Source organism: Sphingomonas sp. CBMAI 2297 (genome assembly GCF_029870595.1).
Taxonomy (GTDB): domain Bacteria; phylum Pseudomonadota; class Alphaproteobacteria; order Sphingomonadales; family Sphingomonadaceae; genus Sphingomonas.
This window is the reverse complement of record NZ_JAPDIR010000003.1, coordinates 113,864-167,501: the sequence shown is the minus strand read 5'-3', so window position 1 is coordinate 167,501 and position 53,638 is coordinate 113,864. Positions and strand designations below refer to the sequence as shown.

Annotated in this window: 63 protein-coding genes (2 of these 63 cut by a window edge); 20 read left to right on the top strand and 43 right to left on the bottom strand. The window is 68.0% G+C overall.

The window, feature by feature from the left end:
- From OMP43_RS05905 to OMP43_RS05860, 10 genes are all read right to left on the bottom strand, one after another.
- Positions 1 to 97, bottom strand: partial view of an SDR family oxidoreductase gene (locus OMP43_RS05905; RefSeq protein ID WP_280278800.1) — the 5' portion only. 701 nt of this gene lie to the left of the window's left edge; only the first 97 of its 798 coding nucleotides appear in the window; it begins with the start codon at positions 95 to 97; its stop codon lies off the left edge, out of view.
- A 48-nt stretch (positions 98 to 145) separates the two neighbouring features.
- Positions 146 to 1,270 (bottom strand): fumarylacetoacetate hydrolase family protein, encoded by a 1,125-nt coding sequence (locus OMP43_RS05900; protein WP_280278799.1) that lies wholly within the window; start codon positions 1,268 to 1,270, stop codon positions 146 to 148.
- Positions 1,271 to 1,357: 87 nt separating this feature from the next.
- Entirely contained in the window at positions 1,358 to 2,029 is a 672-nt protein-coding gene (locus OMP43_RS05895) for a thymidylate kinase (RefSeq protein ID WP_280278798.1), read from the bottom strand.
- A gap of 29 nt (positions 2,030 to 2,058) precedes the next feature.
- On the bottom strand, positions 2,059 to 3,123 hold the full coding sequence (locus tag OMP43_RS05890; protein WP_280278797.1) for a helix-turn-helix transcriptional regulator: 1,065 nt from the start codon (positions 3,121 to 3,123) through the stop codon (positions 2,059 to 2,061).
- A 123-nt stretch (positions 3,124 to 3,246) separates the two neighbouring features.
- Entirely contained in the window at positions 3,247 to 3,762 is a 516-nt protein-coding gene (locus OMP43_RS05885) for a hypothetical protein (protein WP_280278796.1), read from the bottom strand.
- A 66-nt stretch (positions 3,763 to 3,828) separates the two neighbouring features.
- The gene (locus tag OMP43_RS05880) at positions 3,829 to 4,890 is read right to left on the bottom strand and encodes a sigma factor-like helix-turn-helix DNA-binding protein (RefSeq protein ID WP_280278795.1); all 1,062 of its coding nucleotides are present in this window, start codon (positions 4,888 to 4,890) and stop codon (positions 3,829 to 3,831) included.
- Positions 4,891 to 5,116: 226 nt separating this feature from the next.
- Positions 5,117 to 6,169 (bottom strand): peptidoglycan-binding protein, encoded by a 1,053-nt coding sequence (locus OMP43_RS05875; protein WP_280278794.1) that lies wholly within the window; start codon positions 6,167 to 6,169, stop codon positions 5,117 to 5,119.
- Positions 6,166 to 6,591 carry a hypothetical protein gene (locus tag OMP43_RS05870; RefSeq protein ID WP_280278793.1) on the bottom strand — a complete coding sequence of 142 codons (426 nt, stop codon included), beginning with the start codon at positions 6,589 to 6,591 and terminating at the stop codon, positions 6,166 to 6,168. The genes OMP43_RS05875 and OMP43_RS05870 overlap by 4 nt, the downstream gene beginning before the upstream one ends.
- Positions 6,588 to 7,925, bottom strand: coding sequence for a flagellar protein export ATPase FliI (fliI, locus tag OMP43_RS05865; RefSeq protein WP_280278792.1), 1,338 nt, complete (start codon positions 7,923 to 7,925; stop codon positions 6,588 to 6,590). Before fliI ends, OMP43_RS05870 begins: the two co-directional genes overlap by 4 nt.
- Before the next feature lie 10 nt (positions 7,926 to 7,935).
- Positions 7,936 to 8,328, bottom strand: coding sequence for a flagellar biosynthesis repressor FlbT (locus tag OMP43_RS05860; protein WP_280278791.1), 393 nt, complete (start codon positions 8,326 to 8,328; stop codon positions 7,936 to 7,938).
- 183 nt (positions 8,329 to 8,511) lie between these two features.
- Here OMP43_RS05860 and OMP43_RS05855 point away from each other — a divergent pair, with 183 nt between their 5' ends.
- The 3 genes from OMP43_RS05855 to OMP43_RS05845 are packed head-to-tail and all read left to right on the top strand — an operon-like array spanning position 8,512 to position 12,907.
- Entirely contained in the window at positions 8,512 to 9,870 is a 1,359-nt protein-coding gene (locus OMP43_RS05855; protein ID WP_280278790.1) for a flagellar hook protein FlgE, read from the top strand.
- 22 nt (positions 9,871 to 9,892) lie between these two features.
- Entirely contained in the window at positions 9,893 to 11,974 is a 2,082-nt protein-coding gene (locus OMP43_RS05850) for a flagellar basal body rod C-terminal domain-containing protein (protein WP_280278789.1), read from the top strand.
- Between the two features lie 24 nt (positions 11,975 to 11,998).
- Positions 11,999 to 12,907, top strand: coding sequence for a flagellin (locus OMP43_RS05845; protein ID WP_280278788.1), 909 nt, complete (start codon positions 11,999 to 12,001; stop codon positions 12,905 to 12,907).
- A gap of 457 nt (positions 12,908 to 13,364) precedes the next feature.
- Here OMP43_RS05845 and OMP43_RS05840 read toward each other — a convergent pair whose 3' ends face one another.
- Entirely contained in the window at positions 13,365 to 15,164 is a 1,800-nt protein-coding gene (locus tag OMP43_RS05840; protein ID WP_280278787.1) for a hypothetical protein, read from the bottom strand.
- Entirely contained in the window at positions 15,164 to 15,328 is a 165-nt protein-coding gene (locus OMP43_RS05835; RefSeq protein WP_280278786.1) for a hypothetical protein, read from the bottom strand. The genes OMP43_RS05840 and OMP43_RS05835 overlap by 1 nt, the downstream gene beginning before the upstream one ends.
- Before the next feature lie 147 nt (positions 15,329 to 15,475).
- Here OMP43_RS05835 and OMP43_RS05830 point away from each other — a divergent pair, with 147 nt between their 5' ends.
- On the top strand, positions 15,476 to 15,883 hold the full coding sequence (locus OMP43_RS05830) for a hypothetical protein (protein WP_280278785.1): 408 nt from the start codon (positions 15,476 to 15,478) through the stop codon (positions 15,881 to 15,883).
- A 79-nt stretch (positions 15,884 to 15,962) separates the two neighbouring features.
- Here the strand turns inward: OMP43_RS05830 and OMP43_RS05825 are convergent, their stop codons facing one another.
- Genes OMP43_RS05825 through OMP43_RS05810 form a run of 4 tightly spaced genes read right to left on the bottom strand, consistent with a single transcriptional unit; the run spans position 15,963 to position 18,497 of the window.
- On the bottom strand, positions 15,963 to 16,544 hold the full coding sequence (locus tag OMP43_RS05825) for a hypothetical protein (protein ID WP_280278784.1): 582 nt from the start codon (positions 16,542 to 16,544) through the stop codon (positions 15,963 to 15,965).
- A complete protein-coding gene (locus OMP43_RS05820; protein WP_280278783.1) occupies positions 16,544 to 16,933 on the bottom strand; it encodes a DUF6468 domain-containing protein in 390 nt (129 codons plus the stop codon). Before OMP43_RS05820 ends, OMP43_RS05825 begins: the two co-directional genes overlap by 1 nt.
- The gene (gene fliM, locus OMP43_RS05815; RefSeq protein ID WP_280278782.1) at positions 16,930 to 17,949 is read right to left on the bottom strand and encodes a flagellar motor switch protein FliM; all 1,020 of its coding nucleotides are present in this window, start codon (positions 17,947 to 17,949) and stop codon (positions 16,930 to 16,932) included. Before fliM ends, OMP43_RS05820 begins: the two co-directional genes overlap by 4 nt.
- A complete protein-coding gene (locus tag OMP43_RS05810; RefSeq protein WP_280278781.1) occupies positions 17,946 to 18,497 on the bottom strand; it encodes a flagellar basal body-associated FliL family protein in 552 nt (183 codons plus the stop codon). The genes fliM and OMP43_RS05810 overlap by 4 nt, the downstream gene beginning before the upstream one ends.
- A gap of 113 nt (positions 18,498 to 18,610) precedes the next feature.
- Here OMP43_RS05810 and flgF point away from each other — a divergent pair, with 113 nt between their 5' ends.
- The 7 genes from flgF (at position 18,611) to OMP43_RS05775 (ending at position 23,496) form a co-directional block, all read left to right on the top strand.
- Entirely contained in the window at positions 18,611 to 19,348 is a 738-nt protein-coding gene (gene flgF, locus OMP43_RS05805) for a flagellar basal-body rod protein FlgF (protein WP_280278780.1), read from the top strand.
- Between the two features lie 29 nt (positions 19,349 to 19,377).
- A complete protein-coding gene (flgG, locus tag OMP43_RS05800) occupies positions 19,378 to 20,160 on the top strand; it encodes a flagellar basal-body rod protein FlgG (protein ID WP_086130129.1) in 783 nt (260 codons plus the stop codon).
- Positions 20,160 to 20,588, top strand: a complete 429-nt coding sequence (flgA, locus tag OMP43_RS05795) for a flagellar basal body P-ring formation chaperone FlgA (protein ID WP_280278779.1) — start codon at positions 20,160 to 20,162, stop codon at positions 20,586 to 20,588. The genes flgG and flgA overlap by 1 nt, the downstream gene beginning before the upstream one ends.
- Positions 20,589 to 20,598: 10 nt before the next feature.
- The gene (gene flgH / locus OMP43_RS05790; protein ID WP_280278778.1) at positions 20,599 to 21,366 is read left to right on the top strand and encodes a flagellar basal body L-ring protein FlgH; all 768 of its coding nucleotides are present in this window, start codon (positions 20,599 to 20,601) and stop codon (positions 21,364 to 21,366) included.
- 293 nt (positions 21,367 to 21,659) lie between these two features.
- Positions 21,660 to 22,514: a flagellin gene (locus tag OMP43_RS05785; RefSeq protein WP_280278777.1), complete on the top strand. Its 855-nt coding sequence runs from the start codon at positions 21,660 to 21,662 to the stop codon at positions 22,512 to 22,514.
- A gap of 150 nt (positions 22,515 to 22,664) precedes the next feature.
- Positions 22,665 to 23,066 (top strand): hypothetical protein, encoded by a 402-nt coding sequence (locus OMP43_RS05780; protein ID WP_280278776.1) that lies wholly within the window; start codon positions 22,665 to 22,667, stop codon positions 23,064 to 23,066.
- Between the two features lie 148 nt (positions 23,067 to 23,214).
- Entirely contained in the window at positions 23,215 to 23,496 is a 282-nt protein-coding gene (locus tag OMP43_RS05775) for a hypothetical protein (RefSeq protein ID WP_280278775.1), read from the top strand.
- Positions 23,497 to 24,000: 504 nt separating this feature from the next.
- Here OMP43_RS05775 and OMP43_RS05770 read toward each other — a convergent pair.
- From OMP43_RS05770 to OMP43_RS05730, 9 genes are all read right to left on the bottom strand, one after another.
- The gene (locus OMP43_RS05770; protein WP_280278774.1) at positions 24,001 to 24,705 is read right to left on the bottom strand and encodes a flagellar hook capping FlgD N-terminal domain-containing protein; all 705 of its coding nucleotides are present in this window, start codon (positions 24,703 to 24,705) and stop codon (positions 24,001 to 24,003) included.
- Positions 24,706 to 24,716: 11 nt separating this feature from the next.
- Complete coding sequence (locus OMP43_RS05765; RefSeq protein ID WP_280278773.1) at positions 24,717 to 26,126, bottom strand: flagellar hook-length control protein FliK; 1,410 nt, start codon at positions 26,124 to 26,126, stop codon at positions 24,717 to 24,719.
- Positions 26,127 to 26,200: 74 nt separating this feature from the next.
- Positions 26,201 to 28,282 (bottom strand): flagellar biosynthesis protein FlhA, encoded by a 2,082-nt coding sequence (gene flhA / locus OMP43_RS05760; protein WP_280278772.1) that lies wholly within the window; start codon positions 28,280 to 28,282, stop codon positions 26,201 to 26,203.
- A complete protein-coding gene (locus tag OMP43_RS05755; RefSeq protein WP_280278771.1) occupies positions 28,282 to 28,440 on the bottom strand; it encodes a hypothetical protein in 159 nt (52 codons plus the stop codon). Before OMP43_RS05755 ends, flhA begins: the two co-directional genes overlap by 1 nt.
- Positions 28,437 to 29,759 carry a sigma-54 dependent transcriptional regulator gene (locus tag OMP43_RS05750; protein ID WP_280278770.1) on the bottom strand — a complete coding sequence of 441 codons (1,323 nt, stop codon included), beginning with the start codon at positions 29,757 to 29,759 and terminating at the stop codon, positions 28,437 to 28,439. Before OMP43_RS05750 ends, OMP43_RS05755 begins: the two co-directional genes overlap by 4 nt.
- A 17-nt stretch (positions 29,760 to 29,776) precedes the next feature.
- On the bottom strand, positions 29,777 to 30,127 hold the full coding sequence (gene fliN, locus OMP43_RS05745; RefSeq protein WP_280278769.1) for a flagellar motor switch protein FliN: 351 nt from the start codon (positions 30,125 to 30,127) through the stop codon (positions 29,777 to 29,779).
- Positions 30,128 to 30,137: 10 nt separating this feature from the next.
- The gene (fliF, locus tag OMP43_RS05740) at positions 30,138 to 31,745 is read right to left on the bottom strand and encodes a flagellar basal-body MS-ring/collar protein FliF (protein WP_280278768.1); all 1,608 of its coding nucleotides are present in this window, start codon (positions 31,743 to 31,745) and stop codon (positions 30,138 to 30,140) included.
- A gap of 263 nt (positions 31,746 to 32,008) precedes the next feature.
- Positions 32,009 to 32,671, bottom strand: a complete 663-nt coding sequence (locus OMP43_RS05735; protein ID WP_280278767.1) for a FliH/SctL family protein — start codon at positions 32,669 to 32,671, stop codon at positions 32,009 to 32,011.
- A 12-nt stretch (positions 32,672 to 32,683) separates the two neighbouring features.
- The gene (locus OMP43_RS05730; RefSeq protein WP_167300876.1) at positions 32,684 to 33,718 is read right to left on the bottom strand and encodes a flagellar motor switch protein FliG; all 1,035 of its coding nucleotides are present in this window, start codon (positions 33,716 to 33,718) and stop codon (positions 32,684 to 32,686) included.
- 97 nt (positions 33,719 to 33,815) lie between these two features.
- Here OMP43_RS05730 and OMP43_RS05725 point away from each other — a divergent pair, with 97 nt between their 5' ends.
- Both OMP43_RS05725 and OMP43_RS05720 read left to right on the top strand, forming a co-directional pair.
- The gene (locus OMP43_RS05725; protein WP_280278766.1) at positions 33,816 to 36,599 is read left to right on the top strand and encodes a hypothetical protein; all 2,784 of its coding nucleotides are present in this window, start codon (positions 33,816 to 33,818) and stop codon (positions 36,597 to 36,599) included.
- A 2-nt stretch (positions 36,600 to 36,601) separates the two neighbouring features.
- On the top strand, positions 36,602 to 37,018 hold the full coding sequence (locus tag OMP43_RS05720; protein WP_280278765.1) for a flagellar basal body protein: 417 nt from the start codon (positions 36,602 to 36,604) through the stop codon (positions 37,016 to 37,018).
- A 305-nt stretch (positions 37,019 to 37,323) separates the two neighbouring features.
- Here the strand turns inward: OMP43_RS05720 and OMP43_RS05715 are convergent, their stop codons facing one another.
- The 3 genes from OMP43_RS05715 to OMP43_RS05705 all read right to left on the bottom strand — a co-directional run bounded on the left by OMP43_RS05715 (position 37,324) and on the right by OMP43_RS05705 (position 39,104).
- Positions 37,324 to 37,791, bottom strand: coding sequence for a hypothetical protein (locus tag OMP43_RS05715; RefSeq protein ID WP_280278764.1), 468 nt, complete (start codon positions 37,789 to 37,791; stop codon positions 37,324 to 37,326).
- A 44-nt stretch (positions 37,792 to 37,835) separates the two neighbouring features.
- Positions 37,836 to 38,315 carry a hypothetical protein gene (locus OMP43_RS05710; protein ID WP_280278763.1) on the bottom strand — a complete coding sequence of 160 codons (480 nt, stop codon included), beginning with the start codon at positions 38,313 to 38,315 and terminating at the stop codon, positions 37,836 to 37,838.
- Between the two features lie 69 nt (positions 38,316 to 38,384).
- Positions 38,385 to 39,104 carry a hypothetical protein gene (locus OMP43_RS05705; protein ID WP_280278762.1) on the bottom strand — a complete coding sequence of 240 codons (720 nt, stop codon included), beginning with the start codon at positions 39,102 to 39,104 and terminating at the stop codon, positions 38,385 to 38,387.
- A gap of 50 nt (positions 39,105 to 39,154) precedes the next feature.
- Here OMP43_RS05705 and OMP43_RS05700 point away from each other — a divergent pair, with 50 nt between their 5' ends.
- Positions 39,155 to 39,955 carry a Fic family protein gene (locus OMP43_RS05700; RefSeq protein WP_280278761.1) on the top strand — a complete coding sequence of 267 codons (801 nt, stop codon included), beginning with the start codon at positions 39,155 to 39,157 and terminating at the stop codon, positions 39,953 to 39,955.
- Between the two features lie 176 nt (positions 39,956 to 40,131).
- On the opposite strand, the gene OMP43_RS05695 is transcribed toward OMP43_RS05700, so the two are convergent.
- The 3 genes from OMP43_RS05695 to OMP43_RS05685 are packed head-to-tail and all read right to left on the bottom strand — an operon-like array spanning position 40,132 to position 41,963.
- Positions 40,132 to 40,557, bottom strand: coding sequence for a flagellar protein FlgN (locus OMP43_RS05695; protein ID WP_280278760.1), 426 nt, complete (start codon positions 40,555 to 40,557; stop codon positions 40,132 to 40,134).
- Entirely contained in the window at positions 40,558 to 40,860 is a 303-nt protein-coding gene (locus OMP43_RS05690) for a rod-binding protein (RefSeq protein ID WP_280278759.1), read from the bottom strand.
- Positions 40,860 to 41,963, bottom strand: a complete 1,104-nt coding sequence (locus tag OMP43_RS05685) for a flagellar basal body P-ring protein FlgI (protein WP_280278758.1) — start codon at positions 41,961 to 41,963, stop codon at positions 40,860 to 40,862. The genes OMP43_RS05690 and OMP43_RS05685 overlap by 1 nt, the downstream gene beginning before the upstream one ends.
- 82 nt (positions 41,964 to 42,045) lie before the next feature.
- Here OMP43_RS05685 and OMP43_RS05680 point away from each other — a divergent pair, with 82 nt between their 5' ends.
- The 3 genes from OMP43_RS05680 to OMP43_RS05670 all read left to right on the top strand — a co-directional run bounded on the left by OMP43_RS05680 (position 42,046) and on the right by OMP43_RS05670 (position 44,422).
- Positions 42,046 to 42,474, top strand: a complete 429-nt coding sequence (locus OMP43_RS05680; protein ID WP_280278757.1) for a flagellar assembly protein FliX — start codon at positions 42,046 to 42,048, stop codon at positions 42,472 to 42,474.
- Between the two features lie 183 nt (positions 42,475 to 42,657).
- Positions 42,658 to 43,071, top strand: a complete 414-nt coding sequence (locus OMP43_RS05675) for a DUF2147 domain-containing protein (RefSeq protein WP_280278756.1) — start codon at positions 42,658 to 42,660, stop codon at positions 43,069 to 43,071.
- 49 nt (positions 43,072 to 43,120) lie between these two features.
- Positions 43,121 to 44,422: an outer membrane protein transport protein gene (locus OMP43_RS05670; protein ID WP_280278755.1), complete on the top strand. Its 1,302-nt coding sequence runs from the start codon at positions 43,121 to 43,123 to the stop codon at positions 44,420 to 44,422.
- Positions 44,423 to 44,576: 154 nt separating this feature from the next.
- Here OMP43_RS05670 and flhB read toward each other — a convergent pair whose 3' ends face one another.
- The 5 genes from flhB to flgC form a co-directional block, all read right to left on the bottom strand.
- Positions 44,577 to 45,647, bottom strand: coding sequence for a flagellar biosynthesis protein FlhB (gene flhB / locus OMP43_RS05665; protein WP_280278754.1), 1,071 nt, complete (start codon positions 45,645 to 45,647; stop codon positions 44,577 to 44,579).
- A complete protein-coding gene (gene fliR / locus OMP43_RS05660) occupies positions 45,647 to 46,405 on the bottom strand; it encodes a flagellar biosynthetic protein FliR (protein WP_280278753.1) in 759 nt (252 codons plus the stop codon). Before fliR ends, flhB begins: the two co-directional genes overlap by 1 nt.
- Complete coding sequence (locus OMP43_RS05655) at positions 46,402 to 46,668, bottom strand: flagellar biosynthetic protein FliQ (RefSeq protein ID WP_280278752.1); 267 nt, start codon at positions 46,666 to 46,668, stop codon at positions 46,402 to 46,404. Before OMP43_RS05655 ends, fliR begins: the two co-directional genes overlap by 4 nt.
- Positions 46,669 to 46,827: 159 nt before the next feature.
- Positions 46,828 to 47,142 carry a flagellar hook-basal body complex protein FliE gene (locus OMP43_RS05650; protein ID WP_086130152.1) on the bottom strand — a complete coding sequence of 105 codons (315 nt, stop codon included), beginning with the start codon at positions 47,140 to 47,142 and terminating at the stop codon, positions 46,828 to 46,830.
- A gap of 12 nt (positions 47,143 to 47,154) precedes the next feature.
- Entirely contained in the window at positions 47,155 to 47,562 is a 408-nt protein-coding gene (flgC, locus tag OMP43_RS05645) for a flagellar basal body rod protein FlgC (protein WP_086130153.1), read from the bottom strand.
- A gap of 116 nt (positions 47,563 to 47,678) precedes the next feature.
- Between flgC and OMP43_RS05640 the strand changes: the two genes are divergently transcribed.
- From OMP43_RS05640 to fliP, 3 genes are read left to right on the top strand one after another with little or no spacing between them, the layout of a single operon-like run.
- Positions 47,679 to 47,915, top strand: coding sequence for a FliM/FliN family flagellar motor switch protein (locus OMP43_RS05640; protein WP_086130154.1), 237 nt, complete (start codon positions 47,679 to 47,681; stop codon positions 47,913 to 47,915).
- Positions 47,915 to 48,442 (top strand): flagellar biosynthetic protein FliO, encoded by a 528-nt coding sequence (locus tag OMP43_RS05635; RefSeq protein ID WP_280278751.1) that lies wholly within the window; start codon positions 47,915 to 47,917, stop codon positions 48,440 to 48,442. The genes OMP43_RS05640 and OMP43_RS05635 overlap by 1 nt, the downstream gene beginning before the upstream one ends.
- The gene (gene fliP, locus OMP43_RS05630) at positions 48,435 to 49,169 is read left to right on the top strand and encodes a flagellar type III secretion system pore protein FliP (protein WP_280278750.1); all 735 of its coding nucleotides are present in this window, start codon (positions 48,435 to 48,437) and stop codon (positions 49,167 to 49,169) included. The genes OMP43_RS05635 and fliP overlap by 8 nt, the downstream gene beginning before the upstream one ends.
- Before the next feature lie 541 nt (positions 49,170 to 49,710).
- Here the strand turns inward: fliP and OMP43_RS05625 are convergent.
- The 7 genes from OMP43_RS05625 to OMP43_RS05595 form a co-directional block, all read right to left on the bottom strand.
- Positions 49,711 to 50,328, bottom strand: coding sequence for a PilZ domain-containing protein (locus OMP43_RS05625; protein ID WP_280278749.1), 618 nt, complete (start codon positions 50,326 to 50,328; stop codon positions 49,711 to 49,713).
- An 86-nt stretch (positions 50,329 to 50,414) separates the two neighbouring features.
- The gene (locus OMP43_RS05620; RefSeq protein WP_280278748.1) at positions 50,415 to 50,864 is read right to left on the bottom strand and encodes a hypothetical protein; all 450 of its coding nucleotides are present in this window, start codon (positions 50,862 to 50,864) and stop codon (positions 50,415 to 50,417) included.
- An 11-nt stretch (positions 50,865 to 50,875) separates the two neighbouring features.
- Complete coding sequence (locus OMP43_RS05615) at positions 50,876 to 51,730, bottom strand: flagellar motor protein MotB (RefSeq protein ID WP_280278747.1); 855 nt, start codon at positions 51,728 to 51,730, stop codon at positions 50,876 to 50,878.
- A gap of 2 nt (positions 51,731 to 51,732) precedes the next feature.
- Positions 51,733 to 52,068, bottom strand: coding sequence for a hypothetical protein (locus OMP43_RS05610; RefSeq protein ID WP_280278746.1), 336 nt, complete (start codon positions 52,066 to 52,068; stop codon positions 51,733 to 51,735).
- Positions 52,068 to 52,592, bottom strand: a complete 525-nt coding sequence (locus tag OMP43_RS05605; RefSeq protein WP_280278745.1) for a chemotaxis protein CheD — start codon at positions 52,590 to 52,592, stop codon at positions 52,068 to 52,070. Before OMP43_RS05605 ends, OMP43_RS05610 begins: the two co-directional genes overlap by 1 nt.
- Positions 52,592 to 52,981: a response regulator gene (locus tag OMP43_RS05600; protein ID WP_179188181.1), complete on the bottom strand. Its 390-nt coding sequence runs from the start codon at positions 52,979 to 52,981 to the stop codon at positions 52,592 to 52,594. Before OMP43_RS05600 ends, OMP43_RS05605 begins: the two co-directional genes overlap by 1 nt.
- On the bottom strand, positions 52,981 to 53,638 hold the 3' portion of the coding sequence (locus OMP43_RS05595) for a chemotaxis response regulator protein-glutamate methylesterase (RefSeq protein WP_280278744.1). The gene runs 380 nt beyond the window's last position; the window shows 658 of its 1,038 coding nt (coding positions 381-1,038); its start codon lies off the right edge, out of view — the gene reads right to left on this strand; its stop codon occupies positions 52,981 to 52,983. The genes OMP43_RS05600 and OMP43_RS05595 overlap by 1 nt, the downstream gene beginning before the upstream one ends.

The following is a 53,638-nucleotide window of genomic DNA, read 5'->3' as shown; positions in this document are numbered from 1 at the left end:
CGCCGCCGGTGATCAGCACGCGCTTGCCCTTCAGGCTCGGATAGAGGGCGCGCTGATCGCGAGTGAGCGGCACGTGCATGGGATCAGCTTCCGACATGAGAACAGGGCACCTTGGAATAGCGTTTAATTTGTCCGAGTAAATCGCTCACAGCAGGCCGCGGCCCGCCAGGTTGCGCATCAGCTCGCGGATGCCGAACGTCCAGGGCGCGGCCGCCTTGGAGGTGGTGACGCGGTTGGCGAGGGTGCCGAGCTTCGGGCTCGAGATGCGCACCAGGTCGCCGTCCTTGTGGGTGAAGCCGCGGCCCGGATGGTCGCGATCCTGGATCGGGGCGAACAGCGTGCCGAGGAACAGCGCGAAGCCGTCCGGATATTGATGCTCGCTCAGCGCCTGGCGGACCAGCTCGGTGGGATCGCGGCTGATCTGGCTCATCTTGTTGGTGCCCTCCAGGCGATAGCCCTCGGGTCCGTCGATGACCAGGTCGATCTCGGCGGCGCGGACATCGTCCATGGTGAAGCCATCGTCGAACAGGCGGATGAACGGCCCCAGCGCAGTCGAGGCGTTGTTGTCCTTGGCCTTGCCCAGCAGCAGGGCGCTGCGTCCCTCGAAGTCGCGCAGATTGACGTCGTTGCCCAGCGTCGCGCCCCGGGGCGTGCCGTGCCGGTCGACGATCAGCACCACTTCGGGCTCGGGATTGTTCCAGTCGCTGTCCGAGCGCACGCCGATGTCCGCTCCCCAGCCGACCGCGGAAAGCACGGGCGCCTTGGTGAACACTTCGGCATCGGGGCCGATCGCGACCTCGAGATATTGCGACCACATGCCTGCCTCGATCAGCGCGGCCTTCAGGCTCGCCGCCTCGGGGCTGCCGGGAACGACCGCGCGGATGCCCGAGCCGATCCTGGCCTCCAGGTCGCCGCGGATCGCCGCCGCCTTGTCGGCATCTCCGCGGGCGCGCTCCTCGATCACCCGCTCGATCGCCGAGAGCGCGAAGGTGACGCCGCAGGCCTTGACGCATTGCAGGTCGATCGGGGCGAGCAGGACGGGGCCGTTATCGCTACCAATATCGGCTATGGCACCGATGTCGATGCCGGCAACGCCCGCCGGATCGGCATGGTCGAGCAGATCGGAGACGGTGGCGGCGCTGGCCGATACGTCGAGGATCCGGCCGTCGCGCAGGATCACGGGGCTGGGCCCCGCTTCCGTCAGGACACGACCAACCAGAATCGCCTTGTCATGATCGACAGGCAGCACTTCCGCCGGAGACGCTTTCAAATCCTCTCGCCCCAATATCTGCTTTTGATAGCGCTACCATGCGGCGCCACGGGGTGGGCTGTCAAGCCGGTCGCGCCGCTTTACGCCTTATTGCGGAACCGCTTCCAGCAGCGCGAGGATCTCGCCGACGATCTCGGCCGGCGGGCGCATCGTCCCGTCCGCGCTGGCGTGCACCATCCGCCACGGGCCGAGCAGGCCGGCCGCCACGATCGCTTCGTAATTGCCCCGCACCCGCTGCTGGAGCGCGACATCGGCCTCATATTCGTCGAAGCTCTTGCTGGTATAGCTGCGCTCGGCCTTTTGCAGGATCAGCGCGCGGGCCAGTTCCCAGGGTGTGTTCAGATAGATGGAGAGGGCGGGGGCGGGCAGGGCGAACTGGCCAGTCTCGAGCGCCAGGATCCATTCCATCAGCGCGCGGCTCTCCTCCGCCGGCACGCGCGCGCCCTGATAGGCCATGTTCGAGGCGACGTAGCGGTCGAAGATCAGCACGTCATGCGCCGCGGCCGCGGCCAGGATCTGGTCGCGCCACTCGAACCGGTCGAGCGCATAGAGCGTCGCGGCGGCATGGGGGCGTACCGGAACGGGCATGTCGCCGGCCATGTAGCGGCCGATCGTCACGCCGGCGACGGTCTCGCCATAGCGTGGGAAGCCGATCACCGTGGCGGTCTTGCCCGCTGCCTGGAGCGTTTCGCAGAGCAGCCTCGAAATGGTGTTCTTGCCGACGCCGTCGGCGCCCTCGATCGCGACGATGATCCCCATGGGAGCGCGCCCTAGCACGGGCGCCGCGATCAGAGGAAGACGGCAGAGACGATCGCGGCCAGGCGTGCCGGATCGCAGTCGTCGAGCGATACTTCCATGTCGGGATTGATGCTGTAGCCGATCATCCGCCCGTCGCGGCCCGATGCGACCGAGAGCAGCCGCCAGCCTTCCTCCTCGCGCAGCGCGGCGAGCCCGCCGGGCACCGGCAGGCGATCGGGATCGGCGACCACGATCGCCTGGGCGGGCAGGCCGCCGCCCAGCGTGGCGCGGCACACCTTGAGGCCGAAGGCGCGGGGCCCCGCGATATGGGGGGCTTCCACTGTCTTGCCGGTCGGCTGGTGGCCGATCAGGCCATGGGGCAGGGGCGCGCCGAAGACCGGCAGCAGGCGGATCGCGGTCACCGGCGCGCCCGGGAGCGGCAAGGGCGTCGCGGCCGGAACGGCGGCCGGCGCGGGCGCTTCCTCGCGCAGCGCCGCCAGCAGTTCGGCGACGCGCTCGCGGGTGCGGGCGATCCGGGTCTCGGGATTGGCGATGGTGGCGAGGAACGGGTCGAGCGCGCCCGTGGCGCGGCGCTTCTCCACTTCCGCACGCAATGCGGGTTCGTCGGCGACGCCGAACAGCGCGAACAGCGCGCGCTGGACGGCCGTGTTCCAGCGGCTGAACGGCTTCTGCGCATTCTCCACGCGCGAGAGGTTGACCGGCGGCAGGCCATAGTCGCGCTCGATCAGGGCGATGGTCAGCGCGGGATCGAGCGTGCGGCGGGCGCGCAGCGCGGCCCCGAGCAGCACGGCGAACCGCTCTTCCTTCAGGTCGATCTGGGCGCCGTCGCTGAACGGCTCGGCCCAGGCGGCGATGTCGAAATCGGCGGCGTCGATGTCGAGCAGCAGGTCGGCCGGGGCGATGCCGAGCGCGGCGGCGACGCGGCGAAGCTCGTCCGGCCGCGCGACGACTTCGCCGCGTTCGATCTTCGAAAGACGAATATAGGGGATCTCCGGAATCCTCGCCGACAGGCGCAGCAATTTGGCGAAGCCGTGCCGCTGCCGCTGTTCGCGCACCCGGTTCGGAAAGACAATTGCACGATAGAAGTCGATCATGGGTTCGCCTGCGGGTCCCGCCCGCATCTTACCCCTGCCGTTCGCGCTTGCCATGACCGATCCCCTCGATTCTGAGGGTATCTTGAAGCAATTCAAGGATAATACAAGGTAAACGGCATTCCGTTAGTGGAATGAACCTGCCGCCTGGCCACCCGTCAGCAGCCCGCACGGGCCCGCCGGATCGAGGTCGAGGATCATCGCCAGCGTGCTTTCGCCGGTGGCATGGCGGAGCAGCCAGCCCTCGGCCGAAGGCGCGGGATGATCGGGGGCGAAGGCCACGCCGGTGCCATCGGTGATCGCGCCCAGCGCGCCCGGCGGAGTCGGCCAGCGGCCGGCGAGATAGTCGAGCAGCGCCGCCGCGGCATCCTGGAGCGCACCCTCGTCGGTGTCTTCCGGGCAGAAGGCGTCGGGCGTGGCGGAAATGATCGCGACGCGCCGGAAATCGCGGCGGCGCCACCACAGCAGGTGGATCTGGCCGTCGGCGGTCGCCTCCAGGCCGAGGATCAGCTCGCTGCCGACCGGCAGCAGGGGACGGGCCAGTCGCGCCACGTCCTGCGCGAGCGCGGTCAGGCGGCGATTGGGGCGCGGCAGCGAACCTGGGAAATCCTCGGTGCCATGCCAGTCGAAATTGCGATGCATCGGTTCCTCCAGCCCTCTCGGGAGCATTATAGGATGGGACGGGACGCGCGTGGCGTTCCGATGCGATCAGTGGAGCGAGGCGCTCGACGGCGCCGGGGCGGCCGCAAGCTGGACCGCTTCGACGCGCTCCGCCTGCTCGCCGGCGGCCGTCGTGGCGGCGGGCGAAAGCGTGCTCGGGTCGACGGCGCGGACGCTGGCCAGGCGATTGTGCGGCAGGCTGGCGTCGGGAAGAATCGGCGTGGTGCGCGCGGCCGGGGCGGGGCGGCGCTTGGGCGCGCCCGGCTGGCCATATTCGGCCATCACGGCGAAGCGCGGGTCGTTCGCGGCGATCTCCGCGATCGCCTTGGCGGCGCGCTTGGTGATCTGGCGGACGCGTTCCTTGGTGACGCCGGTGTCGAGCGAGAGGTCGTCGAGCGTGGCGGTCTGGAACACCCGGCGCTCGACGATCTCGCGGTCGCGGCTCAGCTTGGCCTCGAGCTTCTCCAGCTCGGCGGGATCGATGCCATGGGTGGCGGAGCGCAGGCGCGGCCCCTCGGTACGGCGCAGCGCGGCCTCGGCGCGCTTCGGGCGCGGTCGGCGGCGGAGTGCCTCGACGCCGACCTTGCGGAGCTGGTCGACATAGGCGTCGATGAGCTGGGAGACGGCGCCCTCGGCGAGATAGTCGGAAGCGGCGGCCTCGGTGCGGGCGACGGCATCCTCGTCCTCGATCATGGCCTCGGGGGCGATCTCGTCGCCATCGGTGGCGGCCAGGGCGCTGAGCGAGACGGTGGTGGCCTCGACCTTCTTGGCGGAGGGTCGCTGGTCGGTCATCAGGCGGAAGCGCAGGCTCTGGAGCTCGCCGCGGATCTGCCAGTTCACGAAGGTGGTGAACTGGGCCTTGGTGGGATCATAGGATTCGATCGCGCGGTGGACGGCGATGGCGCAGCACTGCTCGGCATCCTCCCAATGCGCGGTCAGGCCGTACTGGCGGACGAAGTGGCGGATGCGCGGGGCGATCAGCTTGAGGATCTGGGCAAAGGCGCGGTCGACATAGACGCGCTGGCGGTTGGTGCGAGCGGCGCCGTCCTTCGGCGTATTCTCGATGACGGTGGCCACCGCTGCTTCCAGCGCGATCGTGATCTTCGACATTGCGTATCCCCTGTTTCGTCCGGGCCCGCCGGGTCTCGGCTGCCGTTCACAGGGGCAACATGGCTTCTAATCCTTTAACAGAACCCTTAAAATCCTATATGTAGTCCTACCAGTGTCGATTTTTCGGCGCAGCGCGCTTCCCCGCATAAAATACGGAAATGGTGTGATATTTACGGAATTCGGCGCCTGAAAGGCCGCCGATCCCATCATTATAGGATAAAATAATTTAGCCGGCGAATTGTTCCGGACGGATTCGACGATCGATGAATCCGAGCAGCCATTGGCGGTGCGCCTGGGTGGCGTTGCCGGCCGCGGCGATTCGCTGATCGGCCGCGCCGCCGCCGATCTGGGCGGCCAGCAGCATGCGAGCGCGGCCCGGATCGATGCCGCCCGCAAGGAACTTCTTCGCGTCGCCGAGCCCCAGATGATGGGTGAGATAGGCCGACTTCGCCAGGGTCTCCGCGTCGGTGTGCACGCGGATGCCCGATTGCTCGAGCCGCGAAAGATTGACCTTGGCGAGATCGGCGATGCCCAGGATCGAGGCCTGGCCGTCATAGCGCAGCGCCAGCAGCTCGCTGCGCGCGCCGGGCAGCACCTGGCCGCGTCCGTCGAGCCAGCCGCGCTCGGCGGCGAACTGGTTGAGCCAGGTGCCCGAAATCTCGGCGAGATGCTCCCAGGTGCCGCTCAGGAACTGCCCGAGCCCGGCCGCGCTCGAACGGGGATTGCGCGACATGGTGTTCCAGCTGCCGTCATGCCCCTTGGCGGCCTCGGCGTCGACGATCGCGGCGAGCGCGGTCGCCGGAATGCCGGTGCGCGCCTCGGCCATGGCGAAGGCGGGCGCGAAGCGGGTATTGGCGCCGAGCGCGAGGCCCGATGCCACTGCTCCGCTGGCGACGGAGACGGTAGCCTCGGTGCCCATCGCCGCGGCCATGGCGCGGCTGCGTTGTTCGGCGGTGTCGCCGATCGCGCCGCGCAGATCCTCGATGCAATTGTCGACAAAGTCCTTGGCGGCGGCCTTGCGGTGGCAGGCACAGGCGCAACCGCAATTGCAGCCCTGCACGCCGTTCGCCTGGCCGCCGATCCGGCCGCCGAGCAGGTCGAGCAGCGAATCGCCGCTCAGGCCGTTCTGGCCGATGCCGTTGCCCTTGCGGTCGTCGCGTTCGCCGTCGCCGAGCGCGGCGCGCCACAAGCGGCTGGCGAGCTCGGTCTGCGCTTCGGTGTAGATCACCTTGGCGCGGTTGGCGGGGCTGAGCTGGGAGAGGTCGGCGCGCGGGATCATGTGCTGCGCTCCGCGTTGCGGCGCGCGACGACCAGCTTCGCGGCGGCGATATCGTCGATCATCGCCTGCTCGGCCCCGGCGGCGGCGCGCTCGGCTTCGTCCTTGAAACGATCGGCCGCGCCTTCGATGGCGCGCATCGTGCCATAGGCTTCCACGGCCTGGGCACGCAGATGGGTCAGCCGCATGGTGGCCAGCTGCGCCTGCTGGTCGAGCCGCGCGCGCTCCACCTTCATCCGCAGCCGCCAGGCGTCGCTGGCAACGGGCACGCTGGCGGCGAGCGCGCGCTCCTCGCGCATCCGGGCATCATGCGCATGCGCCTGATGGTTGAGCGCGGCGATCGTCTCGATCTCGACGCTGATCGACACCTTCACCGTGTCGACCTCGCGGCGCTGGACGCGCAGGGCGGTGTCGAACGGGGTCACTCGTCCATCTCCATGCTGAGCGCGACGATCTCGCCGAGCGCGGCGAAGGCGGCATCGGCATTGCCCTGGTCGTTCTTGCCCTGGTTGAGCATCGCCTCGATCTGCGGGGCGAGCGCCACCGCGCGGTCCACCTCGGGCGAGGAGCCCGCCTTGTACGCGCCGAGCCGTACCATCTCCTCCATGTCGGAATAGGTGGACAGCAGCTTGCGCGCGCCGACCCGGATGTCGTTCTGCGCGTCGTCCATGCAATGGGGCAGGGTGCGCGAGACCGATTTGAGGATGTCGATCGCCGGATAGCGGCCGCGCTCGGCGATCGCGCGGCGCATCACCACATGGCCGTCGAGGATGCCGCGCACCGCGTCGGCGACCGGCTCGTTATGGTCGTCGCCATCGACCAGCACGGTGAACAGCCCGGTGATCATGCCCTTGCCCGGCGCGCCGGGGCCGGCGCGCTCGAGCAGGCGGGGCAGCTCGGCGAAGACGGTGGGGGTATAGCCCTTGGTCGCCGGCGGCTCGCCGCTGGCCAGGCCGATCTCGCGCTGCGCCATGGCGAAGCGGGTGACCGAGTCCATCAGGCACAGCACGTTGAGCCCCTGGTCGCGGAAATGCTCGGCGACGGCGAGGGTGGTCCAGGCGGCCTGGCGGCGCATCAGCGCGGGCTCGTCCGAGGTGGCGACGACGACGACCGAGCGGGCCATGCCCTCGGGACCCAGATCGTCCTCGATGAATTCCTGCACTTCGCGGCCGCGCTCGCCGATCAGGCCGATGACGGCAACGTCGCACTGGGTCCAGCGCGCCAGCATCGAGAGCAGCACCGACTTGCCGACGCCCGAGCCCGCGAACAGGCCGAGCCGCTGGCCGCGGCACAGCGGCACGAACAGGTCGAGCGTCCGCACCCCGGTCTCGATCCGCTCGCCCACCCGGGCGCGGTTGGCGGCGGCGGGGGGCGGCGCCTTGATCGGCTGGGGATCGGCGCCGTTGGGAAGCAGGCCGAGCCCGTCGACCGGGCGGCCGAGCCCGTCGACCATCCGGCCGAGCCAGGCCTGGGAGGGGCGGACGCTGAACTGGCCGGCGCCGAGCTCGGCGCGCGCGCCCAGGCCCACGCCCTGCGGATCGACAAAGGGCAGGCACAGCGCGACTTCGCGGTCGAGCGCGGTCACTTCCGCCTGGACGATGCCGCCCGGCGCGGCGATCTCGATGCGGCTGCCGATCTGCGCGGCGCCGGCGAGCCCTTCCACTTCGATCAGGGCGCCGCGCACCGCGACGACACGGCCGAAGCGGCGATCGGGCGTCATGTCCCGGATCGCGCGCGCTGCGCTGGCGAGCGTCTGCACCTTGTGGCCCTCAGGCCGCCTGCGGGGCGGCGAGGGCGTCCTCGAACGCGATCACCTCGCGCGCGCTGGCCAGTGCCTTGTAATATTCGCCCTGGGCGATCTCGCCGGCGAAGCGGATGCAGGCCGACTTGGCTTCCGGTGCCGCGAGCGCGACGACCAGCGCGCCGACCAGCCCGACCACGATGTCGTGATGGCCGTCGCGGTTCGCCGGATCGATATAGGCGAGCATCGCGGCGAAATAGAGCTGGCGTGCCGGCGTGGTCGCTTCCTCGGGGCGCATGATCTCGCGCCCGCGCAGGATCGACACCTGATTCTCCACGGCGATCTGGGTGCGGCCGACCGCGCGGATCACCGCGCCGTTGACGATCGCCTTCTCGCCGTCGCGAAGGGTGATGCGGAGCATTGGGGAACAGCCTTTCGTTCGTCTGGCTGCATTATAGGATGCCTTTCGCATCGCCGGCGCCGCACCCGGCAATTTTTGCCCAGCATCATCTTATTGCGCCCCGCTTTGGGTCTTCGCTTCGCTCATCCTACAATTGAGGCGTGGCCCGCGCGCGTTCCGTGGGCATCGACGGGAGTTAACGTCTTGAGCCTCTATTCCGCTCTCTATGCCGGCGTCTCGGGCCTCAACGCGCAGTCGAGCGCGATGGCGGCGGTCGCCGACAACATCACCAACATCAACACCATCGGCTACAAGGGCGTCGAAGCCCAGTTCAAGACGATGGTGACGGATGGCCGCGCGCGTTCGAGCTATTCGGCGGGCGGCGTCGTCGCCGCGCCGATCGCGATGATCTCGAAGCAGGGCATGATGCAGGCGTCGAGCAACAGCACCGACATCGCCATCGACGGCAAGGGCTTCTTCGTCACCCGCACCGCCGCCGGCGGCCAGGGCGAGGTCGCCTTCACCCGCGCCGGTTCGTTCCGCGCCGACGAGGAAGGCTATCTGAAGAACCCGGCGACGGGCCTGTACCTCTATGGCTATCGCCTCGATGCCGAGGGCAAATATGTCAACACCGGCAATCTCGACGACCTGGAGGCGATCCGCGTCAGCGACCTGACCGGCACCGCGGCGGCGACGTCGCGCATCCAGGCGCGCATCAACCTCAACACCGCGACCGACGTCTCGCCGGCCGCCGCCGGCTACACCCAGGGCGACCTGGCGAAGTACGCCGCGGACAATACGTTCACGCCGAAGACCGAGAACCAGTTCCAGCGCTCGTTCACCGTCTATGACCAGCAGGGCGGTTCGCACACGCTGAACATGGCCTTCATCAAGACCGGGCCGAACGCGTGGAAGGCCGAAGTCTATTCGAGCCCGGCGGGCGACATCATGGACACCAGCGTGACGCCGGCGGTGAAGAGCACCAGCGGCTTCATCGCGGGCGGCGACGTCAAGTTCAAGCCGGACGGCAGCCTCGACCTTCCGTCGGGCAGCTGGCTGAACAGCGCGCTGAACATCACCTATTCCAACCAGGCGGCCTCGGTGCCGATCAAGCTGGAGCTGGGCAGCGACGGCAAGATCGACGGCCTCACCCAGTTCGGCCAGCCGAGCTCGCTGATCTCGGGCAACACCGATGGCGGCACGCTGGGCAATCTGTCGCAGATCGAGATCACCAAGGAAGGCGTCGTCAACGCGGTGTTCGACGACGGCACCACCCGCGCGGTGTTCCAGCTTCCGCTGGCGACCTTCCAGAACCCGGACGGCCTCACCCGCGTGTCCGGCAACGCCTATACCGCCAGCCGTCTCTCGGGCGGCTTCACGCTGAACGAGCCGGGCGAGCTGGGCGCGGGCGCCATCGCGGCGAACTCGCTCGAGGCCTCGACGGTCGACCTGGCGGGCGAGTTCACCAACATGATCCGCTTCCAGCGCGCGTACAGCGCGTCGTCGAAGATCATCACGACGGTGGACGACATGCTGCGCGAAGTCAGCGACCTCAAGCGCTAACGCCAGAAGAACGTAGGGGAACATGGCGCTCAACGACATTCTCGGCACCGCGGTGTCCGGCCTGGCGGCAGCCCAGGCCGGCCTCCGCGCGGTTTCCAACAACATCGCGAATGTCGGGGTGGCCGGCTATGCGCGCGAGCGCGTCAACCTCACCACGGGGGTGGTCGCGGGCCAGGTCAGCGGCGTGGTGGTGGGCGAGCCCACCCGCGTCGCCGACCGGTTCCTCGAAGCGACGGTCTATAACCGGGCGGGCGATTACGGCCGCACGGAAGTGACCGCCAACTATCTCGACCGCCTGCAGGCGCTGCTCGGGCAGCCCGGGGCCTCTTCCGGCCTCTCGGCGCGCCTCGACGCGGTATCGGCCTCGGCCGTGGCGATGACGGGCTCGCTGGGCTCCACGCAGACGGTGGCCCAGTTCACCAACGACGTGCAGGATGCGATCAGCTCGATGCAGCAGATGGACAATGACGTGTCCCAGCTGCGCTCCGACGTGGAATCGGAGGTCGGCTATTCGGTCGACAAGATCAACACGCTGCTCAAGCGCATCTACGACCTGAACGGTACGGTGGCGCAGGCCACCGGCCTCGGCCGCAGCGCCGGCGGCGCCGCCGATCAGCGGATGAGCGCGATCGAGGAGCTGAGCGGGCTGATGCAGGTCACCGTCCGCGACCAGGCGGACGGCCGCGTCACCATCGAGACGGCCAATGGCCAGATGCTGCTCGACAAGCGCCTGCGGCAGCTCTCCTATCCCAGCGCGGGCGGGGCTTCGCAGCCCACCTATCCGCCGATCGAGATCCGCTTCGCCCAACCCGACGCGGCCACCGGCGACAAGATCGATTCCGCCGCGATCGGCGGCAAGCTGGGCGGATTGCTCGATCTGCGCGATCGCGCGCTGCCGGCATTTTCCGAGCAGCTCGGCACGCTGTTCACCGGCCTGTCCCAGGCACTGAACTCGGTGTCGAACGCAGGCAGCACCGTGCCGCCTCCGGCCGCGCTCAACGGCCGCAACAGCGGCATGGCGGGCAGCGATCGCCTGGGCTTCACCGGTGCGGCGACCTTCGCGGTCACCAAGGCGGACGGCACGCTGGTCGCCAGCACCAAGATCGATTTCGACGCGCTCGGCCCGAACGCGACGATCGACGACATGGTCACCGCGATCAATACCGGCCTGGGCGGCGCCGGCACGGCGAGCTTCGCCAATGGCAAGTTCAGCATCGTCGCCAACGGCGCCGGCAATGGCGTGGCGATCGGCCAGGATGCGACCAAGCCCAGCGCGCGCGCCGGGCAGGGCGTCTCGCAATTCTTCGGGCTCAACGATCTCGTCCGCAGCGACGATTCCTCGCTGGTGCCTTCGGGTTTCGCGGCCGGCGATCCGCATGGCTTCGCCACGGGCGAGACCACGCAGATCGTGCTGCGGGACAGTTCCGGCCGGGCGCTGACCAGCTATACGCTGACGCCCACCACCGGCGGCACGTTCGGCGATCTCGTCAACGATCTGAACGGCAGCCCGCTTTCCAATTTCGGCACCTTCTCGCTGGACGATAGCGGGCGCCTGCGCTTCGCGCCGGCGGCGAGCGTCGCCGGCGCTACCCTCTCGATCCCGGCGGATTCGACCAATCGGCTCGGCACCGGGCGCTCCTTCGCGCAGATGATGAATCTCACCGGCGCGTCGAGCGGGCTCGGCAGCGCGCAGGTCCGGCCCGACATCCTCGCGAACGCGTCCAAGCTCGGCCTCGCCCGGCTGCAGGACGTCGCGGTGGGCGCCAAGGCGCTCGGCTCCGGCGACACGCGCGGCGCGACCGCCTTCGTCAACAAGCTCGGCAGCGCGATCGATCTCGGCAAGGACGGCAAGTCGACCGTCGATGCCTTTGCCAGCAACCTGATGGGCCGCATCGGCCTGGATGCGAACCAGGCCAAGGGCCAGCTGGCGGATGCCACGGCGCGCCGCGACGACGCGATCAATCGCCGCGACAGTTTCGCGGGCGTCAACATCGACGAGGAACTCTCGCAGATGGTGGTGCTGCAGAACAGCTATTCGGCGGCCGCGCGCGTGATCTCCACCGCGAACGACATGTACGACACGCTCCTCGGCATGGTCCGATAGGGCCGGAAGAAGAAGGGAAGACCCATGACCCGCGTTGCCACCATTCCGCTCCAGCGCACCATGGCGGGGGCGATCTCGCGCGCGCAGGAGCAGCTGGCCGACACCCAGCGGCAGCTTTCGACCCGCAAGAAGGCCGCGACCTTCGCCGATCTCGGCACCGAGGCGGTGCGCAATCTCTCCGCGCACTCGCTGCTCGCCCGCCAGGACGCGCAGGCGACCGTGTCGAAGCGCGTCGGCACCACCCTCTCGCTCTACCAGGCCAATCTGGAGGGCATCGACGACGCCACCTCGGATCTGCGCACCAGCCTGATGAAGGCAGTCGGCACCGGCGATTCCGCCGGCCTGCAGGAAGCGATCCAGACTGCCTTCGATCAGTTCCGCACCTCGCTCAACGCCTCGGAAGGCGGCACGCCGCTGTTCGGCGGCAGCCAGATCGATCAGGCGCCCTTCTCGGTGGACACGCTCGCCCAGGCGGCGACGACCCCCGCCGCCAATGCCTTCCACAACGACACCGTGCGCGCCAATGCGCGGGTGGCCGACGGCGTGGACATCAGCTACGGCGTCGGCGCGAGCGAGATCGGCGCCAATCTCTACGAGGCGTTCCGCACGCTCGGCCAGGCCGGCGACATCGGCACCAAGCCCACCGATGCGCAGATGGATGCGATCAAGCAGGCGGTGGCGCAGCTCAATACCGGCCTTGGCGACGTGCGGGCGATCAACGCCGACAACGGCCGCAAGCAGAACCAGGTCGACACGCTGACCGCGCGCGGCGAAGCCCGCGGCCTGGTGCTGCAGGGGGTGATCCAGGACAATGAGGATGCCGATCTCGGCCAGGTCGCGATCGACCTCGCCCAGCAGAAGACCGTGCTCGAGGCCAGCTATTCGGTGTTCGCCCAGCTGTCCGGGCTGAACCTGACCGCCTATCTGAAATAGGGGGCGTTCTGGTCTTCCGGGGTTGAGCTGACGCTTGATCAGCGAATCCCGTCATCCCCGCGCAGGCGGGGATCCAGGGTAGAGCGGGTATCGCTGCCATTGCGCGAACAGCCTCCGAAAGGGGCAGGGCCTGCCGCGCGGGTTCCGCGCCCGGCCCTGGATCCCCGCCTGCGCGGGGATGACGAAGGACGGTGAGTCCTCAACTGGGTTGTTGACCTCCTTGCAATGTAGGGTTTCGCCTGCTGGGCTGGCGCAGCCGGTGCGCGTTGCCGGCCGCTCTTTCGCCGCGTTGGAAAAATAGGATCGCATTCGCGCAAGGAAGTTGCGCGATGTGCTGGGTTCCCGTGAAATTAGGGAAATTTGGGTCTCGCGAGGCTCGCACGGGTTGCGGCCTTTGCGACCTTTCGAGCACCGGGACGAGCCGCGATGTTGGACCTGTCCGCCCGCCCCCGGCGGCTCAGCCCCCGGCGTCGAGCAGGTCGCCGATCGCGCCCGCCGGGCTCGCCTCGGGGATGGCGCCGATCGCGGCATCGAGCCTGGCCGGGTCGATCCGGTCGAGGCTGGCGGTCAGCATGTCGAATGCGCTGGCGGTGGGCAGGCCCTTGAACGCCGGGGCATAGCGGCCGTGCAGCGCGCGCAGCCGGTCCTCGCGGCCCAGCATCGCCAGCGCCACGGCATAGCGCAGCACCGCCGCCTGTTGCGGCGCCCCCAGGCCCCTGCCGGAGGGCAGGCCCTTTTCGCTTTCCGTCACGAAGGAGCCCCAGTCCTGGGTGCGCCAGTGGATCTCGGCGCGCACCGCCGCGCCGTCCGGCACGCCGTCCAGCGCGGCCGCGGCGGCGTCGTCCTTGCCCAGCCGATGGAACGCCACGGCTTCCATCCGCTTGCGGTCCCAGCGCATCTGGGCGGTATAGCTCGGCTGCTCGGTGGCCTGCAGCGCCTTGAGCGCCAGGTCGGGCCGGCCGGCGAGGATCTGGAGCATCGCCACGCGCACGGAGAGCGGGCCCTGGGCGACGTCCTGCGCGCGCCGGGTCAGCTGATAGGACAGCAGCTCGGCGGCGCGGGCATAGAGGCCGGCGGCCTGGAGCCGGTCGGCCAGGCGGTTGGCGAGCAGGTCGCCATCGCCGCCCGAGGGCGCCAGCTCGCGATAGTCCCAATAGAGGCCGGCGGCCTGGGCGAGCGGCACGCCGCTCTCCGGCGCCAGCACCGCGCTCAGCGATTGCTGCAGCTCGGCGAGCATCGGTCCGGCCTGGGTGCCCAGCTTGAAGTAGCGCAGCAGCGTGGCGCCGCTCTTCAGCTCGGCGCGCAGGTCCTGCTGTTCCTTGGCCAGGCCATATTCGATGGTCAGCGCCCGCCGCTCGACCGGGCCGCCGCGCCAGCCGAAGCGCATCGCGTCGAGCTGCCGGATCGCCTCGGGCGGCGCGATCGCATGGCCGGCGATCGACACTTCGATCGCGCCGAGCCGGGCGCCGGCCTTCGCCTCCGGGGTGCCGGTGAGCGCCGCGCGCTCGAAGCGCAGCCGGGCGCCGGCCAGATCCTTCTGCGCCAGCAGCGCGCGGCCGCGCAGCAGGTTGGCGTCGCCGTTCCGGTCGTCGAACAGCTGGAGCCATTGCAGCGCGGGCTGCGGCTGGCCGGCATCGATCGCGGCGCCGGCCGCGGCGAGCATGAAGGGGGCGCGGTCGCGCGGGGTGCGGGCGTTGATCGCGTCGCGGGCGCAGCCGATCTGGCCCATCGCCTCCGGCGCGGCGCCGGAATGGGCGAGCGCGCGCATCCGCCAGGCGCATGCCTCCGCATTGCCGGCGAGCTCGGCGGTGCTCAGCGATTCCACCGCTTCGGCGTCGCGGCCGAGCAGCGTGAGCGCCGCGCCGCGCGCGAGCTGATAGGGGGCGACGAGCGCCAGGTCGGGATCGGCCAGGCGCATCGCCTCGAGCACGCCCAGCGCCTCGGCGGCACGATCCTGGCGGATCAGGCCCTTGGCGAAGCTCCAGCGCACCGATTGGCGCGTGTCGGGCGTCGCGGTGGCGAGCTGGTGCCACGCCTCGGTGCCGGTGACGCCGGTCCAGCCGTCCGCGCCGGTGATCATCGGCAGTTGCGCCAGCGTGGCCGCGAAGCGGGGCAGCGCGGTGCTGGGAATCACGGCGGCCGGCGTGGCCGTGGGGGCGGGGGTCGCGGCCGGCGCGGGGGAGCCGTGCGGAGCCGGCGCGGTGACGGCGGGCGCGGTGGTGGCGCCGGCGGCGAGGGCCAGGAACAGGCTGCGCATCAGCCGAGCCCGAACGGCCGGATCGCGACGACGGCGATGCCGCCGCCGATACAGGCGAGCAGGAAGAGGATGGCGTGCAGCATCGGCAGCGGCGCCCTGCCCGGAGCGGGGGCGGGAGCCGGCGGGCGGACGATCTCGGCCGTGTCCTCGATGGTCATCCGCACATTGGGATGCCTTCCATTATCGACGACACGCATCTTTCTCGGGCGCTGATCGTGGCTCAACTCGTCACCTGCTCGCTGATTCCATTCTATTATAGAGGGATGGGTGCCCGATGCGGGCGCCGGGCATCGATATCGGAGGACAGGATCTTGCGACGCGAAACGCTGGTGGCGCTGGGGCTGGCGGCATTGCCGCTGCCGGGCGGTGGCGCACAGGCATCGGGCGGCGGCGCCGCCGCGGGCGAGGGCCTGTATCTCGTGCCCATGGAAGAGATCACCGTGCCGATCGTGGACGCGGATCGCGTCAACGGCGCCCTGCGCTTCAAGCTGGTGATCGACGCGGGTTCCGCCGAGGCCGCCTCGAAGCTGGGCGGCGAAATGCCGATGCTGCGCGCGGCGACGCTGGCGGCGGGACTGGAGTTCGCCCGGCTCAATGCCTCGGCGCTTCGGGCGGTCGATGCGCAGCGGCTCGACCATGACCTTACCGCCGCGCTGCGGGCCGCCGAGCCCGGCCTGGTCCGCGTGCTGATCGTCGAAGTCGACGCCCGCACCGGCTGAACGGGTCTCCGGCACCCGAATACAAGAAAGCGCCGCCCCGGCATCGTCCCGGGGCGGCGCTTTCTTGTCGATGCCGGCGTCAGCGGCGTGCGGTCGCGGCCGGGCCCATGGCCTGGCCGGGCTGGGGGCGGATCGCCGCCGGCGCCGGCGGATGGGCGGCGTTGCGGCGCGCCATCGCCATGCTGAGCGCGGCCGCTCCCTTGGGCGTCATCGCCGCCATGATCATCGCGGTGGAGCGCTCGCGCATCCGCTGCGCGACCTTCATCTGCACTTCCATGTCGAGCTGCTCGAAGACCATGGCGGCGGCCTTGGGCTTCATCGCCTGGTAGATTCGGGCCAGCTCGTCGAACTGCGAGTCCGCCGGGGAGGGCCCGGCGCCGGGGGCCGTGCCGGCCTGCAACTGCGCCTCGTCCTGCTTCCGGCGGGCTTCCACATCGGCGGCCAGGCGGGCGGAGGCGGCCTTGGCCGCCTGCTCGCGCAGGTCGAGCCCGCGCTTGCGGCGGGCGGCGGCGACATCGCGGTCGCTCATGTCCTGGGTGATCGCGTTGCCGAGCCGGGTCTGGCCGGTGTCCTGCTGGCCGGTCGCGATCGTCGCCGCATTGGCGACCACCGCGAGCCCGGTCACGCCGGCGGTGAGCAGGAGCAGCGAGGGGCGGGCCATCACGCGGCTTCCGCCAGCGGGGCGTCGCCCTCGGCCGCGGCCGCCGGCTCGCCCGCTTCCTCGTCGCGCTGGGCATTGGCCATGCTCACCGCGTTGACGATCCGCTCGGCGGCGGCGTCGGCGATGCCGGTCATCAGGCTCAGCTCGTCGCGCAGCTCGCGGGCGCGTTCGACCAGTTGCGCGTGGCGGGCGCAATCGGTGCCCAGCGTATGCTTCATGTCCGACAGCACGGCGCGGGCCTGGACGGTGGCGACCTGCAGCGCCTCGACGACCTGGGTGAGCGCGCCGTCCTTCACGGTGCGCAGGCTCTTCATCATCCGCACGCTCTGCACGAGCACGGCCATGCACAGGATGATCGTCAGCACATTGGCGAGTAGCGCGATGCTCATTGCTTCACCTTCTTGTCGGAGGAAACGTCGTTGATCAGACGCACGGCGACCTGGCCGTTACGCTGGCCGATCTGGCCCTGGGCGAGCTTCACGCCGCCGCACGCGACGTCGAGCGCGTCGTCCGGGCTCTTGTGGAGCGCGATGGTCTGGCCGATCTCGAGGTTGCGCAGGTCGGCGATCGACATCGCCTTCTCGCCCAGCAGCACGCTCATCGAGACATTGGTCTTGCGCACCTCGGCGGCCATGTGCGCCTCCCAGATGCTGTCGCGGCCGCTCTTCTCGCCCATGAAGCGCTGGAGCAGCTTGTCGCGCACCGGCTCCAGGGTGGCATAGGGGAACACCAGGGTGAACCGCCCGCCGCGCCCGTCCATGTCGACCCGGAAGGTCGCGGTGGCGCAGATGTTGGACACGCCGGCGATCGCGGCGAAGCGCGGATTGGTCTCGATGCGCTCGAGATTCATGTTCACCGGCTCGATCGGGGCGAAGGCCTCCGAGAAGTCGTTCAATGCCAGCGTCAGCATGCGCGAGACCAGGCCGGTCTCGATCGTGGTGAAGGCGCGGCCGTCGATCACCATCGGCGAGCCGCCGCCGCGGCCGCCGAGCAGCGCGTCCACCACCGAGTAGATCAGGTTCGAATCGACGGTGACGAGGCCGTAGCTCTCCCATTCCTCGATCTTGAACACGCCCACCATCGCGGGCAGCGCGACGCGGTTCATGAACTCGCCGAAGCGGGTGGAAGTCACTTCCTCCAGGCTGACGTCGACGCCGTCCGAGGTCAGGTTGCGCATCGAGCTCGCGAAGGAACGGACCACCCGGTCGCACACCACTTCGAGCATCGGCAGGCGCTCGTGGCTGATGACCTTGGATTCGATGACGGCGCGCAGGCCGGACTTGCGGGCGATCGGGCCCACATCGCCGAACAGGGCATCGATATCGGCCTGGTCGAACACGCCGCTGCCCATGTCGCCGGGAGGGGCGGGAGGATCGGGAAGATCGAAATCCTCGAGGTCGATCATTGCTGCACCAGGTCCTGGATGAGGATGTCCTTCACCTGGCCCGCGCCGAGCGTGGCGGTGGCGCGCACCATCATCTCTTCCTTGATGCGGAAGACCGCGGCGGATCCGGACAGGTCCTCCGGGCGCAGCTCGCGCAGGAAGGGCTGGAAGCTGTCGAGCAGCAGCGGCAGCTTGTCCTTCAGCCCGTCCGGGGCGACGCCGTCGCCCGGCACGATCATGAAGTGGATCTTGAGGAAGCGCGCCTGGCCGTCGGGCGAGCGCAGGTTCACCAGCATCGCGGGGACGTCGACAAAGGCGTCCTTGCCCGCATCGCCTGCCGCTGCCTCGCCATGGCCGCCGCTCGCCGCGGCATCCTTCGCGCCGCCATGCGCGTCCTTGGCGTCTTCCGCCTTGGCGCTGGAGCCGGAGAGCATGAAGGCCGCGCCGCCACCGCCGCCAAGCAGCAGCACGCCCGCCGCGGCACCGATGAGGATCAGCTTCTTCCTCGATTTGGGCGGGGGAGCCTTCGCGGCTTCCGCACCCTCCTCGATGATTTCCGGAGACGACATTCCCTGGTGACCTTCCGAAATCTGCGCGCCGACACCGCGTCGGTGCATTTTCTCCTATTATAGGATCAGCGCCCGGCAATTGTTGCCTAGTGCGAATTTTTGAGGGACGTCCGGTGGACATTTCTTCCTATGTGCTGCTGAGCCAGGAAACGGCGCTGCGCCGTCGCATGGACGTGGCGGCGAACAATCTCGCCAACATGAACACGGTCGGCTTCAAGCGCGAGCAGCCGGTCTTCCGCGAATATGTCGAGAAGACCGACAGCGCGGTGAAGCCGGCGAAGCAGACGTCGTTCGTGCTCGATTACGGCGCGATCCATGATTTCAGCCAGGGTGGCTTCCAGGCCACCGGCAACCCGCTCGACCTGATGATCGAGGGGCAGGGCTATTTCTCGGTCCAGGCGCCCGACGGCAGCACCGCCTATACGCGCGCCGGCCAGCTCAAGATGCTGCCGACGGGCGAGCTCGCCACCTCCAGCGGCAACAAGGTGTTGGGCGACGGCGGCAAGCCGATCACCATCCCGCAGGAAGCGGCCAACCAGGTCTCGATCGGCAAGGACGGCACGGTCAACGGGCCCGGCGGCCCGTTCGGCCGGGTCACCGTGACGCAGTTCGACGAGGCCGGAGTGGATCCGCGCGGCGACGGTCTGTTCAGCGGCACCGGCGGCCGCGAGCTGCCGTCGGAGCAGACGCATCTGGTGAGCGGCGGCCTCGAAGGCTCCAACGTCAACGCGATCCAGGAGACCACCGACATGGTGGAGATCCTGCGCGCCTATCAGACCAGCCAGAACCTTTCCCAGAGCATGAACGACATGCGCAAGTCGGCGATCGACCGGCTGAGCAAGGTCGGCTGACCCCCATTACGAGCATAAGGAACTAGCTCATGCGTACGCTTTCCATCGCCGCGACGGGCATGCTCGCGCAGCAGACCAATGTCGATGTGATCTCGAACAACATCGCCAACATGAACACCACGGGCTTCAAGCGCCAGCGCGCCGAGTTCCAGGACCTGCTCTACGAGCAGGTCGTGCGCCCCGGCTCGGCGACCAGCGCGCAGACGATGAGCCCGACCGGCATCCAGATCGGCTCGGGCGTGAAGACCGGCGCGATCTACCGGATCAACGAGCAGGGCGCGACCCAGCAGACCGACAACCAATATGACCTGGCGATCCAGGGCCATGGCTATTTCCAGATCACGCTGCCCGACGGCACGACGGGCTATACCCGCGACGGCTCGTTCGGCGTGTCGGACCAGGGCGAGCTGGTGAACTCGGACGGCTTCCCGGTCCAGCCGGGCATCACCGTGCCGCAGAACGCGGTGAGCGTAACCGTCTCCAAGACCGGCCAGGTCGATGTCGTGCTTTCGGGCAACCCGACGCCGCAGACGCTCGGCCAGCTCCAACTCGCCACCTTCGTCAACGAAGGCGGCCTGGAGGCCAAGGGCGGCAACCTGTTCCTCGAGACCGCGGCGTCGGGCGCGCCGATCGCCGGCGCCCCGGGCGATCCGGGCTTCGGCACGCTGCTGCAGGGCTTCGTCGAATCCTCGAACGTCAATCCGGTGGCCGAGATCACCGCGCTGATCACCGCGCAGCGCGCCTATGAGATGAACAGCCGCGTGGTGAAGACCGCGGACGAGATGCTGGCGACGACCAGCCAGCTGCGCTGATGCTGGGCGTTCTCGGCCTCGCGCTGCTCGCGCTCGCCGCGCCCGAAGAGGTGCCGGTCGCCGTGCTCGGCCATGCCGTGCAGAAGGGCGACCGGATCGAAGCCGGCGACTTCGCGGTCGAGCAGCGCCCCGCCGCCACGGCGCGCGGCGCGCTCACCATCGACCAGGCCGCGGGCATGGAAGCCGCACGCAACCTGCCCGCGGGCACGGTGGTGCGCCAGGCCGACCTGATGCGCCCGCAGATGGTGCGGCGCGGGGAGCCGGTGACCATTCGCATCGTCAGCGGCCCGCTGATCATCACCGCCGCGGGCCGCGCGCTCGGCGGCGGTTCCAAGGGCGAGGCCGTCCGGGTCGTCGCCAATGCAACCAATCGCACGCTGGACGGGGTCGTCGAGGCCACGGGCGCCGTGCGCATCGTCACGCCTTGAGGGAACCATCATGCGCAAGATCATTCTCGCCGCGGCCATCTGCGCCACGCTTTCGGGTTGCGGCGCCGTCGGGCGCCTGAAGCAGGTGGGCAAGGCCCCCAAGCTTTCCGAGATCCAGCCGGTCGAGGCGCCCGAGATCGAGCCGTCGCTGGCGATGCCGTCGGAGCGCGTTCGCGGCGCGACCACCAACGGCACCGTGGCGATGCGCCAGCAGCCCCAGCAGGGGAACAGCGCCTCGCTGTTCCGCACCGGCGCCGGTGCGCTGTTCCGCGATCAGCGCGCGAACAAGATCGGCGACATCCTGACGATCAAGATCAACATCGCCGACAAGGCCGACCTGGGCAACAACACCTCGCGCACCCGTGGCGGCAGCGAGAGCGGCGGCCTGGGCGGCCTGCTCGGCATCGGCCCGGTGAAGAAGCTGCTCGGCGCCGATGCCAATGCGGCGCTCGAGACCAATTCGGGCTCCAAATATGCCGGCGGCGGCACCACCGCCCGGTCGGAAACGATCAACATGACGATGGCCGCCATCGTCACCCAGGTGCTCCCCAACGGCAATCTGATGATCAAGGGCCGCCAGGAGGTTCGCGTGAACTTCGAGATGCGCGAGCTGATCATCACCGGCCTCATCCGTCCGGAAGATATCGCCCGCGACAATTCGATCCGCCACTCGCAGATCGCCGAGGCGCGCGTGATCTATGGCGGCAAGGGCCAGCTGACCGACGCGCAGCAGGCGCGTTGGGGCCAGCAGATCTACGACGCGCTCTTCCCGTTCTGAAGAAGCCGCCAGGATTTGGAGAGGATCGCCTCGCAGCCCCTGCTGCGGGGCGATTTTCCTTTCTCCCTCTCCCCGCTCGCGGGGAGAAGGCAGGGGAGAGGGAGATCCATGGCCTCCGCCGTCGATGCGTTGACCTTAACCTTGCGGTAACCATCAAAATTCGCGCCGCAATTTTGGTCATCCTATAATTTTTCCCACAATGATCATGCGGGCGTACCGATCACGTTCCGTCGCGAACCGGCGTCTCCGGTTCGGGCCGCAGAAGCAGCCCTTGATCCAAGAAGGATAGTGAAATGGCATTTTCGGTTAACACCAACGTCGGTGCGATGGCGGCTCTCCAGAGCCTCAACGAGACCAACCGGGGCCTGTCGCAGGTTCAGAGCCGCATCAACACCGGCCTGAAGGTTGCGTCGACCAAGGACGACTCGGCTTCGTACACGATCGCTCAGGGCCTGCGTGGCGACATGGGCGGCCTCGCTGCCGTGTCTTCGTCGCTGAGCCGCGCCAAGAGCGTGACCGACGTGGCGGTGGCTGGCGCCGAGCAGATCTCGGACGTCGTGAACCAGATGAAGGCGAAGGCCTATCAGGCCGCCGACGCCGGCATCGACACGTCGACCCGTGACGCGCTCAACGCGGACTTCGTTGCTCTGCGTGACCAGATCACCACGATCGTGAACTCGTCTGACTTCAACGGCACGAACCTGCTGAAGGCTTCGGGCGGCACCGTGACGGCCCTGCAGTCGCTGCAGGACTCGAACACCAGCTCGACCACCTGGGATCCGGACTCGCTGAGCGTCGCCAACCAGGGTCTCGACCTTGGCGGCTCGGTCGTCACGATCGCTTCGGGCGGCAACATCAGCACCCAGGCTTCGGCGCAGGCGATGATCGACACGATCACCACGACCCAGGCGAACCTGAAGACCAGCCTGAGCACCCTCGGCGCGGCTTCGCGCAAGATCGATGCTCAGTCGACCTTCACCAGCAAGCTCTCCGACGTGATCGAGGGCGGCATCGGCAACCTTGTCGACGCCGATCTCGCCAAGGAATCGGCGAAGCTGCAGGCGCTGCAGGTCAAGCAGCAGCTCGGTGTGCAGGCTCTGTCGATCGCCAACCAGGCGCCGTCGACCATCACCTCGCTGTTCCGTTAAGGCCGGACTTTTCCCTGGAGTCTATGGCCCTGACGAGGAGGCCGGGACGCAAGTCCCGGCCTCCTTTTTTCGTGCCCGCAATTTTCTTGCGCGCGCCGCCCCGCCAATTGGTTGACGCCTCTATAATGATCCCAAGAGGAGAATAGAGCCTTGTTTCCCAGGATCAGAGAAATCACCGATGCGTTCGGCGGCCGCCTTCAGGTGAGCGTCGAGGAGCATCCCTCGGGCGCGCTCGTCGTGCTCGAGCGGCCGGACATGGCCGGCCGGCCGCGCGTGATGCTCGACGGCTATGGCGTCGACATCCTGTCGGGCTACATCATGTCGGCGCGCCTCGCCGTGCCGCACGACCTGCCGGACGAGCATATCGACGGCGTGTTCGCCACGCGCTTTCGCCTCGGGCTGGATCCCTGCGCCGCGCTCGCGCTCGATCAGTCGGACGGCCCGGCACTCGATATTCCCGCGCCTTTCTGGGATCGGCTCTATGCCGAGCTGTGCCTGGTCGCGGCGCATGCCCGCGAGCTCGGCCGGCGGGCGGAAGCGCGGGTCCATTGATTCCGCAAAACCACATACGGGCTTGCCCGTACTACGCCGCAAGCCGGCTTTGAGGCATTTAATACAAAATTCACACGAACAGGTCGGGGGCAGACAAATGGGCGTTGGTGAAATGAGGCAGGGTTCGGAAGCGTCGACCAGCTACTTGGTGTCGTTAACGCTAACGGTCGAGGATGCCCGGGCGCTCTGGGCCGCCGCCGCCGATCGCGGCCTGGCGGCGCCGGGCGCGACGCTGGCCGACGTGCTCGACACGATCGGCCCGCGCGAGGATCCGTCGATCGCCGATTGCATTGCGATGCTTACCGCGCCCGCCGCATTGCCGGGCTGCGCGCTGGAGGCTTATGAAGTCGCCGAGGCCGGAGACGAGCTGCCGCCGATGCAGATCATCAAGCTGCCCACGCAGCCGATCCTGCGTGCCGCGCACGCCTGATCCGCGGATCCATTTCGAGTATCGCGAACGGGGCCTTGCGGGGCCCCGTTCTGCTTTGGCGCTACTCCCTCCGGACAAGGGGGCCTCGATCGCCGTCACGCCGTGAAGGCGGGCTCCATCTCCGGCTCCATCTCCGGCTCCATCCGCTCCGGCATGCTCCGGACGCATGAAAAAGCGGGCCGGTGGAGGATCCGGCCCGCTCGGTTAAACGAAGGGAAACAAGGCGCCGGAGCGCCACCGAGAGACGGGCGGATCGCGAGGGGATCGATACGTCCGCCCGCCTCTCTGATTCCATTATAGAGGCGAGGAAGGGGTGCCCCAAACGCCCGGGCCTCAGGAAAACCCCGGGGATCGATCGGGCCTGGGGAGGCTCGACATTCAGAATGGGAGCCGTGATGGCCCCATCCACCCGTCACCCCGGCCTTGCGCCGGGGGCCCGTTTCTTCTGCCGACGGTGAAACAGCGGGACCCCGGCGCAAGGCCGGGGTGACGAAGGAAGAATAACTAGGTGCCGCTCTCGCTGCTGCCCGTGCCGGTTCCGGCATTCGCCCCGCCGATGCGGATGAGCTTGCCCGCCTCGACCTGGTTGCCGTTCACGGTCACCAGCACCGCGCCGTTGCTGAGCTGCACGTCGCTGACCGTGCCGATGTTGTGGACCGTGCTGGTCAACTGGTTGCCCGAACTGTCGAGCGCCTTGAGCGAGAGCGAATATTTGCCGGCCGGCATCTCGCGGCCGTTCGAGGTCAGGCCGTCCCAGGCGAGCGTGCCGCTGCTGCCGGTCACCTGCACGGTGCGGGTATCGACGACCTTGCCCGAAGCGTCGCTGATCGTGGCGACCACCGAGGCGGCATCGCGCGGCGTGCTCCAACTCCACTGCGCCGCCTGCGTCGCGGTGAGCCCGGCGACGGGCGAATCCACTTCCACCGCGCGGCCGATCAGCGACGAGGCCTGGGTGAGGTTCTGGGTGCCCAGCGCCGACAGGATCGACTTGAGCGTGTTGGTCTGCGCCATCGACTGCTCGACCTGCGAATATTGCACCAGCTGCTGCGTGTACTGGGCCGTGTCCATCGGGCTCAGCGGGTCCTGGTTCTGCATCTGGGTGGTCAGCAGCTTCAGGAACATCGTGAAGTCGCCGTTGAGGCCGGTGCTCGATGCATTGGCGGTGCCGTTCGTCGCCGGCGTATTGGTGGTGGTGTTGACGGTGGTCATGCTGGTTGCTCCTAGGCGAGGAGATCGACCTGCCCGTCGCCGCGAATGCCGCGATAGGCGATGTCGGTCGTATCGGGTTCGTCACCGCCGGCGTGCTGGCCGGTAGCGGAATTCTGGTTTTGCTGTTGCTGCTGCTGTGCCTGCGCGTTGCCGTCGCCGGTGCGGCTCTCGAAGCGGAAGCTCTGCGCGTCGGCGCGGATGCCTGCCTGGTCGAGCGCGCGGCCCAGATCAGGGGCGTCCTGGCGGAGCAAGTCGAGCGCATGGGCGCTGTCCGCGCGCACCGTGGCGCGCAGCGTGCCGGCATCGTCGAACGACAGCGTCACTTCGACCTTGCCGAGATTGTCCGGGCTCAGCCGGACGCGCAGCATGTCCTCGCCGGCCTCCACCTTGCGCGCGATCTCGACGCCGAGCGCCTGGCCGAGATGGCCGGGGCGCGCCGCGACCACCGGCTCGGCCGCGGCCATCGCGGGAGCCGCCTGGGTGCGGGGCGTGTCGGTGGCGGCATGCGGCGCCGTCGGCGCGGGGGGCGCGTCGTTACGCAGCGTGAAGGCCGGTGCCTGGCCGCGATCGTCGCCCTGCGCATTGTCCTTCCCGGCGCCCGGCTTGCCGGCGATCGCTGGTGTCGCGGCCTGGATCTTGTCGCTGCCGGCTGCGGGCTCGGGGGCCTGCGCAGCGCCCTGGCCCCCGCGCACGGCATCGGCCTTGCGCGTGGGGGAGGCGCTCTCGCCGATCTGGCGGTTCGGCGCGGGCTGAGGCCTGGCCGCGAGCTCGGGGCGCGGGGGGACCTGGACGATGGCGGCCGCGACCATATCGGCGGCCTGCGCATTGCCCGCGACGGCCGCGGGATCGGCGGCTGGCGGTTCGTCCTCGGTGTTCGCCACGGGCGGGCCGCGCTTGACCGGGGCCTTGGGCTCTTCCGGCGCCACGGCCTGGGCCTGTTCGCTCGCCTGGGCGGCGGGAGTGGGAGGCGTGTCGATCGCGGGTTCGGCGGGTGCGGGAGCGGGCGGGGCGTTTGCCGCCGGTTTGGCCGGCTTGGCCTCCGTGCCCGGCAGCGGCGGCTTGCCGGCTGGGGCGCCGGTATCTTCCGTCATCGCCGGCAGCGTGCTCGCCGGTGGCGCGCTCGCCAGGGGCTGCGCGCCCATGGCGGGCTGCGCTTCCGCCGGCGCGGCGGGCTGCGGCAATGTAACCTCGACCGGCGGAGCTTCCGCGGCTGCCGCCGGCGCGGCGGTGGTGAGCAGCTGCGCCATGCTCAGCGGCGCGGCGGGCGCGAGCAGGTCATTGGCGGCCGGCGGCGGCGCGAGGCCGGTGCCGGCGGGATTGCCCGGCGCGCCGAGCATCTGCGCGAAGCCGATGCCGGCGGCGGGGTCGGCGCTCCCTGCGCCGAGGAGACCCGCGGGAAATCCGATAGTGTTTATCTGCATGCACGCGCCTCATGGGCGGGCATCGGAGCCCGCATTCTTCATTATAGGATGTTCGCCGGTGAAACGGTCCGCGCTCAGCCGATCGTGCCGAGCGCGCGGATGCGGGCACGGGCGTGGATCTCGTTCTGCGAGAGCACCACCGTGGCCGGCCGCACCCGCTCGATGATCGAGCGGACGAACGGGCGGATCGCCGGGCTGGTCAGCATGCACGGGATCTCGCCGTCCTGCGCCAGCCGGTCATAGGTCTCGCGGACATGCGCGATGAACCGGTGGAGCGAGGACGGTGCCATCGCCAGCTGGCGCTCGTCGCCCTGGCCCAGGATGCTCTCCGCGAATTCCTGGTCCCATTCGGGCGACAGCGTCACCACCGGGATCGCCTCGCCGCGCACCTGCGACGCGCTGATCTGCCGGGCCAGGCGCGAGCGGACATGCTCGGTCATCTGGGTCAGGTTGCTGGTCAGCGGCGCCGCCTCCGCGATGCCTTCCAGGATCGTCGGCACGTCGCGGATCGAGATGCCTTCGCCCAGCAGGTTCTGCAGGATGCGCTGCACGCTCGAGATCGAGACCTTGGCCGGGATGATGTCGGCAACCAGCTTCTCCGAATCCTTGTGGACTTCGGTCAGCAGCTTCTGCGTCTCCGCATAGGAAAGCAGGTCGGCGATATTCTCCTTCACCAGCTCGGTCAGGTGCGTGGTGATGATCGTGCCGCACTCGACCACGGTGAGCCCGCGGAAGCCGGCCTCGTCGCGCAGCTCGCGATCGATCCAGAGGGCGGGCAGGCCGAACACCGGCTCGGTGGTCGTCTCGCCGGGCAGGCCGGCCGGGCCGCCGCCCGGATTGATCATGAGGAGCTTGTCGACGCGGATCTCGCCGCGCGCCGCCTCGGTCTCCTTGATCGTGATGACGTACTCGTTGGGCTTCAAGCCCATATTGTCGATGATGCGGACCGAGGGGAGCACGAAGCCGAAATCGGTCGCCATCTGGCGGCGCAGCGCGCGCACCTGATCGTCGAGGCGCGGCTCGCGCTGCTCGTCGTTGATCATCGGCAACAGGGCATAGCCGATCTCGATGCGCACCGCGTCGATCGCCAGCGTCTGCGAGATCGGCTGCTCGACCACGGCGGCCTGGGCCTGTTCCTGCGCGGCGACGGCCTTTTCCAGTGCGGCCTTGGCGGCGGCGTTCTTGCTCATCCGCCAGGCGGCGAAGCCCGAGGCGGCCGAGAAGATGGCGAAGGGCAGGAAGGGCATGCCCGGCATGATCGCCAGCGCGCCCAGCAGGACCGAGACCATGCCGAAGGCCTTGGGATAGCGGCCCAGCTGGTCGCCCAGCGCCGCGCCGGTCTTGCCCTTCACGCCACCCTTGGAGACGAGCAGGCCCGCGGCGATCGAGATGATCAGCGCCGGGATCTGGCTGACCAGGCCGTCGCCGGCGGTGAGCACGGTATAGGTGTGGAAGGCCTCGCCGATCGGCACGCCGTGCGAGACGACGCCGATGGTCAGGCCGACGATGATGTTCACCGCGGTGATCAGCAGGCCGGCGATCGCATCGCCCTTCACGAATTTCGAGGCACCGTCCATCGCGCCGTAGAAGCCGCTCTCGGCCTCCACTTCAGCGCGCCGGGCCTTGGCCTGGTCCTCGTTGATCATGCCGGCGGACAAGTCGGCGTCGATCGCCATCTGCTTGCCGGGCATCGAATCGAGGCTGAAGCGCGCGGCGACTTCGGCGATGCGCCCGGCGCCCTTGGTGATGACGACGAAGTTGATGACGATCAGGATGATGAAGATGGTGAGGCCGATGATCACCTCGCCGCCCATCAGGAATTCGCCGAACGCCCCGATCACGCCGCCCGCCGCGTCATGCCCCTCATGCCCATGGGTGAGGATCAGCCGCGTGGAGGCGAGGTTGAGGCCCAGGCGCAGCATCGTCGCCACCAGCAGGATCGTCGGAAAGGCGCTGAGCTCCAGCGGCTTCTCGATGAACAGCGCGGTCATCAGGATCATCACCGACACGGTGATCGACAGCGCCAGGCCCAGGTCGAGCAGCCAGCCGGGGATCGGCAGGATCAGCATCGCGATGATCGCGACCACGCCGCCCGCGAGCGCGATGTCGCGATTGAGGCCGAGCTTGTTCAGGAAGTTCAGGATCGCGGGGGGCATCAGGGTCGTGCTTTCCAAACGGCCTTGGCGGGCGCCGGGCCGGTCTGGCCCAGTGTGAAGCGGTGGCAGAGCGCCGCGGCGGGCGTGCTCTCAGGCATCTCGGCCTCCGCCTGCGGCAGGCGCAGGCGCTGGATGGCGAAGAGCGGGTACGCGTTCATGCGGCGGGCGGCACGGCGATGCCGCCCTCGATGAAGGTGCGCAGCTTGTTGCGCATGGTGCGCACCGAGATGCCCAGGATGTTCGAGGCGGAGGTGCGATTTCCGTGGCAGCGCTCGAGCGTGCCCAGGATCAGCTCGCGCTCCACTTCTTCCACCGTGCGCCCGATCAGGCCGTCGACTTCGATCCGCCCGTCGGCGCTCGGCAGCGAGACCAGTGCCGCGAGCGGCGACCCGTCGGCGCGGGTCAGGTCCTTGGCCTCGATCAGCGGGCCATGGGCCAGCAGCGCGGCGCGGTGGATGCATTCCTTCAGCTCGCGGATATTGCCCGGCCAGCCATAGGCGCGCAGCACCGCGATCGCGTCTTCCGAGAGCGGGCGCGGGGAGAGCCCGTCGCCCCGGGCGAACTGGGCGATGAAGTGCCCGGCCAGCGCGGCGATGTCGTCGTCATGCTCGGCGAGCGGCGGCACCTCGATACGCGCCAGGCTCAAGCGCACCAGCAGGTCCTCGCGGAAGCTGCCGGCGGCCACGGCGGCCTCCAGGTCCATGCTGGTCGAGGCGATCAGCCGCGCGGCGAAGGGTATCTCCGCCTGGCCGCCCAGGCGGCCGAAGCGCTTCTCGATCAGCGCGGCGAGCAGCCGGGCCTGGGTGGCGGGAGCGAGCGCGCCCACTTCGCGCAGGAAGATCGTGCCGCCCCGGACGCTCTCGAGCCGGCCGACCCGGCGCGCCGCGGCGCCCGGAAAGGCACCCGCCTCATGCCCGAACAGCTCGGATTCGAGGACATCGGCGGCAACGCCGGCGCATTCGACCGAGACGATCGGGTCGGGCCGGCCGGAGAGCCGGTGAATCTCGCGCGCCATCATCTCCTTGCCGCTGCCCTTGCCGCCCAGGACGAGCACGGGGGCGCCGCTCGGCGCGACGGCGGCGGCGAGCGCCATGGCGCGATCGAGCACGGGATGGCCGCCAATGGGCACCTGCGCCTGGCGCTCCACCACCGAGGCGATGGCCGCCGCGATCAGCTCGCGCTGCGGGGGAAGGGGCACATAGTCGCGGGCGCCGGCACGGATCGCCGCCACCGCGCGCTCGGCGGGGGCGGAGATTCCGCAGGCCAGCACGGGCACGACGAAGCGCTCGCGGCGCAGATCGTCCAGAAAGCCCACCGCGTCCTCCAGCACGTCGATCATCACGAGATCGGCGCCCTGCTCGCGCAGCGCCTCCAGCGCGAGGGCAGGGGCGTCGGCCATGCTGACCTCCGCGCCGGCGCCCTGCGCCAGCTCCGCCGCGCGGCGGAACTCGCTGCCCGGCGCGCCGATCAGCAACATCCGGATCGGTCCCATCGTCAAGGCTCGGCCCGGACGATCTCGGTGAGAGTCACGCCGAGGGCATTGTCGATCAGCACGACTTCGCCGCGGGCGATCAGCCGGTCGTTGACGAAGATGTCCACCGGCTCGCCGACGCGCCGGTCGAGCTCGACCACGGTGCCGGCACCCAGGTGCAGCAGCTCGCCGATCGGCATGCGGGCGCGGCCCAGCACGGCCTGCACCCGCACTGGAACGTCATGGACGGCTTCCAGGCCTTCGCCGCCATGATGGGGCTCGGCGCCGCCCTGATTGTCGAAATCCTCGAGCACGGGCGCGGGCTGGTCGATCGCGGGATCGGTGGGAATGATGTTATGGGGTTCGGTATCCATGGGTCTGATCCTATGCGTTCATCCACTGACGGATCACCGAGGCCGCCTCGGGCGGGCTGGCGGCGATCGCGTCCCCGATGCGCTTGAGCGCGGAGAGTTTGATGCGGCCGTCGACCTGGGCGAGTGCGATCTCCTGATCGAGCTGCGGCACGTCGGACGGCGTCATGGCTTCGAGCTGGGCCATCGCCTCCACATCGCCGTCGGCGGCGCGCTCGGCGAGCGCGAGCATCTCGGGCGAATGGGTGGGCAGCATGGCGGGAACTTCCTCGGCCGCGACGAGCGGCGCCGGCTTGGGCTTCAGCATGCGCAGCGCGAGCAGGCCGACCGCGCCGATCACCACCAGCTGGAGCAGGCCCCAGATCCGGTCCATCGGCAGCGACGAGAGGAAGCTGGCCGTGGCGTCGGCGGGGGCGTCGCCGGTGTTGAACTTCATGCTCTCGACGACGACGCTGTCGCCGCGCTGGGTGTCGGCGCCCACGGCATTCTCGACCAGGCGCTGCAGCCGGTCGATCTGCGGCTGGGGCAGGCCCTTGTCGCCGCCATCGACCATCACCGCGACGCTCAGGCGCGTCACCTTGCCCGGGGTGCGGACGGTGACGGTCCTGGTCGAGCTGTTGTCGTAGGTCGTGTCTTCCGAATTCTGGTTGCTGCCCGACTGGCGCGAGGCGCCCGGCGTGTTGGCCGCGGCGGTCTGCGCGGCGGGCAGCTGGTTGCCGACCGAGGCGGTCTGCGCGCCGACATCGGTCTCGCGGTTCTGCTCGCCGGTCTCCACGCTCACCTGGCGGGCGATCACCTGCTTGTCGGGATCGAAGACGTGCGATTCCTCGCGCGACTGGTCGCGGTCGATCTGGGCGGAGACTTCGGCGCGGACCTTGCCCTGGCCGACGATCGGCTCGAGCAGCGATTCGATCTCGTCGCGCAGCTTGCCTTCCACGGCCTGCTGGCGCTGGTCGGCATCGCCGGCGCTGGCCGTGCTGGGGTCGCCGGCCCGGGCGAGCAGCGCGCCGGTCTGGTCGACGACCGAGACGGCGTCGGGCGACAGCTCGGGCACCGAGGAGGAGACGAGGTAGCGGATCGAGGCGACCGTCTCGCTCGGGATGCGGCCGCGCGTCTTAACGGTGACGGCCGCCGTCGCCTTGCGGCTCTCCTCGGCGAACATGGCGCGCTCGGGCATCACGATGTGGACCCGCGCGCCGGTGACGTTCTGGATGGTCTGGATCGACTTGGCCAGCTCGCCCTCGATCGCGCGCGTCTCGTTCATCTTGGCACGGCTGGCGGAGACGCCGAAGGGCTGCTCCTGGTCGAGTACCTCATAGCCGATCTTGCCGCCCAGCTTCTCGCCGGCCAGGCTCATGCGGAGCTCGGCGAGCTTGTCCTGCGGCGCCATGATCGAAGTGCCGTCGGCCGAAAGCTGGAAGGCGACGTTCTGCGCCTTGAGCTTCTCGGAGATCGCCGAGGCGGCCGATGGATCAAGGTCGGTATAGAGGAAACCCATGCTCTGGTTCGAGCCGCGCGTGGCGACGAAGGCGAGGGCGGCGAGCAGCGCGAACGCCACTCCCCCCATCAGCAACAGCCGCTTGGGGCCGATCTGGCCCACCAGGTTCTTGATCGCTTCCAATGTCGCCCCGTTCGATGGAACTGGCGGGGCGGATGCCCCTTGCGATCATTATAGAGGGACGGGGGAGGCGGCAGTTTTTGCCGGGGGGAATTTTTGCCTAGTGGTTTGAGAAACCCGCGCTTTCCCCAGAATCAAGAACCCCTCCCTGAAAGGGAGGGGCAGGGGTGGGTGGATGTACGCGATACGGCCACGGCATTGCATAAGAATGCCGTAAAGCCTGGTCGCGACCGACCCCCGACCCATCATCAGGGAGGGGAGATCTATCAAGCCGCCTTGAGCAGCGTCTCGAGCTCGGCCAGCACCGCTTCGCGGCGTGCCGTGGCATCGAGCGCCAGGCCGCCTTCCTCCCAGCCGATACGGGCGTCGCCCACCGGGATGTCGGCATCGGGAACCACGATCAGGTTGAGCTTGCGGCGGTCGCGCGACTGGCGGTCGGCGATGCGGCCCTCTATGTCTTCCAGCAGGTCCGGGTGGACGCGCACCAGCAGCTCGGTGCCGCGCGCGACCTGGCCCAGCGCCCGGCCGATCGCTTCGTCGATCGCGGCGCCCGGCGCCGTTTCGAGGGCGCGGCCCGCGATCATGTCGGCGGCGGCGAGCGCGATCTCCGCGGCCTCGCCGGTCACCCGCTCGGAGACTTCGGTGAATTGCGCGTCGATCACTTCGATGCCGGCCTGGAGCGCGTCGACCGCGCTCAGCAGCGCGACCTCGCGCTCGGCGCGCGCCTGGGCCAGCCCGGCCTCATAGCCCTGGGCGCGGGCAAGGGCGAGGGCGGTTTCCTGCTCGGACCTGAGCAGTGCCAGCTCGGCGCGCAGCGTCGCCACCTCGAGCGCGGCATCGGGGCCGATCGGCCCGCTCCGGCCAGGCGGCACGGCGAAGATGCGGTCGAAGCCGAAGCGCTCGACATGGACATGGGCGTGCATGCTCATCGGCAATATTCCCTAGATGATCATCGCGTCGTCGGACTTCGGATCGACGAGCAGGATCTCGCCGCGGTCCGCCAGGTCCTTGGCCAGGCGCACCAGCGCCGACTGGGCCTCCTCGCAATCGCGGGCGCGCACCGGGCCCATGCCCGCCATGTCCTCGCGCAGCAGCTTCGAGGCGCGCTCGGTCATCGCGCCGAAGAACAGCTGCTTCAGGCTGTCCGGCGCGCCCTTCAGCGCCAGCGCCATCTGGCGCTTGTCGGCATTGCGGACGATCGACGAGATCGCCGGCGGCAGCAGGTTGCCCAGGTCCTCGAAGGTGAACATCAGCGCGCGGATCCGCTCGGCGCTTTCCGGTGCGCGGTTGTCGAGCGCGGTGAGCATCGCTTCCTCGGTCGAGCGGTCGAGCGAGTTGAACAGCTCGGCCATCGCCTCGTGCGGATCGCGCTTCTGCGACCGCGAGAGGTTGGTCATGAACTCGGTCTTCAGCGTCTGCTCGACCTGGTTGATCACGTCCTTCTGCACCGTCTCCATGCGCAGCATGCGCATGATCACGTCGACCGAGAAGTCGCGCGGCAGCTCGGAGAGCACGCGCGCGGCATGGTCGGGGCGCAGCTTGGAAAGGATCACCGCCACGGTCTGCGGATATTCGTGCTTCAGCGCGCCGGCGAGCACGGACTCGCTGACATTGGAGAGCTTGTCCCACATCGTGCGGCCGGAAGGCCCGCGGATGTCCTCCATGATCTCCTTCACCTTGTCGCCCGGCAGGATGCCGGTGAGCAGGCGCTCGGTGGTCTCGTAGCTGCCGTGCAGCGTCGCCATCGAGGCGACTTCGCTGGTGAACTGGACGAGCAGATGCTCCACCACCTGGGCCGGGATGCGGCCCAGGCCGGCGATGGTCGACGACAGTTCCTTCACCTCGTCGGTGGAGAGCTGTTCCCAGATCGGCGCGCCGTGATCCTTGCCCAGCGCCAGCATCAGGGCGGCGGCGCGTTGCGCGCCGCTGAAGCGCTTCAGTTCGGGCGGTTCTGCGATCGGCGCCATCACGGACATGCTTTTTCGTTTCCCTCGCGAAAAAATTGCGGCCGCGCACACGGGCGGAGGCCGCTTTCCCTCTATTATAGGAGCAAGGGAGACAGGGCGGATCGCGATGACGGTTAATTTATCTGGAAACCTGATCGGCTTGAGCATCCTGACGGGGTCGAGCTCCACCATGACCTCGGCGGTCTCGCCGATCGCCTATGAGAGCAAGGCGGTGCGCACGGCCAAGGCGCAGTTCACCACCGCGGCCACCGTCGCGCCGTGGAAGAGCGGCGACGCGCTGCCGGTCAACTCCAGCCAGGTCGCCGCGATCACCGCGCTGCGCTCGATCATCACGCCCGCCACCACCGACGGCAACGGCACCTTCCTGCCCAAGGACGTGCAGACCAGCTTCACTGCCTATCAGGCGCTCGACAAGCTGCGCGTGCTCGCCGAGACCGCGAGCGCCAAGACCACGTCCGACGCGCAGCGCGCCCAGCTGCAGAAGACCTTCCTCAAGGGATTGGACGATCTCCAATCCTATCTCAGCACCGCCCCGTCGGACCTGGTGAAGCTCGCCTATGGCAAGCCGGCGTCCAGCGTCACTTCGAACAAGCTGGCCGCGACCAGCGTCTACGAGACCGAGGGCAAGCCTCTGGTCAAGGCCCGCAGCGACGCGATCCCCGGCCTCACCGGTACCGAGCAGTTCGCGATCACGCTGAGCAAGCCCGGCGTCGCGGCGCAGACGGTCACCGTCGACCTGTCGCAGGGCGCGCAGCCGCCCACGCTCGATTCCGTCGCGGCGCAGTTCAACGCCGCGATCGCCGCGATCCCCAATCTCGACACCAATGGCGCGCCCCAGCTCGACGCCAACGGCAATGCCGTGCCGCGCTGGAAGTCGACCTTCAAGGTGACCAACGAGGGCGGGAAATGGGGCTTCACCCTTTCGAACCCCACCGGCATCGAGCAGGTCACGCTCGACCAGACCAATGCCAAGGACGCGCTGGTGGTCGCCACCGGCCAGACCGCGCTCGACGCGCCGAGTTCCACCCAACTCTTCCGCTTCGACGATCCCGCGGGCGACAACACGCGCGTGGCGATGGGCACGATCCAGGCGCTCGATCGCCAGGCGACCGCGCAGAACGTGGCCGCCGGCAAGACGACGACGATCACCACGACCACGACCGATCTCGACGGCAAGGTGAAGACCGTCAAGACGTCGACCAGCAACGTCTACGCCAATACCGATGCCGCCGCGGTGGTTACCGATGCGCAGGGCAACAGCTATATCGTCGGCACCACCAAGGGCGATCTCGGCGCTAATCTGTCGGACGGCGACAACAACCTGTTCCTCACCAAGGTGGACGGCGCCGGCAATGTCGTGTGGCAGCGCAGCCTCGGCGCCACCGGCTCGTCGACCGGCGCCGCGGTGAGCCTGGGCCCCGACGGCAGCATCGTCGTCGCCGGCACGGTCACCGGCAGCTTCGGCGGCGCCTCCACCGATGGCGACATGGTCGTCGCCAAATATGCCGCGAACGGCGACGAGAAATTCTCCACCGTGGTCCGCTCGGCCGGCACCGACGTCGCCAAGGCGGTCGCGGTCGGCGCCGACGGCTCGGTCTATGTCGGCGGGCGCATCGCCGCCGGCAATGACGGCTTCGTCGCGCGCATCGACGCTAGCGGCAAGATCGCCGAACGCCGTACCCTCACCGGGCCGGGCAGCGACAGCGTCAACGCGCTCGCGATCGACGGCGACGGCAATGTCCTCGCGCTCGTCTCGCATGACGGCAATGCGGAGCTCCGCAAGCTCCAGGGCAGCTCGCTGGCCACCGACCTGGGCAGCCTCGCGCTCGGCACCGCCGATGCCCGCGTGATCGCGGTGGCCGATGACGGCTCGATCGCGGTGGGCGGCGCGACCTCGGCCGCGCTCTCGGGCAGCCAGGTCAACGGCCTCAGCGGCAATCGCGACGGCTTCGTCACGCGGATCGATGCCGGCCTGACCAACGCCAGCACCACCTATCTCGGCTCCTCGGCTGACGATCAGGTCGACAGCATCGCCTTCATGAACGGCGAGCTCTATGCCGGCGGCCGCACCACCGGCGACCTGGCGGCCACTCGCCGCGGCCCGACCGACGGCTTCGTCGCGCGGATCGATGCCGCGACCGGCGCGGTGCAGAACACCACCCAGTTCGGCCAGGCGCTGCTGCGCACCGAGCCGGTCCGCATCGCCGCCGACACGGGCGGCGCCAGCGCGGTCTCGGCGCTCGGCTATGGGCGCGGCACGATCAACGCCGTTGCCTCGAGCAAGGTGACGACGCAGACCGCGCTCAAGGCGGGCGACTATTTCTCGTTCAAGGCCGATGACGGCGCGATCCGCAAGCTCACCATCCTGGCCGACGACACGCTCCAGTCGATCGCCACGCGCATGCAGGGCATGCTCGGCGCATCCAAGGCGACCGTCACCGCCACCGCGGTCGACGGCGTCCAGCAGCTGCGCATCACCATGAAGTCGGGGCATCAGTTGCAGCTGCTCGCCGGCACCGGCGACAGCGACGCGCTCGCCAAGCTCGGCATGGAGCCGCAGCGCATCGCGACCCAGGCGCCGGTATCGAGCAACGCGCCCAAGGTGCGCCCGGGCGGCAGCTTCGGCCTGGATCTGGGCGAGGGGCTCAGCCTGTCCGCGGCGGACATGGCCAAGACCGCGCTCGGCAAGATCAAGGACGCGATCTCGATGTCGCAGACCGCCTATCGCTCGCTCTACTGGGACGACACCAAGGCGAAGATGATCGACGGCAGCAAGAAGAACGCCGCGACCGGCAAGGAAAGCACGGCGATCGTGAACGCCCAGCTGGCAAATTATCAGGCGGCGCTCGCCCGTCTCAACAGCTCCACGCCCTCCACCTACGGATTCTGATCATGGACATGCCCCCGATCCTCTCCGGCATCCGCCGCCAGATGGAGACGCTCTCCGATCGCCAGCGCGTGATCGCCCAGAACATCGCCAACAGCGAGACTCCGGGCTTCAAGGCGCGCATGGTGGAGGACGCCGATTTCTCCGACCTGCTGGGCAATTCCGGCACCGGCGGCATCCGCGTGGCGAAGCCGCGCGTCGAGCTGACCGCCGGCATGAAGGGCCTGGGCGCGATCCAGCCGGCCGGCGCCGGCATCGTGCTCGACAAGGACATCAGCGAGACCAAGCCCGACGGCAACAACGTCACGCTGGAAGACCAGCTGCTCAAGCTCGGCCAGGTCCAGGCGGATTTCACGGCGATGACCAATCTCTATCGCAAGCAGCTGAGCATGCTGAAGACGGCCGTGGGGAAGGGCGGGTAACTGCCCGCTTCGGTGGATGAAGACAAAGGGGTTCGCGAGCGGATCGCGGGCCCCTTTCCCTAGGTTGGGACCCCAAACAAGTATTTGATTTTCTACCGTAATCCCGGCCTTGCGCTGGGATTCCGCTTTTTCTTGCGCTGGCGAGACAGCGGGACCCCGGCGCAAGGCCGGGGTGACGGGGTGGAGGCGCCTTCGCGGCTTCTTCACTCCTGGCCTTTTCGGGCTTTCCCGCGATCGACGCTCATCAAATCCACGGCATCGGATGTCGAAATCGCCTCTTCCGCGGACGCGAATTCCACTGCGCTCTACTCATGTGTCAGTGCGTTGTTCTTCAAACGAAAAACACTGACGCTCGGCAGTCGGGCGCCGGCGGATGCGCCGTGCGAGAAATTGATGACGATGTCGGCGTTCACGGATTTCCGATCCTTGGAGCAATACATCACCTCGGCCGTGTCTATTTCTCGCGACCGCGCAATGCTCCGGACCATATTGCTGGCACCGGGAACGGCTCTTCCATCCACCGTCAGGGCCAGGAACTTCGAGGGATTCCCGCGATAGCCATTCTGATACTGCAGCGCGACGATGCTGCCGCTGCATGCGGCGGATATCGTCGTGTTCACCCGCTCCGGCGCCCGGCGGCCGGTAGCGCTGCCCTGCGTGCTTGCGGCGGGCGCACTCAGCCCCGTCATCGCAATGCCGGCAAGCTCTAGCCACATGACTGGATACATTCCTTTCCTGCCGGCCGACGTCGTTCTGCCGGTCGGTATGGCCATGATGCTGCCGCTACACGACGCGGATGCCCTTGCGTACCGTTGGATCATTCGTGCCGGGGTGCGAGCGATAGCAGCTTGTCGAGAGCGGAGGTGGAAATATCGACTTTCCTGCCGTTCAGATAGGCAGGAACCTTTTCCGAGGATCCGTTTGGTTTCTCGGAGAAAAGTGAAAAAATGGGCGCGCCATGGCGGTAAAATACCAGGCCGATCCTGACATCCGGCAATATCGATGTTGTTTTGCCGGGGGACAGGGAGCGCACCGCTTGCGAGATCGTGGCCCATTGCGCGCGATCTACGGACGATATCCGAACGTGCTTGGCAGCCGATCCCAGGTCGGACGGGTCCAGATTGGCGCGAAAGGACAATCGCGGATCGACGCTCATCAAATCGACGGCATCGGATGTCGAAATCGCCTCTTCCGCGGAAGCGAATTCAACTGGACTCTCTGAGATGAAGGGGTCTGCGGCGACCGAATAGCTGGTAGATGAAATCAGGAGCGCTGCAAATATGGTAAGAAGGCGCATCGCCTGTATCTCCATGGTATCTGGACTTGTGGCCAGTGGCGGTTCAAATCTCAAATTCGGCGCAGGCCATTAAGGCCCGTCGGCGGTGACAGAATCAGGTTCGTCATACGAATCGCCGAAATGATTTGTTCTAGACGGCTCACCCAGGTCCTTGGCGATATCCGACTCCCAATGCTGTATGATGTACTGCTCATCTACCGTATGCCATTTCGGATCCGGGGATGGGCCGAACCCGGAGAAATTTGCCGCATAGTAAAGATGGGCAATTTCATGAATAAGTCCTAGGGCGGCGGACTGATACTTGTCGATATATTTGCCAGTATCATCCTTCAGGTGCAGGGCTCCGAACGGATCCCAGGTGATTTCCTTGGTGTCCAAGCGATTGGAATCACGATTTCCGTGATCTATCTTAATTGTGATGTTGTTGCTCTTCGCCCAATCCAATATGGCTCTTCCGGTCGGCGAGAGGGCAATATAGTCGATTGCGCGTTCCAATTCGACTAGGTCGGCGCCCGTTGCCGTTGTGCGGAAATCGCTGGCGTTATAGTGATCCTGGGCGCCGCCGCCGCCACCGCCGCTCGGGCCCGCGCCGTCCGGGTTCGGATCGTTATAGTTCGAGGGGTCGTCATAGTCCGGCCAATCGTGAGGGGCGGTAACGGTCCAGGTCCAATCATTGGACGATCCCCCGCCGCCGGCGACGATATCAATCTCGGATTGCGTCAGAAGGCGCATCGGTTTCCCTTTTTCTTGAACAACAAAGGCAATTTGCCGCGATCTTGCGGCGATCATGGGAAATGATATCTGCTGATCTTATCGCCATATGCCCATAGAGAGAGACGATGAGAAATACTCGTGAACAGGGCAGGAGGATATTTGCTCCAATTCGGCTGACTTTTCCAGATGTCACAAAATTGAAAACTACCATTTTGGCGACATCGATGGAAATGGTGTCATCGGGAGCGTGCGAATCTTCGGAGTCAAGCGTGCGAACGCTCGTGACAAACTTGTACAAGGATGGTTTGGGGGATGCTGCTACCCTGCCGGGATTCCGGGATGATCTGGCGGCATATATGGCGAAGTCGCCATTGCAGGAAGAGAGCTGGCATCAATCAAGAATGCTGGAAGAGTTCCAAGTTTATCGTGCCTGCATTCGTAAAACGACGGATATGAGTCGCGATAGCCTCAGGGATTTGATCATGGATATCCACACTCGTTCTAACATTGGTGGAACCAGATTCAGAGTTGGCTCAGTTCAAATCAAGCCAGATAATAATAATTCTGTAACTATATTTCCTCCGGCGAAGGAAATAGAGTATATTTTGATCAATCTCTTTAAATTTATAGAAGATAATATCTCTACGAAGAATGCCCTATGTGCCGCAGTGGGATATGTTGGGATCGTGCATGCGCACCCATTTTCCGATGGTAATGGAAGAACTGCGCGCGTGTTCTACAATGTCCTGCAAGCATATTCAGGGAGTCGCCATTTTATCTCGATAAGATTCCTGGATTCACTGTCAAAAGGAGCGCTCACGATAAAGTTGCGGCGAGCATATTTGACTGGCGAATGGTCCAGCATCTTGGAGTTCTTCCGAGACGCGGCAATTGTGTCGGACGCGCAGCAGCGCATCACAGGATAGCTGGGAGATGGGAAGCAAGGTCGCGATCCCGCAAGCGGGAGCGAGCTATCGGCCGCCCCTTGCAATATAGGATGTATCGGGCCCGGTCGGCGCCGGTTTCCCGCCGCCGCACACGCCCCGATGGTGCAAACTTCGGAAACTTCCGCGCCCTGGAAGCGCGGCCCGGCGCAGGAGGATCAGAGCCGCGCGTTGATCGAGATCGGCGCCGGAGCGTCCATCCCGCCCAGGCCGCCACAGGCGCCATAGGTCATGCTGCGGCTGCCGGTCAGGCGCTGCGCCTCGGCGGCGATCGCGCCCATCATCTCGACCGAGAGCTCGATCTGGCGCGCGAGGATCCGGGCATTGACGGCCGAGGCCTCACGCAGGCCGCGGCTGGCCTCGGCCAGCGTCGCGCGCGCTTCGGGGTCGAGGCGTTCGGCCCAGTCGTCGGGTGCCTCGCGCTTCATCCGCGCCACTTCGGCCTCGATCCGGCCGGTGAGGCGCAGCTTGGCCTGGGCGATCTCGGGCAGCTCGGGGAAATAGGGGCCCCGGCCCAGCCGATCGCTCTCCTCCTCCATGATCTGGGTGAGGGACACCATCGCGTCGATGAGCTGCTCGGTCATTTACTTGTTACCCTGTTGGAGCTTGATGATCTGGTCGAGCACCACCGGCGCCAGGCCGATGCCGCCGCGATCGGCGATCGCGTTGCCCAGCTTCTCGGCCATGATGCCGCGGAACATTTCCTCGCCATGCCCGCCGGAGAATGCCCCGTCGCCCTGCTGCACGCTCTCGAGCATGAGCTGGGTCATCTGGCCGAGGAACACCGCCTCGAAATTCTTCGCGGTCTCGCGGTTCTTGGCGTCGAGCTTCGGATTGTTCGTCGCGGCCGGGATCTGCGGCCCGGTGGCGGAAGTCACGTCGCGCATCACTGCACCTCGATATCGGCCTGGAGGGCGCCGGCGCTCTTGATCGCCTGAAGTATGGTGATCAGGTCGCGCGGGGAGACGCCCAGCGTGTTGAGCCCGCTCACCAGCGTCTGCAGGCTGGCGCCGTCGACCATCGCCAGGCTGGCGCCGTTGCCGTCGTTCACCTGCACGTTGGTGCGCGGCACCACCGTGGTCTGGCCGTTCGAGAACGGTGCCGGCTGCGAGACCTGCGGGCTTTCGGTGACGGTGATGGTCAGGCCGCCCTGGGCGATCGCCACCGGCGTGATCCGCACATCGGCGTTCATCACCACCGTGCCCGAGGCTTCGTTGATCACCACGCGCGCCGGCTGGTCGACCTTGACCGACAGTTCGCCGATGCGGGTGACCAGGTCGATCACGTTGCCGACGAAGTTCGAACCCGCCGTGAGCTGCACGGTCGCCGGGTCCAGCACCGCGGCGCTGCCCGGATATTTGGCGTTGATCGCGCCGGCGATGCGATCGGCGGTGGCGAAGTCGGGGTTCTTGAGCGCCAGCTTCAGGCCATTGGCCGAGAGGAGCGAATAGGGCACCTCGCGCTCGATAATCGCGCCGCCGGCGATGCGGGCGGAGGTGGTCACGCCCCGGCTCACGCTGGCCGCGGCACCCTGGCCCTTGAAGCCGGAGACTGCGACATTGCCCTGCGCCACCGCATAGATCTCGCCGTCCAGGCCGCGCAGCGACGAGACGATCAGCGTCCCGCCCTGCAGGCTGGTCGCGTCGCCCAGCGCCGAGACCTGGACGTCGATCCGCGAGCCCGAGCGGGCGAAGGGCGGCATCGTCGCGGTGATCGAGACGGCGGCGACGTTCTGCGTCTTCATCTCTGTCCCGCGGATGTTCACGCCCATGCGCTCGAGCATGGCCTGCATCGATTCCTCGGTGAACGGCGTGTTGCGCAGGCGATCGCCCGTGCCGGCCAGGCCGACGACCAGGCCATAGCCGACTAGCTGGTTGTCGCGGACGTTCTCGACGTTGACGACGTCCTTGATCCGCGTCTGGGCCATGGCGGCCGGTGCGAGGCCCAGGCTCAGCAGCAGGGCGATCATGGAAGCGGCGAAGCGCGGCATATAACCCCTGGAAGTGGAAAATTTCCGATAATTCTCTTATAGGATAGAAGAAGGGCCATGCGGGCCCGGAGGACGAGTTTTCGTGCGGATCGAGAACCTGCAGGCACCCTTGCTGCACAGCCTGATGGCGGCGCTGCCCAAGGTCGCGTCCGGCTTCTCGGTGGGGGAGGGGGAAGCCCCGGCTGCACCGGCGCCCCTGCCCCCGGGAGCGGGCGCGGGAACCACCCAGGCGCTCAACCCCTCGGTCGCGATGCTCGTCACGCTCGCCGCCGCCGATCCGATGATCGAGCGCCGCCGCAAGCAGGCGGTCGATGCCCAGCGCGGCATCGACATGCTCGACCAGCTCCATCGCGAGCTGGTCGCCGGGGTGGTCAGCCCGGCGCGGCTCCAGGCGATCGTCGAATGGTCCGAGACTTTCGAGCGCACCGACGATCCCGCGCTCGCCGCGATCCTCTCCGATATCGAGCTGCGCGTCCGAGTCGAACTGGCCAAGCTCGATCTCAAGGCCTGATCCGCCCCCTTCATTCCGCTACGGCATCCTCGGCTTTTCAGTTTCAAATCCGAACGCAATTGCATACCGGATTTTGGGAACCTAGGGAGGCGCCACCGGTTTCGCGTTCGAAAGCGCGATGCCGTTCCTTCCATGACCGGCCGGCAGAGCGCGGCATGGAGTTCCCTCGAGGAGAGTATGCCTATGTTGGCTTTGCTGATGGGGCTTGCCGTCGCGGCGGCCCCCGCGCTCCAGCCCGCCGATGCCGTGGTCGGCCGCTGGAAGACCCCCGTTCACAACGGTATCGTCGAGATCACTCGGTGCGGCGCGTCGATCTGCGGCAAGATCGTCGGGTCGGACAAGTTGCGCACCAATCCGAACCTGCCCGACAGCAACAACGGCACCGCGGCGCTGCGCACGCGCAAGCTGATGGGGCTGCAGATCCTGTCCGGCTTCAGCGCGCAGAATGGCGGCTGGTATGGCGGCAAGATCTACAATGCCGAGGACGGCAAGACCTATAGCGCCGAGATCACCATGACCGGCAACGACCAGCTCAATCTGCGCGGCTGCGTGTTCAAGCCCTTCTGCCGCACCCAGACCTGGACCCGCGTGCGCTGACGCGCGTTTCCGAGTTCTCAGTATCCGTACGCGTACAAGGATTACCCCGATGTCCCCCTTCAAATATTCGCTGGCCGCCGGCAGCGCGCTGACCGCGCTGCTCGGCTTCTCCCAGGCTGCCCAGGCCCAGGCCTTCTATCTCCAGGAACAATCGGCCCGCGCGGCCGGCCGTGCCTTTTCGGGCGAGGCCGCCGATACCGGCGCCGCGTCGCTCTGGTGGAACCCCGCCGCGATCGGCGGCATCGATAGTGGCGACGCGACGATCTCCGCCTCGGTCATCCTGCCGCGCGGCGAGGTTGCCGACAGCGGCACGCTGATCGTCCGTCCGGGCCAGCCGCCCGCGCCGGTGGGCGGCAACGGGGTCACCCGCAATCCGATCAACAACGGCGTGCTCCCCTCGGGCGCGATCGCCGTGCCGCTGAACGATCGCATCGCGCTCGGCGTGTCGATCACCTCGCCCTACAGCTTCACCACCGACTATCCGGCGGACAGCTGGGCACGCTACAGCGCCGACCGGACGAAGCTGCGCACGATCGACATCCAGCCCAGCATCGGCGTGGCGGTGACCGACTGGCTGCGCGTCGGCGCCGGGCTGAACATCGAATATACCGATGCCAGCCTCAGCAATGCGCTGCCGAATCTGGCGGCGGTGCTGCCCGACGGGCATCAGGAGCTGAAGGGCGACGGCTGGGATCTCGGCTGGACCGCGGGCGTGCAGCTGCACTCGCGCCGCTTCACCCTGGGCCTCAGCTACAAGTCGGCGATCGAGCACACGCTGAAGGGCGACCTCACCGTCTCGGGCCTGGTCGGCCCGCTCGCCACGTCGAACATGCAGCTCTCGGGCGTCCAGGCGAAGTTCTACACCCCGTCCCAGGCGATCGTCGGCGCCCGCTTCGCCGCCACCGACAAGCTGACCCTGAACGCGCAGGTGATCCGCTATGGCTGGGACAAGTTCGACGCGATCCGCCTGGGCGCGCCGGTCAACCAGGCGATCCCCGAGAACTACCGCACCAGCTGGAGCTATGCCGGCGGCGTTGATTATGCCCTGTCGCCCAAGGTGACGCTGCGCGCCGGCGTCCAGCGCGCGATCACGCCGACCCAGGACGGCGAGCGCGATGCCCGGGTGCCGGATTCGAACCGCTGGAACTTCGGCGTGGGCGGCAGCCTCGCGGCGAACAAGAAGCTCTCGTTCGACCTGGCCGCCAATTATGTCACCTTCGCCGACGCACCGATCGACCGGGTGACCGCCGCCTATGCCGGCACCGCCGCGCAGACGCCGATCCTCACCGATGGCGAGCTGCGCGACGCCCATGCCATCGTGCTCTCGGCGGGGGCGCGGCTGAAGTTCTGACATTTGTCCGCCATCCTTGCTCAAGCGAGGATGGCGGAGTTTTTCCTTCCGTCATGCTGAACTTGTTTCAGCATCCAATCCTCCACCGGCGATACCGCCCGGGGCACGTTGGACCCTGAAACAAGTTCAGGGTGACGGCTATGAAGACTGGGGATTACCGCCGCTTCTTCGCGATCCTCAGCACATAGCTGATCACTTCGGCGACCGCGGCATAATGTTCCACCGGGATCGGGCGATCGATCTCGGCGCTGGCATAGAGCGCGCGGGCGAGGGGGCGGTTCTCGACCAGCGGGATGCCGTGCTCGCCCGCGATCTCGCGAATCTTTAGCGCGATCCCGTCGACGCCCTTGGCGACCACCACCGGCGCCGCCATCTGGCCATGGTCATAGTGCAGCGCCACGGCATAATGGGTCGGGTTGGTGATCACCACGCTGGCCTTGGGCACGTTCTGCATCATGCGGCCGCGCGAGCGCTGCATCTGGATCTGGCGGACCTTCGCCTTGATGTGGGGATCGCCCTCGCTCTGCTTGTGCTCGTCCTTGATCTCCTGGAGGCTCATGCGCATCCGCTGCAGGAACGTGCGGCGCTGCCAGACGAAGTCGAACAGGGCGAGCGCACCCACCAGCATCGCGATCGGGCGGAGCATCGAATAGACGATGCCGTGCGTGGCGCTGCCCACCTGCTGCAGGTCCGCGCCCACCATCGCATCGATCGTGGCGGCATGGGGCCAGGCCAGATACGCCGCCACGCCGCCGACCAGGCAGAGCTTGGCCAGCGTCTTGGCGAACTCCATCATCGCCTGCTTGCCGAACATGCGCTTGGCGCCGCTCGCGGGATTGAGCTTCGACCATTTGGGCTTCACTCGGCTCCAGCTGAGCATCGGCCGGCCCTGGAGGATGCCGCCCAGCAGGGCGATGCCGAACAGCGTGCCCAGGATCGGCAGCAGCGCGAAGGCGCTGGCGCGCATCACGCCGGTCACGAAGCTCTCGGCGCCCTGGGGCTCCATCCGGAAATCCTCGGCGCTGCCCCACAGGCGCACGAACAGCGTGCCCATCAGCTGCAGCGTATAGGTGCCCAGGCCGCCCATCACCACGAGCATGCCGACGAAGATCGCGGCGTGGCGCATCTCGGGCGCCATCGGCACATCGCCCTTGGCGCGCGCGTCCTCGAGCTTCTTGTCCGTCGGATCGTGAGTCTTGTCGTCCTGGTCGGTATCGCCCGACATCACCAGCCTCCCTGCATCGCGTCGCCCATGGCGCGGGCGAAGAAGGTGAGCATGGTGCCGAGCGTGGCGGCGGTGAGGCTGATGCCGAGCAGCAGGTTGAGCGGCTGGGCGATGAAGAAGACCTGGATCGCCGGGGCGACGCGCGCGGCCAGGCCGAGCGCGACGTTGAAGACGATGCCGTAGATGAGCAGGGGCGCGGCCAGGCTCAGCCCCAGCGTCATCGAGCGGCCGATCGCCTCGACCGCGAGCATGGCGAAATCATGCGCCGGCGGCAGCCCGCCGACCGGGAAGCTCTGATAGCTGTGCACGATCGCGCCCAGCCACAGGTGATGGACCTGCATGCCCATGCACACCAGCGCGGCGGCCATGGCGACGAACTTGGAGAGCTGCGGCGCCGCGCTGCTCTGCGCGGGGTCGAAGATCACCGCGGAGGAGAGGCCGATCTGGGTCGAGATCACCGAGCCCGCCATGGCGACCGCGAAGAACAGGATCTTGACGATCATGCCCATGGCCAGGCCCGTCATCAGCTCGGCGACGAGCACTGCGGGCAGCGCCGCCCCGGCTTCCACCGCCACGCGGGCCGGGGCGCCGACCAGGCCGTACATCGCTGCCGACAGCGCGAAGGCGATCATCAGCCGGATGCGGCCGGGGATCGCGTCGTCGCCGAACACGGGCAGCAGCATCAGCACCGCGCCCACCCGGGCGAAGACGATGAAGAAGGCCGATGCCTGCAGCGCCAGATCGGGGGGCAGCGTCATCCGGCGGTCACGATCAGGCTGCCGATCCGCGTCATGAAATCGTTCAGCGCCTGTCCGATCGTGGGCAGCATCAGCAGCAGCACCAGTCCCATGGCGAGCAGCTTGGGGACGAAGGTGAGCGTGGTTTCCTGGATCTGCGTCAGCGCCTGGAGCAGGCCGATGATGGTGCCCACGATCAGCGAGGTCAGCAGCAGCGGACCCGCGATGGTGAGCACCAGCATCAGCGCGCTCTGCGCCAGTGCGAGGACCTGCGACGGCAGCATGCGCTCAGCCCCGAAAACGGTTCGGAGAGAGGAAGGAGCCGTTCCCCGGCGAAGGCCGGGGCCCAGCTGCAATGTCCTTTGAGAGGGGCATTTCCCTATCCCACCAACTCGATACTGGGCCCCGGCCTTCGCCGGGGCGCAAAGGTGCAAGGATGCGGATCAGATCTGCATCCGCATGATGTCGGAATAGGCGTTCACCACCCGATCGCGCACCGCCACCATGGTGTCGAGCGCGGTCTCGGCCGCGCCGATCGCGGTGACGACGTCGATCAGGTCGCCCTTGCCGGCGACCTGCTGGGCCGAGGCCTTCTCGGCCGTGCGCAGCTGGTCGGCGGTGCCGGTGACCATGTCCTCGACCATCGCGCCGAAGCCGCCGGCGCTGCCGCCGGTCTTGATCGGGTCCGTCTTGCTGTTGCCGCCAAGGCCGGCGACGCGGCCATAGGCCGACATCGCATCAAGTGCTCCGATGGACATTCTGTGTATCCTTTACTTGAGGAGGTCGATGGTGCGCATCGTCAGGCTCTTGGCGGCCTCGATGGCATTGAGATTGGCTTCGTAGCTGCGCTGCGCCGCCTTCATGTCGGCCGTCTCGATCAGGCCGTTGACGTTGGGCTTCATGACATAGCCGTCCTTGTCCGCGGCCGGATGGCCGGGCTGATAGACCTTCACGAAGTCCGACTTGTCGTTCTCGATGGCCTTGACCTTGACGCCCAGGCCGCCGGTCGAGCGGTCGACCTCGGACTGGAAGCTGGCGACGCGGCGGCGATAGGGATTGCCGCCCGGCGTGTCCGCCACCGAGTCCTGGTTCGCCAGATTTTCCGCGATCACCCGCATGCGCAGCGATTGCGCGCGCAGGCCCGAGGCGGAGATGCCGAGCGAGGTCTTGAGGTCCATGATCGTCCTTCCACGCAGGCCCGACGGGCCGTTTCCTCCATTGTAGGCAAAAATTGCCGGGCCGGGCGCCGGGCGCGGAAAAAAGGTTCCTATAAGTCCTCCTGAAAGGAACACGCATGTCAGTGCTCGACGGAATTATGGTCGATATGTCGATCGTGCTGGGCTCGGCCAATGTGCCGATCCGCCAGGTCCTGCAGATGAGCCGCGGCGCGATGATCCCGCTGGAAAGCAGCCAGGACGATCCCTCGCTCGTATATGTGAACGACGAACTCGTCGCGAAGGGCGTGGTCCTGGTCGACGGCGAAGTGATGTCGCTCGAGATCACCGAACTCGTGAAGAAGCAGCGCAACTGATGGACATCCTGTCGATGCTGCGCACCGTGGGTGCGCTCGGGATGGTGCTCGGCATGCTCGCCGGCGCGCTCTGGTTCGTGAAGCGCTATGACGTGAAGCTGCCCGGCCGCGTGACCAGCACGCGCCGCAAGCGGATCGAGATCGTCGAGCGCCTGTCGGTCGATGGCAAGCGCTCGGTGGCGCTGATCCGCCGCGACGGGATGGAGCATCTGGTGATGTTCGGTCCCGAGGGGCAGGCGACCATCGAGAGCGGCATCGTCGCGCCCGAGCCGACTGCGCCCGAGCCCGCCGCGGAGCCCGTGCCGGCGGCCAATCTCGCCGAGGACATCGCCGCGCTCGGGGCCAATTTCGCCCGGCTGGTCGATCTTCCCAGGCTGGCCGAGCTGCCCAGGGCAGTCGCCGCCCGGGCCGCGACCGTCGCCACCACCCGCAATGCCCATCCGCCGCGCGCGCCCAAGCGCGTCCGCGAGCAGCGCAACACCACGCGGTGGAACCGCGCCGCGGTGCGGGCCGCGCTCGATGCATAGGCTCCTCGCGGCGGCCCTGGCCGCCCTGATCCTCATGCCGGCCGAGGCCTATGCCCAGGCCAAGGGCACGACGATCAACATCGGCGGCCCGGACGGCGCGCTCTCGGCCAAGGCGATCCAGCTGGTGCTGATGCTGACGGTGCTCAGCCTGGCCCCGGGGCTGCTGATGACCGTCACCAGCTTCACCCGCATGGTGGTGGCGCTCTCGCTGCTGCGCACCGGCATCGGCGCGCAGGGCGTGCCGCCCAACCCGGTGATCATCAGCCTGGCGCTGTTCCTCAGCTTCTTCGTGATGGCGCCCACCTTCGAGAAGGCATGGAGCCAGGGCGTCGATCCCTATACCAAGGGCAGGATCACGGAGAGCCAGGCCTTTGAGCGGACGGCCGAGCCGTTTCGCAAGTTCATGCTCGGCCAGGTGCGCGACAGCGATCTCAAGCTGTTCGCCGATCTGGGGGGCAAGAAGATCCAGAACCGCGCCGAGACGCCGCTGACCACGCTGGCGCCGGCTTTCATGATCTCGGAGCTGCGCCGCGCCTTCGAGATCGGTTTCCTGCTGCTGCTGCCGTTCCTGGTGATCGACCTGGCGGTGTCGGCGGTGCTGATGGCGATGGGCATGATGATGCTGCCGCCGCCAACGATATCGCTGCCGATGAAGATCATCTTCTTCGTGCTCGTGGATGGCTGGGCGCTGGTCGCCGGATCGCTGGTCAGGAGCTTCGCCCAGTAGCGAGGCCGCCGGCGGCCGGGAAAGGGGCGGATGCCGGGGGGCGTCCGCCCTTTTTGTTCGTGCGGGGCGTGCACCTTGCAATGTAGGGTTTCGCCTGCTGGGCTGTCCACGCTCCGGTGCAGGTTCGGCGCTCTTTGCCTCTGTGGGAAATATAGGAGCGGCCTGGGTGGGTGTCCGCGCAACAAGGATGCGGCATGCCCGGTGCCTGCGCCGCCCATGTCATGGCCTTTGTGACCTTCCGCCGTGATAGGCCCCGGGTGATGTAGGATCTCCGATCCAGACGAAAGGGCGACCGCAAACCCAGCCACCAATGACGGTGGCGCTTGCCGTACCTCTATCGTCACCCCGGACTGGCTTCGGGGCCACGGGGGAGACAAGAGGCTCCTGTTTCGTCGATGCGGCACAATGAACCCTGGAGCAAGTCCGGGGTGACGGTCGAAATTGGGTGCGCGTCTCCGGGTCCGGAACCGATGCGGTCGCCAAAGGCAAAGGCGCCCGTGCCACCGCACGGACGCCTCGATCGCGCCGGGACGGGAAAGGATCAGCCGCGGGCGGCGGGGCTGTCCAGCCAGGCCGAGAGCTCGGCATAGGAAATGGGGTCGTGAAAGGCGACGCCGGTGAGCTCCTCGTTGCTCCAGCGCGTGGTGCAGCGGCGCGAAGGCAGGCCCGGGATCATCAGGATCACCTCGGTATCGGGGCGCAGCGGACGCTGCATGCGCAGGCAGGCGCCGCCCTGCGACAGGTCGACGACGACCACGTCGATCGGGCGGCCGAGCGCGCTGATCCGCGCGGGGATGTCGGCGGCGAAGCGCGGCGAGCGCGGGCGCGCCGCGGCCGCCTCGGCCTGCGGCTTGCCGAGAATGGCGTTCACATCGGCCGGGGTATCGAACCGCACGCCGGCACGGCCGCCCTTGGTCCAGGCGATCGCGCCGTCCAACAGCGCGCCGCCGCGCAGCTCCACGGTGATCCGCATGTCGGGCAGCAGCGAGGCGATCGTGTCGATCTGCATGCCGCGTTCGGAGAGGTTGCGCACCCGGCACAGCTGGCCGGGATTGCCTTCATGGCGCAGCTTGCCGACGAGGAGCGTGGCCACTGCCCGCGGCGCGCGCTCGATCCACTCGTCGCGGTTCTCGCTTGCGATGGCGGGGTTTGCTTCCACTATGTCCTCGGTGAAATTGCGTGACCTCTGTTTTTTATAGGGGGATCGCCGGCGGGTGCGGGCCGTCTCGACGTAAAATACGTATTTTACGCAGGAGTCGCCTGGGTGATCGCCACCTTGCGCACCACGCCGGCGCCGAACGCCTCCGGGGCGGCGGCTTCCACGATCTTGCGGAACTGCTCGAGGCTGGGCAGCAGCCCGTCCTTGCCGGCGGCCATCGGCGTCTTGAAGGTGCGCATGTTGATCGCGTGCAGCAGCAGCGGCAGCCGCTTGGTCACTTCGGACGATTTGTCCTTCGGCACCTCGAGGTTGAACTGGAACTGGACATAGCCGGTGAGCCGCCCGTCATCGGGCGAGACCAGCGGCGCGAGCAGCTTGTCCACCTGGACGAACGCGGTCTCGACGTCCGCCGGGGCGGGCGCGGCGGCGGCGTGCGCGGGGCGGGGGCCGAGCACCAGCAGCGTGCCGAACGCGGCGGCGCCCCCCAGGCCGAGTCCGGAGAGCAGCACGATGGCCAGGAACAGGATCTTCTTCATGGCGGCGATACTCAGAACTTGAAGCTGCTGTCGGTCGGAAGCGAGGGCGCCTCGGCCTTCAGGACGATGGTGATGCGGCGGTTCTCCGCCCGGTCGGGCTGGTCCGGGAAGACCGGCCGGGTGCCGCCCATGGCGACGATCTCGGCGAAACGGTCCGGCGTCATGCCTGCGGCGATCATCGCCTGGCGCGCGGCGAGCGCGCGCGCGCCCGAAAGCTGCCAGTTCGCATCGCTCTGGCCGCCGCCGGTCGCGTCGGTATGGCCCTCGATCGCGATCTGCCCGCCCGCCTGGGCGAGCTTGCCAGCGGTCTTGGCGAGCAGCGCGCGGGCGAAGGGGTTGAGCTCGGCGGTGCCCGGGCGGAACATCGATTGCTTGTCGGTGTCCATCAGCGTGATCCGCATGCCCGCGCGCTCCGGCTCGATCGCCACGTTCTTGCGCGCCTGGTCCTGCGGCACGGCGTCGAGGGCGATCTGCAGTTCGCTGGCGAGCACGCGCATCGATGTGTCGGGCACGTCGGCGGTGCCGCCGCGCGCCGCGCCGTTGGTGGCGGCCTCGGTCGTCGGCGTGCCGTTCGCGCGGCTGCTGTCGTTCGACGAGCGGCGCGCCTGGCCGCCCGCGCCCTCGGACGTGCCCATCACCGGCGTCGAGGGCGACGTGTCGGAAATGGTCGGCGAGAAATAGGCGGCCAGGCCCTTCAGCCGCTGCTTGTCGGGATTGGCGATCAGCCAGAGCAGCATGAAAAAGGCCATCATCGCGGTCACGAAGTCGGCATAGGCGACCTTCCAGGCGCCGCCATGATGGCCGCCCGCGACTTTCTTGACCCGCTTGATGACGATCGGGCGATCATTGGCGCCGGGCACGGGCATGGTCAGGCGCCCCCGAGCGCGTCGCGCATGCGCTGCTGCACCGCGCCCAGGCGGATATGGCCGATCGCCGAGAGCGAATCCTCGCCCCGCGCGATCCGCTCGAGCAGGTTCACGCACTCGTCGGCATGCTGGATGAGATAGTCGAAGTCCTGGAGCTGCTCGAGATAGGCGCTGGCGAAATGCGCGTCGCCGACGAGCACCTCGGCAAGCGCCTCCAGCTTGGCGCGCATCTCGCGGATCTCGCCTGCGATCACATTGTGCAGCGTCGCCGAGAAGGGATCGAAGCCGGAGATCGCCCGTGCGGTGGGAAGCTGCGAGGGAACGGGCATGCAGGACATCAGAACAGCTCCAGATCGCCGCCGGAGACCGGGGCGTGAACGGGGACCGGCGGGCGCTCGGGCACGCGGTCCGTAACCTTGACGCAGCGGCTGCGGCCCTCATGGGGAAGGAACTCGATCTTGCGGGCGCTGGTGCCCCCCAGATCGCTGTGCCCCACCGCGATGCCCTCGGTCTCCATGAAGCGGCGCGCGAAGGCGGCGTTCGAGGAGCCGATCGAGCCCAGTCCCGAGACGATGTTGGCGCCGCCATAGAGATGCGCCATCAGCCGGCCGCGCACCGCGCCCTTCTGCATCATCCCGTTGATCAGCAGCTCCATCGCGTGCACGCCGTAGCGCGCCATTTCCGAGGCGCCGACGCGCTGGTCCGCGCCGGGCTCGCCCAGCAGGAAATGGTTCATGCCGCCGACCCGGGCGACCGGATCGAACAGGCATGCGGCGACGCAGCTGCCGAGCAGGGTGGAGACGACCACCCCGGGCTCGGCCACCACGGCATGCTCGCCCTGAACGATGGCGAGCCGGCGCATCAGGTGAGCTCGCCGAAGACGCGCTCGATCTTCTCCTTCAGCGCGGCCGGCGCGAAGGGCTTCACGACATAGTTGTTCACGCCCAGCGCCGCGGCCTTCTGGACGATCTCCTTGTCGGACGAGCCGGTGAGCATGATGAACACCGTCTTGCCGATCACGGCATCGGTGCGCACCGCCTCCAGGAACTGGAGGCCGTCCATCTCCGGCATGTTGTAGTCGGAGATGATCAGATGCACGCGGTCGCTCTTGACCGCCGCCAGCGCCTCCTGGGCACTGGGCTTGTCACGCACGTCCTTGAACCCGAGATCCTGCAGCGCGCGACGGATCATCGCGCGCATGCTGGTCTGGTCATCGACGACCATCACCTTGATCGCTGCAGCAGCAGGCATCAGACGCTCCCAATCTTCTCGCGGCATGCCTTGAGGATCGCCTCGGGCATGCCAGACAAACCAACTTCCTGTTCCACCGCGCCCAGCTCCTTCGCCGAGCGCGGCATTCCCCAGACCACGCAGGTCTCCCTGCTCTGGCCCAGCGTGCGGGCCCCGGCCTGGCGCATCGCCAGCATGCCCTGGGCGCCGTCGGCCCCCATGCCGGTGAGGATCACGCCGACCGCGGCTTTGCCGAGCGGCGCCACCGAGTTGAACAGCATGTCCACCGACGGGCGATGGCCGGAGACCGGATCGCCGTCGCGCAGCTTGATATGGCCGCGCACGCCGCCGCGCAGCTCCATGTGGCGCTGCCCCCCAGGAGCAATATAGACGGTTCCCGGCAGCACCGGCGCGCCATCCGTAGCTTCCACCACATGCACCCGGCATTCGCCGTTCAGCCGCTCCGCGAAATTGTGCGTGAAGGCGGCCGGCATGTGCTGGACGACCAGCACCGGCGGGCAATTCTCGGGCAGGGCCGGCAGCAGCGAGAACAGCGCCTCGACGCCGCCGGTGGAGGAGCCCATCGCGATGATCCGCTCGCCGACAGCGCCGGCGGCCAGCGTCGGCTGGGCGGGCAGGCGCTGCGGGCCGGCGCGGGCGACCGAACGGGCGGCGGCC

Coding starts and splice junctions, on each gene's coding strand:
- OMP43_RS05710 (WP_280278763.1), bottom strand. CDS start 38,315: ATGCGCCTTCTTACCATATTTGCAGCGCTCCTGATTTCATCTACCAGC.
- OMP43_RS05825 (WP_280278784.1), bottom strand. CDS start 16,544: ATGGCCCGCCCCTCGCTGCTCCTGCTCACCGCCGGCGTGACCGGGCTC.
- OMP43_RS05880 (WP_280278795.1), bottom strand. CDS start 4,890: ATGTCGAAGATCACGATCGCGCTGGAAGCAGCGGTGGCCACCGTCATC.
- OMP43_RS05875 (WP_280278794.1), bottom strand. CDS start 6,169: ATGATCCCGCGCGCCGACCTCTCCCAGCTCAGCCCCGCCAACCGCGCC.
- OMP43_RS05895 (WP_280278798.1), bottom strand. CDS start 2,029: ATGGGGATCATCGTCGCGATCGAGGGCGCCGACGGCGTCGGCAAGAAC.
- OMP43_RS05615 (WP_280278747.1), bottom strand. CDS start 51,730: ATGCCCGTGCCCGGCGCCAATGATCGCCCGATCGTCATCAAGCGGGTC.
- OMP43_RS05810 (WP_280278781.1), bottom strand. CDS start 18,497: ATGTCGTCTCCGGAAATCATCGAGGAGGGTGCGGAAGCCGCGAAGGCT.
- OMP43_RS05685 (WP_280278758.1), bottom strand. CDS start 41,963: ATGCCGCGCTTCGCCGCTTCCATGATCGCCCTGCTGCTGAGCCTGGGC.
- OMP43_RS05785 (WP_280278777.1), top strand. CDS start 21,660: ATGGCATTTTCGGTTAACACCAACGTCGGTGCGATGGCGGCTCTCCAG.
- OMP43_RS05700 (WP_280278761.1), top strand. CDS start 39,155: ATGAGAAATACTCGTGAACAGGGCAGGAGGATATTTGCTCCAATTCGG.
- OMP43_RS05690 (WP_280278759.1), bottom strand. CDS start 40,860: ATGCGCGACGTGACTTCCGCCACCGGGCCGCAGATCCCGGCCGCGACG.
- OMP43_RS05670 (WP_280278755.1), top strand. CDS start 43,121: ATGTCCCCCTTCAAATATTCGCTGGCCGCCGGCAGCGCGCTGACCGCG.
- OMP43_RS05850 (WP_280278789.1), top strand. CDS start 9,893: ATGGCGCTCAACGACATTCTCGGCACCGCGGTGTCCGGCCTGGCGGCA.
- OMP43_RS05890 (WP_280278797.1), bottom strand. CDS start 3,123: ATGATCGACTTCTATCGTGCAATTGTCTTTCCGAACCGGGTGCGCGAA.
- flhA (WP_280278772.1), bottom strand. CDS start 28,282: ATGCCCCCCGCGATCCTGAACTTCCTGAACAAGCTCGGCCTCAATCGC.
- OMP43_RS05705 (WP_280278762.1), bottom strand. CDS start 39,104: ATGATCGCCGCAAGATCGCGGCAAATTGCCTTTGTTGTTCAAGAAAAA.
- OMP43_RS05600 (WP_179188181.1), bottom strand. CDS start 52,981: ATGCCTGCTGCTGCAGCGATCAAGGTGATGGTCGTCGATGACCAGACC.
- OMP43_RS05675 (WP_280278756.1), top strand. CDS start 42,658: ATGTTGGCTTTGCTGATGGGGCTTGCCGTCGCGGCGGCCCCCGCGCTC.
- OMP43_RS05655 (WP_280278752.1), bottom strand. CDS start 46,668: ATGCTGCCGTCGCAGGTCCTCGCACTGGCGCAGAGCGCGCTGATGCTG.
- fliP (WP_280278750.1), top strand. CDS start 48,435: ATGCATAGGCTCCTCGCGGCGGCCCTGGCCGCCCTGATCCTCATGCCG.
- OMP43_RS05885 (WP_280278796.1), bottom strand. CDS start 3,762: ATGCATCGCAATTTCGACTGGCATGGCACCGAGGATTTCCCAGGTTCG.
- fliN (WP_280278769.1), bottom strand. CDS start 30,127: ATGGATACCGAACCCCATAACATCATTCCCACCGATCCCGCGATCGAC.
- fliM (WP_280278782.1), bottom strand. CDS start 17,949: ATGATCGACCTCGAGGATTTCGATCTTCCCGATCCTCCCGCCCCTCCC.
- OMP43_RS05720 (WP_280278765.1), top strand. CDS start 36,602: ATGGACATGCCCCCGATCCTCTCCGGCATCCGCCGCCAGATGGAGACG.
- OMP43_RS05605 (WP_280278745.1), bottom strand. CDS start 52,592: ATGCGCCGGCTCGCCATCGTTCAGGGCGAGCATGCCGTGGTGGCCGAG.
- OMP43_RS05735 (WP_280278767.1), bottom strand. CDS start 32,671: ATGAGCATGCACGCCCATGTCCATGTCGAGCGCTTCGGCTTCGACCGC.
- OMP43_RS05820 (WP_280278783.1), bottom strand. CDS start 16,933: ATGAGCATCGCGCTACTCGCCAATGTGCTGACGATCATCCTGTGCATG.
- flgA (WP_280278779.1), top strand. CDS start 20,160: ATGCTGGGCGTTCTCGGCCTCGCGCTGCTCGCGCTCGCCGCGCCCGAA.
- OMP43_RS05635 (WP_280278751.1), top strand. CDS start 47,915: ATGGACATCCTGTCGATGCTGCGCACCGTGGGTGCGCTCGGGATGGTG.
- flgG (WP_086130129.1), top strand. CDS start 19,378: ATGCGTACGCTTTCCATCGCCGCGACGGGCATGCTCGCGCAGCAGACC.
- OMP43_RS05755 (WP_280278771.1), bottom strand. CDS start 28,440: ATGAACGCGTACCCGCTCTTCGCCATCCAGCGCCTGCGCCTGCCGCAG.
- flgC (WP_086130153.1), bottom strand. CDS start 47,562: ATGGACCTCAAGACCTCGCTCGGCATCTCCGCCTCGGGCCTGCGCGCG.
- fliR (WP_280278753.1), bottom strand. CDS start 46,405: ATGACGCTGCCCCCCGATCTGGCGCTGCAGGCATCGGCCTTCTTCATC.
- OMP43_RS05695 (WP_280278760.1), bottom strand. CDS start 40,557: ATGACCGAGCAGCTCATCGACGCGATGGTGTCCCTCACCCAGATCATG.
- flgH (WP_280278778.1), top strand. CDS start 20,599: ATGCGCAAGATCATTCTCGCCGCGGCCATCTGCGCCACGCTTTCGGGT.
- OMP43_RS05650 (WP_086130152.1), bottom strand. CDS start 47,142: ATGTCCATCGGAGCACTTGATGCGATGTCGGCCTATGGCCGCGTCGCC.
- OMP43_RS05620 (WP_280278748.1), bottom strand. CDS start 50,864: ATGAAGAAGATCCTGTTCCTGGCCATCGTGCTGCTCTCCGGACTCGGC.
- OMP43_RS05750 (WP_280278770.1), bottom strand. CDS start 29,759: ATGTTGCTGATCGGCGCGCCGGGCAGCGAGTTCCGCCGCGCGGCGGAG.
- OMP43_RS05770 (WP_280278774.1), bottom strand. CDS start 24,705: ATGACCACCGTCAACACCACCACCAATACGCCGGCGACGAACGGCACC.
- OMP43_RS05840 (WP_280278787.1), bottom strand. CDS start 15,164: ATGCGCAGCCTGTTCCTGGCCCTCGCCGCCGGCGCCACCACCGCGCCC.
- OMP43_RS05640 (WP_086130154.1), top strand. CDS start 47,679: ATGTCAGTGCTCGACGGAATTATGGTCGATATGTCGATCGTGCTGGGC.
- OMP43_RS05725 (WP_280278766.1), top strand. CDS start 33,816: ATGACGGTTAATTTATCTGGAAACCTGATCGGCTTGAGCATCCTGACG.
- OMP43_RS05845 (WP_280278788.1), top strand. CDS start 11,999: ATGACCCGCGTTGCCACCATTCCGCTCCAGCGCACCATGGCGGGGGCG.
- flhB (WP_280278754.1), bottom strand. CDS start 45,647: ATGTCGGGCGATACCGACCAGGACGACAAGACTCACGATCCGACGGAC.
- OMP43_RS05860 (WP_280278791.1), bottom strand. CDS start 8,328: ATGCTCCGCATCACCCTTCGCGACGGCGAGAAGGCGATCGTCAACGGC.
- OMP43_RS05610 (WP_280278746.1), bottom strand. CDS start 52,068: ATGTCCTGCATGCCCGTTCCCTCGCAGCTTCCCACCGCACGGGCGATC.
- OMP43_RS05730 (WP_167300876.1), bottom strand. CDS start 33,718: ATGTCCGTGATGGCGCCGATCGCAGAACCGCCCGAACTGAAGCGCTTC.
- OMP43_RS05715 (WP_280278764.1), bottom strand. CDS start 37,791: ATGGCCATACCGACCGGCAGAACGACGTCGGCCGGCAGGAAAGGAATG.
- OMP43_RS05765 (WP_280278773.1), bottom strand. CDS start 26,126: ATGCAGATAAACACTATCGGATTTCCCGCGGGTCTCCTCGGCGCAGGG.